The organism is Enterobacter sp. MALB-1 (assembly GCF_041021625.1).
Classification (GTDB): domain Bacteria; phylum Pseudomonadota; class Gammaproteobacteria; order Enterobacterales; family Enterobacteriaceae; genus Enterobacter; species Enterobacter oligotrophicus.
In genome coordinates, this window is sequence record NZ_JBDPJL010000001.1 from 2,007,983 (window position 1) to 2,064,765 (window position 56,783).

The following is a 56,783-nucleotide window of genomic DNA, read 5'->3' on the forward strand; positions in this document are numbered from 1 at the left end:
TCTCACTGGACCTGACCGGTTCTCCGGCAGGGGCAATGAAAGTATTCCTCGTCTTCTATATCGCCTGCGTTGTGATTACGTGGCTGGTATATGGCCGTAATACCAAGAAAAACAAGTAAGTTTGATTATCCGTTTGCGCGGCCTTTGGGCCGCGCTTTTTTTATGTGCAAAGTAGTTACAACATACTTATCGGTGCTGCACCTGTTTTGAACCTCTGACACTGTGATCGCCATCGCTTTGCAGCTGTCTCTACCCCTTAATACCTAAGATGTTAAAAAAAGCAGCACTTTTTGTACGATAAATGGATTTTACCCTTATAAATCATAAAGATAAAAAACAGAAAAATATACCGCTTAAGTGGTAGCGCGTGTAATACCACGACGCGAAGAGCCTCTTTGCCTTGATCGTTATCAATTCTCGTCATCTATCAGGGCGTTACCTTCGCTGCAAATCAGCAATGTCGATTTAGAGAGCCACAGGCTCCACACAGGAGATACCCGATGAGCAAATTTTTGGACCGGTTTCGCTACTTCAAACAGAAGGGTGAAACTTTTGCCGATGGGCACGGCCAGGTTCTGGAGACCAACCGGGACTGGGAAGACGGTTACCGTCAGCGCTGGCAGCATGACAAAGTTGTCCGTTCTACCCACGGCGTAAACTGCACTGGCTCTTGTAGCTGGAAGATTTTCGTTAAAAACGGTCTGGTGACCTGGGAAATGCAGCAGACCGACTATCCGCGCACTCGCCCGGATATGCCAAACCACGAACCGCGTGGCTGTCCGCGTGGTGCCAGCTACTCCTGGTATCTCTACAGCGCTAACCGTCTGAAATACCCACTGATGCGTAAACGCCTGATGAAAATGTGGCGTGAAGCGAAAGTTCAGCACAGCGATCCGGTTGATGCCTGGGCATCCATTATCGAGGACGCTGACAAAGCGAAAAGTTTTAAACAAGCTCGTGGCCGCGGTGGTTTTGTCCGTTCTTCCTGGAAAGAGGTGAACGAACTGATTGCTGCCTCTAACGTCTATACCGTCAAAACTTACGGCCCGGACCGTGTCGCAGGCTTCTCGCCAATCCCGGCGATGTCGATGGTCTCTTACGCTTCCGGTGCTCGCTATCTGTCGCTGATCGGCGGCACTTGTCTGAGCTTCTACGACTGGTACTGTGACCTACCGCCAGCCTCTCCGCAGACCTGGGGCGAACAGACCGATGTGCCTGAATCTGCAGACTGGTACAACTCCAGCTACATCATTGCCTGGGGTTCTAACGTTCCGCAGACCCGTACCCCAGACGCCCACTTCTTCACTGAAGTCCGCTATAAAGGCACCAAAACCGTTGCAGTGACCCCGGATTACGCAGAAATCGCCAAACTGTGCGACCTGTGGCTGGCTCCGAAGCAAGGGACCGATGCCGCGATGGCGATGGCAATGGGCCACGTCATGTTGCGTGAATTCCACCTGGATAAACCAAGCCAGTATTTCACCGACTACGTGCGCCGCTATACCGACATGCCGATGCTGGTGATGCTGGAAGAGCGTGATGGTTACTATGCCGCGGGCCGCACACTGCGTGCAGCCGATCTGGTGGACGCACTGGGTCAGGAAAACAATCCAGAGTGGAAAACCGTCGCCTTTAACAGTCATGGCGAGCTGGTAGCACCAAACGGCTCTATCGGTTTCCGTTGGGGCGAGAAGGGTAAATGGAACCTGGAGCAGCGTAACGGCACCACGGGTGAAGAGACTGAACTGCGTCTCAGCATGCTGGGTAGCCAGGACGACATCGCTGAAGTCGGCTTCCCGTACTTCGGCGGCGAAGGTTCTGAACACTTCAATAAAGTTGAACTGCAAAACGTCCTGATGCACAAACTGCCGGTGAAACGCCTGCAACTGGCGGATGGGTCTACGGCGCTGGTGACAACCGTTTACGACCTGACCATGGCCAACTATGGTCTGGAACGTGGCCTGAACGATGAAAACTGCGCAACCAGCTACGACGAAGTGAAAGCGTATACGCCGGCGTGGGCGGAGAAAATCACGGGCGTACCGGCGGCACAGATCACCCGTATCGCACGTGAATTTGCGGAAAACGCAGATAAAACTCACGGTCGTTCGATGATTATCGTGGGTGCCGGTCTGAACCACTGGTATCACCTCGATATGAACTATCGCGGCCTGATCAATATGCTGATCTTCTGCGGCTGTGTGGGTCAGAGCGGCGGCGGCTGGGCGCACTATGTGGGCCAGGAAAAACTGCGTCCGCAAACCGGCTGGCAGCCGCTGGCGTTTGCCCTTGACTGGCAGCGTCCGGCGCGTCACATGAACAGCACCTCTTACTTCTATAACCACTCCAGCCAGTGGCGCTACGAGACGGTAACCGCGCAGGAATTGCTGTCACCGATGGCAGATAAATCCCGCTACAGCGGCCATCTGATTGATTTCAACGTTCGCGCTGAACGTATGGGCTGGCTGCCGTCTGCGCCTCAACTGGGTACTAACCCGCTGCGCATCGCGGAAGAGGCGAAAAAAGCAGGCATGACGCCGGTGGATTACACCGTTAAATCCCTGAAAGACGGCTCAATCCGTTTCGCGGCTGAACAGCCGGAAAACGGTAAAAACCATCCGCGTAACCTGTTTATCTGGCGCTCTAACCTGCTGGGTTCGTCCGGTAAAGGCCACGAGTACATGCTGAAATACCTGCTCGGTACTGAAAATGGTATCCAGGGTAAAGATCTCGGCAAACAGGGCGGCGTGAAGCCTGAAGAAGTGGAATGGAAAGACAACGGGCTGGACGGCAAGCTGGATCTGGTGGTGACGCTGGACTTCCGTCTGTCGAGCACCTGCCTGTACTCCGACATCGTGCTGCCAACCGCGACCTGGTACGAAAAAGACGACATGAATACCTCGGATATGCATCCGTTTATTCATCCGCTGTCGGCTGCTGTTGACCCGGCATGGGAATCCAAAAGTGACTGGGAGATCTACAAAGACATCGCGAAGAAATTCTCCGAGGTCTGTGTGGGTCACCTGGGTAAAGAGACCGACGTGGTTACGCTGCCAATCCAGCACGACTCTGCCGCCGAACTGGCGCAGCCGCTGGACGTGAAGGACTGGAAGAAAGGCGAGTGCGACCTGATTCCTGGCGTTACTGCGCCGCATATTATTCCGGTTGAACGCGACTATCCGGCCACTTACGAGCGCTTTACCTCTATCGGCCCGCTGATGGAGAAAATCGGTAACGGCGGGAAAGGCATTGCCTGGAACACCCAAAGCGAAATGGATCTGCTGCGTAAGCTCAATTACACCAAAGCAGACGGCCCGGCTAAAGGCCAGCCAATGCTGAACACGGCAATTGATGCGGCAGAGATGATCCTGACTCTGGCTCCTGAAACCAATGGTCATGTGGCGGTAAAAGCGTGGGCGGCGCTGAGTGAATTCACTGGCCGTGATCATACGCATCTGGCAACGAATAAAGAGGAAGAGAAAATCCGCTTCCGCGATATTCAGGCGCAACCACGCAAAATTATCTCCAGCCCGACCTGGTCTGGCCTGGAAGATGAGCATGTCTCTTATAACGCCGGTTACACCAACGTTCACGAGCTGATCCCATGGCGTACCCTGTCCGGTCGTCAGTCTCTGTATCAGGATCACCAGTGGATGCGTGACTTCGGTGAAAGCCTGCTGGTTTACCGTCCGCCAATCGACACCCGTTCGGTGAAAACTGTGATGGGCAAGAAATCCAACGGTAACCCTGAGAAGGCGCTGAACTTCCTGACGCCGCACCAGAAGTGGGGTATCCACTCCACCTACAGCGACAACCTGCTGATGCTGACGTTGTCCCGCGGTGGCCCGATTGTGTGGATGAGTGAAGCGGACGCTAAAGATCTGGGTATCGAAGATAACGACTGGATCGAGGTGTTCAACAGCAATGGTGCGCTGACGGCGCGTGCGGTAGTGAGCCAGCGTGTACCTGCCGGGATGACCATGATGTACCACGCGCAGGAACGTATCGTTAACCTGCCGGGGTCTGAAATCACCGAGCAGCGCGGCGGTATTCACAACTCCGTGACCCGTATTACACCTAAGCCAACCCACATGATCGGCGGCTATGCGCAACTGGCCTACGGCTTTAACTACTACGGCACCGTAGGATCTAACCGCGATGAGTTCGTGGTGGTACGTAAGATGAAGAATATTAACTGGTTAGACGGCGAAGGTAATGACCAGGTACAGGAGAGCGTAAAATGAAAATTCGTTCACAAGTCGGCATGGTGCTGAATCTGGATAAATGCATCGGCTGTCATACCTGCTCAGTCACCTGTAAAAACGTCTGGACCAGCCGTGAAGGTATGGAATACGCCTGGTTCAATAACGTGGAAAGTAAACCCGGCACTGGCTTCCCGACCGACTGGGAAAATCAGGAGAAGTGGAAGGGCGGCTGGATACGTAAAATCAACGGCAAGCTGCAGCCGCGCATGGGTAACCGCGCGATGCTGCTGGGTAAAATCTTTGCTAACCCGCATCTGCCGGGTATCGACGATTATTACGAGCCGTTTGACTACGACTACCAGAATCTGCATAACGCGCCGGAAAGCAAGCACCAGCCGATCGCGCGTCCTCGCTCGCTGATCACCGGTCAGCGCATGGACAAGATCACCAGCGGTCCAAACTGGGAAGAGATCCTGGGTGGTGAGTTCGAAAAACGCGCCAAAGACCAGAACTTCGAAAACATGCAGAAGGCGATGTACGGCCAGTTCGAAAACACCTTCATGATGTATCTGCCGCGCCTGTGCGAACACTGCCTGAACCCGGCGTGCGTCGCGACCTGCCCAAGCGGTGCTATCTACAAACGTGAAGAGGACGGCATCGTCCTGATCGACCAGGACAAGTGCCGCGGCTGGCGTATGTGCATTACCGGTTGCCCGTACAAAAAAATCTACTTCAACTGGAAGAGCGGCAAATCAGAGAAGTGCATTTTCTGTTATCCACGTATTGAAGCCGGGATGCCAACCGTCTGCTCCGAGAGCTGCGTAGGGCGTATTCGTTACCTCGGCGTGCTGCTGTATGACGCGGATGCGATTGAAAATGCGGCCAGCACCGAGAACGAGAAAGATCTGTATCAGCGCCAGCTGGACGTGTTCCTTGATCCAAACGATCCGAAGGTGATTGAGCAGGCGCTGAAAGACGGCGTACCGCAGAGCGTGATCGACGCGGCACAGCAGTCTCCGGTGTACAAAATGGCGATGGACTGGAAGCTGGCCCTGCCGCTGCACCCGGAATACCGCACGCTGCCGATGGTCTGGTACGTGCCGCCTCTGTCTCCGATTCAGTCTGCCGCTGATGCAGGCGAACTGGGCAGCAACGGCATTCTGCCGGATGTGGAAAGCCTGCGTATCCCGGTTCAGTACCTGGCGAATCTGTTGACCGCAGGCGATACCCAGCCGGTGTTGCTGGCGCTGAAACGTATGCTGGCGATGCGTCATTTCAAACGTGCGGAAACCGTTGACGGTGTTAACGATACCCGTGCGCTGGAAGAGGTTGGGCTGACCGAAGCGCAGGCGCAGGAGATGTACCGTTACCTGGCGATTGCGAACTACGAAGACCGCTTCGTGGTACCGAGCAGCCACCGTGAGCAGGCCCGCGAAGCCTTCCCGGAACAAAGAGGTTGTGGCTTTACCTTTGGCGACGGTTGCCACGGGTCAGACAGCAAATTCAACCTGTTCAACAGCCGCCGCATCGACGCCATGGATGTGACCAGCAAAACGGAGCCGCACCAATGATTGAACTCGTCATTGTTTCGCGTCTGCTCGAGTACCCGGATGCTGCGCTTGCGCAGCATCAACAGGAACTCTTCGATGCACTCGCGTCATCTGAAAACCTGGATAAAGAGGATGCCCAGAAACTGGGCGTTTTCCTCCGCGACCTGTTAGCGCGCGATCTGCTCGATGCGCAGGCGGATTACAGCCAGCTGTTTGACCGTGGCCGCGCCACCTCACTGCTGCTGTTTGAACACGTTCACGGTGAGTCCCGCGACCGTGGTCAGGCGATGGTAGACCTGATGGCGCAGTATGAGCAGCACGGTTTGCAGCTCGACAGCCGCGAACTGCCGGACCACCTGCCGCTCTATCTGGAGTACCTGGCGCAGTTGCCGAAAGAAGAGGCGCTGGGTGGTTTGCAGGACATCGCGCCGATTCTGGCGTTGCTCAGCGCGCGTCTTCAGCAACGTGAGAGCCGCTACGCAGTGCTGTTCGACCTGCTGGTGAAGCTGGCAAACGCCTCGGTCGACAGTGAAAAAGTAGCGGAAAAAATTGCGGATGAAGCCCGCGACGACACACCGCAGGCACTGGATGCGGTCTGGGAAGAAGAGCAGGTGAAATTCTTTGCTGACCAGAACTGTGGCGAGTCGGAAATCTCGGCTCACCAGCGTCGTTTTGCCGGAGCGGTTGCTCCGCAATATCTGAATATCTCTAACGGAGGACAGCAATAATGCACTTCCTGAATATGTTCTTCTTTGACATCTACCCGTATATTGCGGGCACCGTATTCCTGGTGGGAAGCTGGCTGCGTTATGACTACGGCCAGTACACCTGGCGTGCTGCCTCCAGCCAGATGCTGGATCGCAAAGGAATGAACCTGGCATCCAACCTGTTCCATATTGGCATTCTGGGGATTTTCGCCGGTCACTTCCTGGGCATGCTGACGCCTCACTGGATGTATGAATCCTTCCTGCCTGTCGAAGTGAAGCAGAAAATGGCGATGATCGCCGGTGGTGCCTGTGGTGTGATGACGCTGGTGGGTGGCCTGCTGCTGCTGAAACGCCGCCTGTTCAGCCCGCGCGTTCGTGCTACCACCACCGGAGCGGACATTCTGATTTTGTCCTTGCTGATGGTTCAGTGCGCGCTGGGTCTGCTGACCATTCCGTTCTCCGCGCAGCATATGGACGGCAGCGAAATGATGAAGCTGGTTGGCTGGGCGCAGTCTGTGGTGACTTTCCACGGCGGTGCGTCTGAGCATCTGGACGGTGTGGCATTTGTCTTCCGCGTGCACCTGGTGCTGGGCATGACGCTGTTTGTATTGTTCCCGTTCTCCCGTCTTGTGCACATCTGGAGCGCACCGGTGGAGTACCTGACGCGCAAATACCAGATTGTGCGTGCACGTCGCTAATCCGCTGTTTTGATACTGGCCCCGCATTTGCGGGGTTTTTTTTGTCCTGGCTCGGGGCGTTTAGCGCGGATGTCGCTGTCAGGTGCCGGATGGCGGCTACGCCTTACCCGACCTGCAACGGAGGCTCGGCTTTGTTTTAGCCAGGGAAAACGGTACAGAAATTACAAAGTGGAATTTTACAAAAGAGATGGTGGTGGGGGAAGGATTCGAACCTTCGAAGTCGATGACGGCAGATTTACAGTCTGCTCCCTTTGGCCGCTCGGGAACCCCACCAGGGGTAATTCATATTTTGAGGTAACGCTGAGAGATGGTGGTGGGGGAAGGATTCGAACCTTCGAAGTCGATGACGGCAGATTTACAGTCTGCTCCCTTTGGCCGCTCGGGAACCCCACCACGGGGTAATGCTATTAACTGGCCTGCTTCCTGCTGGAAGCGGGGCGCATCATATCAAATGACGCGCCCCTGTAAAGCATTCCTTTAGGAAAATGAAGCCGTTTGCCTGCTTTTTGTTCGTAAAGACGCAAAGCTAATCAGTTCATTTTCCGAAGGATTAAAGAATAATCGTTCTGTTACCGTAGACGAAGACCCGCTGTGCCAGAACCTGATACAACGCGCGGCTCAGTACGTTCTTTTCAACGTCACGCCCGGCACGCATCATATCTTCCGCCGTATAGGTATGATCCACATGAATCACATCCTGCATAATGATTGGGCCTTCATCCAGATTGTCATTCACGTAATGCGCCGTCGCACCGATGATCTTCACGCCGCGCTCGTATGCCTGATGGTAAGGACGCGCACCAATAAAGGCAGGCAGGAATGAATGGTGAATATTGATAATCTTGTTCGGGAATCTCGCCACAAAAGAAGGTGTGAGCACGCGCATATATTTTGCCAGCACCACATAGTCAGGGTTGTGCGCTTCAATAGCCTGTGCCATCAGGTTGTCGTGTTCTTCGCGGGTATGGCCTTCATGGCTCACCAGTTCAAACGGAATGTCGAAACGCTCAACCAGCGTACGCAGCGTCTCATGGTTACCGATAACGGCGGCGATTTCGACGTCCAGGCCGCCATAGTTTGCTTTCATCAGCAGGTCGCCCAGGCAATGGGCCTCTTTGGTCACCAGAATCACAATACGACGACGGCCCGCAGGCGTCAGTTCACGTACTGAGCCTTCCGGCAGGGCGCTGTCCAGATCGGCAAGCAGGGTGGTGTCGTTGAAAATGCCTTCCAGCTCGGTACGCATGAAGAAACGGCCAGTACGGTGGTCAACGAACTCGTTGTTCTGCACGATATTCAGTTCATGCTTGTAACAAATGTTGGTAATTCGTGCGATAAGCCCTTTTTGGTCGGGACAAATGGTGCGCAGAACTTTACGTTGTAGTGATTGCATCGCCGGGAAATCCTGTTTGAGTATTTGCGAAGTCTGAGTTGTCAGGCATTACTGCCCGCAACACTTTTTAAATTTTTTACCTGAACCGCAGGGGCAGGGATCGTTACGACCGAATTGAGGACGCGTACCGTCAATATAATACCATTGCCCGCTTTCCTTTAAGAACCGGGAACGTTCGATAATTGCTCCCGGTTTATTCTGTTCGCTAAACCGGGCAACAAAGCTCACGTAGCCTTCATTGTTGTCTCGGCCAGGAGCAGACTCAAACACGGTAAGCCCGAGCCATCGGGTGTTGGCGAACCCGGTTTCAATATCTTGCCGAAAATCGGCAGCGTGGCACGATGGGTGCCAGGTTTTAATCAGGTAGTCTGCGTCGCGGATCACAAAAGCAGTATATCGTGAACGCATAAGGTGTGACGGGTCTGGTGCAACCTGCTCGCCAGAAAGATATCGCTGGCAACATAGGCTATACTCCAGAGCGCTACCGCAGGGGCAGAGTTGAGACACGATTCTCTTCCTGGAACAAAAATTAACTTTTAAGGTAGCACCATGTTAACTGAGCAGTTGCGTTGACGCTATGTCTGGAATCCAGGGGAAGTTTAAGCAGGGCTAATGAGAAAGGTAAAAATAGGTCTGGCGCTGGGCTCAGGTGCAGCCAGGGGCTGGTCACATATTGGCGTTATCAATGCCTTAAAACAGATGGGAATCGACATTGATATCGTTGCAGGGTGTTCAATTGGTTCGCTGGTTGGGTCTGCATACGCGTGCGGTAAGCTCCCGGAGCTTGAACGTTGGGTTCGCTCGTTCAGCTACTGGGATGTCCTGCGCCTGATGGATCTCTCCTGGCAGCGTGGTGGCCTGCTACGCGGCGAACGTGTGTTTAATCAGTTTCGTCAGATAATGCCTCTTGATGACTTTCGTCATTGTCAGATGCCCTTCGGAGCCGTGGCAACGAACCTTAGTACGGGCAGAGAGTTATGGCTCACCGAGGGAGATATTCACCTCGCTGTGCGCGCATCCTGCAGCATACCGGGTCTGATGGCTCCTGTGCCGCATAACGGTTACTGGTTAGTGGATGGCGGGGTAGTGAACCCGGTGCCTATTTCACTGACACGCGCAATGGGCGCGGATATCGTCATCGCCGTGGATTTGCAACACGATGCTCACCTGATGCAGCAAGACCTCATGCCGGTCAACCTCCATAGTGATGATGCAGAGGGGGAGCGGCTCGCCTGGCATGAACGCTTACGCGGAAGAATAGGGCGTATGGCTGCAAAACGTGCCATCACTGCGCCGACCGCAATGGAAATAATGACCACCTCTATTCAGGTGCTTGAGAATCGCCTGAAGCGAAACCGTATGGCCGGAGATCCGCCAGATATTCTGATTCAGCCATATTGTCCGCAAATCTCTACCCTTGATTTCCATCGGGCCGAGGCCGCCATCGCAGCGGGCTCGTTAGCCGTCGAAAAGAAAATAGATGAACTGTTGCCATTTGTGCGGACAGCACTTTAAGCATCCTTTTTTTGATTACTTCAGCAAAATCTGACAGGCGATAGTACCGATAGCATGCCACTATTGAGTAACTGTCAGCCAGGGGAGGAACTATGACGCAGCCATTGGCCGGAAAACACATTTTGATAGTTGAAGACGAGCCCGTTTTCCGATCGCTGCTGGATTCGTGGTTATCCTCGCTGGGCGCAATTACGTCGCTTGCTGAAGATGGCATTGATGCGCTGGAGAAAATGGTCAGTATCACTCCTGATTTGATGATCTGCGATATTGCCATGCCGCGCATGAACGGTCTTAAGCTGGTTGAGCACCTGCGTAATGAAGGCGACCAGACGCCAATACTGGTGATTTCTGCGACGGAGAATATGGCGGATATCGCTAAGGCGTTGCGGTTGGGTGTGCAGGACATTCTGCTGAAGCCCGTTAAGGATCTCAGCCGTTTGCGTGAAACCGTACTGGCCTGCCTGTATCCCAATATGTTCAATTCCCGTGTCGAAGAAGAAGAACGCCTTTTCCAGGACTGGGATGCCTTAGTCAGCGATCCCCCTGCGGCCGCGAAATTATTGCAAGAGCTTCAGCCGCCAGTGCAGCAAAATATTTCGCATTGCCGAGTGAATTATCGCCAGCTGGTAGCGGCCGATCAGCCTGGCCTGGTGCTGGATATTGCCCCGTTGTCAGATACCGATTTGGCATTTTATTGCCTGGACGTCACGCGAGCAGGGGATAATGGCGTATTAGCGGCGTTATTACTTCGCGCACTCTTTAATGGACTGCTGCAGGAGCAGTTATCCCATCAGGGACAACGGCTTCCTGAGTTAGGAAGTTTGCTGAAACAAGTTAACCAACTTTTTCGCCAGGCCAATTTGCCAGGACAGTTTCCGCTTTTGGTTGGTTATTACCATAGCGGGCTGAAAAACCTCATCCTTGTCTCTGCGGGTTTAAACGCCTCACTGAATACCGGTGAACATCATATTCAGGTGAGTAACGGTGTCCCGCTGGGAACATTGGGCACGGCGTATCTCAATCAAATTAGCCATCGTTGTTCGTCCTGGCAGTGTCAAATTTGGGGGGCAGGAGGGCGGTTACGCTTAATGTTGTCCACGGAATAAGCAGTCAGATTTTATTAATCAGATTGCTTTACCTGTGTTTTGGCGGCAGTGCTACTATCACTACCAGATTCATTCGTATTTATCCTAATTGATCGGCAACGCGTTCTTTTCAGACCCGTACTACAGGGGATGGCTGATATACTCAACGCGTTATTTAATGCATAAAAGTTCAAAACTTGAACAGCTCAGGAGAATTTCAATGGCTGCCCTAAATTCGAAAGTCAGAAAGGCCGTTATCCCGGTAGCGGGATTGGGGACCAGGATGTTACCAGCAACAAAGGCCATCCCGAAAGAGATGCTGCCTTTGGTGGATAAGCCATTAATCCAGTATGTCGTTAATGAATGTATCGCTGCAGGCATTACAGAAATTGTACTGGTTACGCATTCATCTAAGAACTCTATCGAGAACCATTTCGATACCAGTTTTGAGCTGGAAGCAATGCTGGAAAAACGTGTTAAGCGCCAGCTGTTAGCTGAAGTTCAATCTATTTGCCCTCCACACGTGACCATTATGCAGGTTCGTCAGGGCCTGGCTAAAGGGCTGGGCCATGCGGTACTGTGCGCGCATCCGGTTGTGGGTAATGAGCCCGTCGCGGTTATTCTGCCAGATGTCATTCTGGACGAATACGAATCAGATCTTTCTCAGGATAACCTCGCCGAAATGATTAAACGCTTCGACGAAACAGGCAGCAGCCAGATTATGGTTGAGCCGGTTGAAGACGTGACCGCTTATGGTGTTGTTGACTGCAAAGGCGTTAACCTTGAGCCTGGCGAAAGCGTACCGATGGTCGGTGTGGTAGAGAAGCCAAAAGCCGACGTTGCGCCGTCCAATCTGGCGGTTGTGGGTCGTTATGTGCTGAGTGCTGAAATTTGGCCGCTGCTGGCGAAAACGCCTCCAGGAGCAGGTGATGAGATCCAGTTGACCGACGCTATTGATATGCTGATCGAGAAAGAGACCGTTGAAGCCTACCATATGAAAGGGAAGAGCCACGACTGCGGTAATAAACTCGGTTATATGCAGGCGTTTGTTGAATATGGTATCCGTCATAATAGCCTGGGCGAAGAATTTAAAGCCTGGCTCAAAGAAAGCGTGGGTATTAAGTAATAATCTGATACTCCGCTCAACAAGACCGGTGTGGCTTTGCCCGCCGGTTTTTTTATGCTCACAGGAACTTCGCGGAGTCACGGGAATGTAAAGGACGTTAAATCGACGCTTATGCTATATGACAGACTGTAAGCGGATGTTTGAGGTAAATTGTGGGCATAAAAAATCCCGCTAATAGCGGGATTCTTAGAATACGGCCAGATTAGTCCTTAATCAGGAAGTCATCCAGTTGTTTACCTTGCTCATCCATTGCTTTCTTGATAACGGCTGGAGTACGACCCTGGCCAGTCCAGGTTTTCTCTTCGCCATTCTCATCAATGTAGCTATATTTAGCCGGACGAGCAGCGCGTTTCGCTTTAGTACCTGTTTTAGCCGCAGCCATGCTGTTCAGCAATTCGTTTGGATCGATACCATCGGCAATCAGCATTTCACGATATTGCTGCAGTTTGCGAGTACGTTCTTCGATTTCGGCGGCAGCTGCGCTTTCTTCTTCACGACGCTCATTAACTACAACTTCTAATTTTTCCAGCATTTCTTCAAGCGTTTCCAGGGTGCATTCTCTTGCCTGCGCACGAAGAGTACGGATGTTGTTCAGAATTTTAAGTGCTTCGCTCATTGTAGTAATCTCAAACTTATAATGGGGGTGGTTTGTTGACCTAATAATAGAGCGATAAATTGAGTTGTGCAATAGCCAGGAATGTAAGGAATTCAAAAAATACTAAATTATCGACGCTATTATTAATTACGCTAACTTAAATTTCATCGCTTGTCTGTCCTGCAAGATATCACCCTAAACGGCAACAGCCTGCTGATTGCATGTTTGTTTTTGTGACATTTCCCTCAGGAATTATAGTTGCGGCGGATAAATATCAGCCTTTTGTATTACTCCAGCTAAGCGCAGCTACAGCAAAAAATAGTTAATAAATAGTGAATTTTAATGAACGTTGATTCCAGTATAAAAAGAAGTGTTATGTTTGGCTGGGCGCTTAAGGTAATGATGGCCTTAAAAGCGTTTAATGACTGTTTTAACGTATTATTTTCTATACTTCCCGATGCCTCCGCTTGCTCTGAACGGCATAGTCTGTGCGGTGTATCGCTGATGACGAGACAAAATATGGTACAATGATTCATCGGGAATATTACACATTGATTAGGGTTTTACAGCCAATGGCACAACTTTATTTCTACTATTCGGCAATGAATGCAGGGAAATCGACAGCGTTGCTGCAATCTTCCTACAATTATCAGGAACGCGGTATGCGTACCGTCGTTTACACTGCCGAGATCGACGATCGCTTTGGTGCAGGAAAGGTAAGTTCAAGAATAGGGCTCTCGTCTCCTGCAAGGCTGTATAACCCGGAAACTGATTTGTTAGAGGATATCCGTGCAGAGCATGCTTATAAGCCCATTCATTGTGTGCTGGTCGACGAAAGCCAGTTCCTGACGCGTGAACAGGTTCATGCGCTGTCAGAGGTTGTAGACGAGCTGGATATCCCCGTTCTTTGTTATGGCCTGCGCACTGATTTCCGGGGCGAGTTATTTCCCGGTAGCCAGTATTTGCTTGCCTGGTCCGATAAACTGGTAGAACTGAAAACCATCTGTTTCTGTGGACGTAAAGCCAGTATGGTGCTTCGTCTGGATCAGTCGGGGAAGCCATATGCAGACGGTGAGCAGGTGGTCATAGGCGGGAATGAGCGTTATGTGTCAGTCTGCCGCAAACACTATAAAGAAGCGCTTGTTGTGGGCTCGTTGACGGCAATCCAGAGTGACAATCGAAAATAATCCCTGATTGTAATTTTCAGGCCTGACATCAGGCATAAAAAAACCCGCCATTGGCGGGTTTTTTATCAGGCTGTCAATTAAGCGCTTTTCTTCGCTTTTTTGTCAGCTTTTACTGCAGGTGCTTCAACTTTTGCAGCAACAACGTCGCCTTCTTTGTACTCACGGCCGTAGTAGGTATCCATCAGGATCTGTTTCAGCTCGGAGATCAGCGGGTAACGTGGGTTAGCACCGGTACACTGGTCATCGAATGCATCTTCAGAGAGCTTATCTACGTGAGCGAGGAAGTCAGCTTCCTGAACGCCTGCTTCACGGATAGATTTAGGAATACCCAGCTCTGCTTTGATGCTGTCAAGCCATGCCAGCAGTTTCTCGATTTTCGCAGCGGTACGGTCGCCCGGCGCGCTCAGACCCAGATGGTCTGCAATTTCAGCGTAACGACGACGTGCTTGCGGACGGTCGTACTGACTGAAAGCAGTCTGCTTGGTTGGGTTGTCGTTGGCGTTATAACGAATAACGTTGCTGATCAACAGGGCGTTCGCCAGACCGTGAGGAATGTGGAACTGAGAACCCAGTTTGTGTGCCATTGAGTGGCAAACACCCAGGAAGGCGTTCGCAAACGCGATACCTGCGATAGTTGCTGCACTGTGTACACGTTCACGCGCTACCGGGTTTTTAGACCCTTCGTTATAAGATGCTGGCAGGTTTTCTTTCAGCAGTTTCAGAGCCTGCAGAGCCTGACCGTCAGAGAACTCAGAGGCCAGTACGGAAACATAGGCTTCCAGGGCGTGAGTGACGGCATCCAGACCACCAAATGCACACAGTGATTTCGGCATATCCATCACCAGGTTGGCGTCAACGATAGCCATATCCGGAGTCAGTGCATAGTCAGCCAGTGGGTATTTCTGACCGGTGGCGTCATCAGTCACAACCGCAAACGGTGTGACTTCTGAACCCGTACCGGACGTGGTGGTGACGGCGATCATTTTCGCTTTCACGCCCATTTTCGGGAACTTGTAGATACGTTTACGGATATCCATAAAGCGCAGTGCCAGTTCTTCGAAGTGGGTTTCCGGATGCTCGTACATGACCCACATGATCTTCGCGGCGTCCATTGGGGAACCACCACCCAGTGCGATAATCACATCTGGTTTGAAGGAGTTCGCCAGTTCAGCACCTTTGCGCACAACGCTCAGTGTTGGGTCAGCTTCAACTTCAAAGAAGACTTCAGTTTCGACGCCAGAGGCTTTCAGCACAGAGGTGATCTGGTCTGCATAGCCGTTGTTGAACAGGAAACGGTCAGTCACGATGAGCGCACGTTTGTGGCCATCAGTAATCACTTCATCCAGCGCGATTGGCAGAGAGCCACGGCGGAAGTAGATAGATTTCGGAAGTTTGTGCCACAACATGTTTTCAGCTCGCTTAGCAACGGTTTTCTTGTTGATCAGGTGTTTTGGACCAACGTTTTCAGAGATGGAGTTACCACCCCAGGAACCACAACCCAGAGTCAGGGAAGGTGCGAGTTTAAAGTTGTACAGGTCACCGATACCACCCTGAGAAGCCGGGGTGTTAATCAGGATACGTGCGGTTTTCATCTTCTGACCGAAGTGAGCAACACGTTCTGGCTGGTTGTCCTGGTCGGTGTACAGGCAAGAGGTGTGACCGATACCGCCCATGGCGACCAGTTTCTCTGCTTTCTCTACCGCGTCGTCGAAATCTTTCGCACGGTACATTGCAAGCGTAGGGGACAGTTTTTCGTGAGCAAATGGCTCGCTTTCGTCAACAACGGTTACTTCACCGATCAGGATCTTAGTGGTAGCCGGAACGGTAAAGCCTGCAAGCTCTGCAATTTTGTACGCTGGCTGACCAACGATAGCGGCGTTCAGTGCGCCATTTTTCAGGATGATGTCCTGAACAGCTTTCAGCTCTTTACCTTGCAGCAGATAGCCACCGTGGCTGGCGAAACGTTCACGAACGGCGTCGTAAACGGAATCAACCACAACAACAGACTGTTCAGAAGCACAGATAACACCGTTGTCGAAGGTTTTGGACATCAGAACAGAAGCAACAGCACGTTTGATATCAGCCGTTTCGTCGATAACAACAGGAGTGTTACCCGCGCCTACGCCGATAGCAGGTTTACCGGAGCTGTACGCTGCTTTAACCATACCAGGACCACCGGTCGCCAGAATCAGGTTAATGTCAGGGTGATGCATCAGTGCGTTAGACAGTTCAACGGACGGTTGATCAATCCAGCCAATCAGATCTTTTGGTGCGCCAGCTGCGATTGCGGCCTGCAGAACGATATCTGCTGCTTTGTTTGTCGCATCTTTAGCACGTGGATGTGGAGAGAAGATAATTGCGTTACGGGTCTTCAGGCTGATAAGCGATTTGAAGATAGCGGTAGACGTTGGGTTAGTGGTTGGAACGATACCGCAAATGATGCCGATAGGTTCTGCAATGGTGATAGTACCGAATGTGTCGTCTTCAGACAGCACGCCGCAGGTTTTCTCATCTTTATAGGCGTTGTAGATATACTCAGAAGCAAAGTGGTTTTTGATCACTTTATCTTCAACGATACCCATGCCGGATTCGGCAACGGCCATTTTAGCGAGAGGGATTCGAGCATCTGCAGCAGCCAGAGCGGCCGCGCGGAAGATTTTATCAACCTGTTCTTGGGTGAAATTGGCATATTCACGCTGTGCTTTTTTCACGCGCTCGACGAGTGCGTTCAGTTCAGCGATATTGGTAACAGCCATAATGCTCTCCTGATAATGTTAAACTCTTTTAGTAAACCAGCGCTCGATACGTCAGACAGTATAGTCAGAGCCGATAACCCTTGCGTAATACACATTAAAACAAAGGGTTACTTCTTGCTCCAGCTCACTAATTTACTAAAAGAGCCTTACCTTAGCATCATACCTTTTTGACGGGTGATCTCCCTGGCGGCGTAATCAAGATTACTCACTTCTGAGTACGAAAATCATGATCTGCGTCAATTTTCTCACAAGCTGATACCTTTCAGCAGGGTTATTTCGCCATGATTATTCCACTGTTAAATAATTACGTAACTATTGGAAGCGCTTCTATCATTGATTCTACAAATATTTAACATCATGAAATGAGGGCATTTTGACTCAGATTTCTGATGAAGTATGCGCATAAAAAGCGTATCTTCAGCGCGGTTTAACCATGACACATTTTTAGTCTCAGGCCATGCTCATTAGCGGAGCTACACGTGATTCAAACGCTCTTTGATTTCCCGACATATTTTAAGTTTTTTATTGGTTTGTTTGCACTGGTGAACCCGGTAGGGATCATTCCGGTCTTCATTAGTATGACCAGCTATCAAACGGCAGCGGCCAGGAACAAAACCAATCTGACGGCTAACCTGTCAGTGGCTATCATTTTGCTTACTTCGCTTTTTCTTGGCGACGCTATTCTGCAGTTGTTCGGGATCTCAATTGATTCATTCCGTATTGCTGGTGGGATTCTGGTTGTGACCATCGCCATGTCGATGATCAGCGGCAAGCTGGGGGAAGATAAGCAGAACAAGCAGGAAAAATCAGAAACGGCGATCCGTGAAAGCATTGGCGTTGTGCCGCTGGCGTTACCGCTAATGGCAGGCCCTGGGGCCATCAGTTCGACGATAGTGTGGGGGACTCGCTACCACAACCTGATGCATCTTATCGGTTTTTCCGTCGCCATTGCCGTTTTCGCGCTCTGCTGCTGGGGAGTCTTCCGCATGGCACCGTGGCTGGTACGTTTGCTGGGGCAGACGGGAATCAACGTTATCACCCGTATCATGGGCCTTTTATTGATGGCGTTGGGTATCGAATTCATCGTCACCGGGATCAAGAGCATTTTCCCCGGACTATTACACTGATTATTTCATATGAAAGAACGGGGCATGCGCTCCGTTTTTTTTTACGTGATTATCAGCAAATCATATAAATAAAGTTGAAAAATGCACGAGCCATAATAAATTCTGCTAATAATTGTCTTTTGTTAGTTTTCAAAGAGTTATTAATCCCTCCTTCGCTACCCTGCATGAAAAACCTTCAAACTCACTGTTATTTTCCTCACATGATACTCTGGGGCTTGCTGAGAGATAACCGAAATGATATTAGTAATTTTAACGTTCCCCCAGAGGAATGTGCTAAATAATAATCAGTTGTTAATTTTTTGTACAAATCCAGCCGATGATAGCGCAGCGACGCGCGAAGAGAGATACTTTTCTCTACTCTATTGAATAACAGGGGATTTTCCTGGTATTTGATGTCGGGCAGGGCTGCCCCCCAAGAAACGGCACTCGGCGTAAAAGAGAATTGCTTAACAAATTTGCAAAATGTATTGGCGAGAGTTTCCGCCTTTTGGTACTTTCCGGCCTTATATTTTGTAGCACTAAACAAGTAGATGAGAATTATTTTCATATAGTCCTCTTCTCAGATATCCAATACGCGTCACAGACAGGGGTGACGTGTTAATGAATCGACGCAAGACGGCCATACGAGCGGTCAGTAATAAAAAGTCGGTGATAGCAAGAAGTAAAAAAAGAACCTGACAGCAGCAAAAAAAACTCCTGCGCTGTACAGGCCCCAAAAGGGGATTACACAGCTGGCGAAGGCCAGTCATTATAATGAGTGGAGTATCAACACAATGTCCATCATCACAAAAAAAAGTCTGGTAGCGGCGGGAATTTTAACTGCGCTAATCACAGGCAACGCTGCAATGGCTGCGGACGTTCCTGCAGGTGTTCAACTAGCTGAGAAACAGACGCTGGTGCGTAACAACGGTGCGGAAGTACAATCTCTTGATCCGCACAAAATTGAAGGCGTTCCTGAGTCTAACGTTAACCGCGACCTGTTCGAAGGCCTGCTGGTGACCGACGTAGACGGCCACCCGGCACCGGGTGTGGCAGAAAAATGGGAAAACAAAGATTTCAAAGTCTGGACCTTCCATCTGCGTAAAGATGCGAAATGGTCAGACGGCACGCCAGTTACTGCCGAAGACTTCGTGTATAGCTGGCAGCGTCTGGCGAATCCAAATACCGCTTCGCCCTATGCGAGCTATCTGCAGTACGGCCATATTGCCAATATTGATGACATCATTGCCGGCAAAAAACCGGTTACCGATCTGGGCGTGAAAGCCATCGACGCCAATACCTTTGAAGTGACGTTGAGCGAACCTGTTCCGTACTTCTATAAGCTGCTGGTTCACCCGTCAGTTTCTCCGGTACCGAAAGCCGCTGTGGAAAAATTCGGTGAGAAATGGACTCAGCCTGCCAATATCGTCACCAACGGGGCGTATAAGCTGAAAGCCTGGGTGGTTAACGAACGTATCGATCTTGAGCGTAACCCTAACTATTGGGACAACGCGAAGACCGTGATTAACCAGGTAACCTACCTGCCAATTGCCTCTGAAGTGACAGACGTTAACCGTTACCGCAGCGGTGAAATCGACATGACTTATAACAACATGCCGATTGAACTGTTCCAGAAGCTGAAAAAAGAGATCCCTAAAGAAGTCCACGTCGATCCGTATCTGTGTACTTACTACTACGAAATCAACAACCAGAAAGCGCCATTTACCGATGTGCGCGTTCGTACCGCACTGAAGCTGGCTCTGGATCGCGATATCATCGTCAACAAAGTGAAGAACCAGGGCGATCTGCCAGCATACAGCTACACCCCGCCGTACACCGATGGCGCGAAACTGACCGAGCCAGAGTGGTTCAAAATGACGCAGGAGCAGCGTAACGCAGAAGCGAAGAAACTGCTGGCCGAAGCGGGTTATACCGCAGACAAACCGCTGACCTTCAGCCTGCTGTATAACACCTCTGACCTGCACAAAAAGCTGGCTATCGCCGTCTCCTCGATCTGGAAAAAGAACCTGGGTGCGAACGTGAAGCTGGAAAACCAGGAGTGGAAAACCTTCCTGGATAGCCGTCATCAGGGCACCTTTGATGTGGCACGTGCAGGCTGGTGTGCGGACTATAACGAACCGACCTCTTTCCTGAACACCATGCTGAGCGACAGCTCAAACAACACGGCTCACTATAAGAGCCCGGCGTTTGACAAGCTGATCGGCGACACCCTGAAAGCGACTGACGAAGCACAGCGTACCGAGCTGTACTCCAAAGCTGAGCAGCAGCTGGATAAAGACTCCGCGATCGTTCCGGTTTACTACTACGTTAACGCCCGTCTGGTTAAGCCGTGGGTAGGTGGTTATACCGGTAAAGACCCGATGGATAATATCTACGTTAAAAACTTGTATATTATCAAGCATTAATGGCAATGAGTGGGGCGGGCAGGCTCGCCCCACGGTGTCTAACCATCATCATATAATATAGGCACAGGCCAGAAGGTACGGGCAATGTTGAAATTTATCCTACGTCGCTGTCTTGAAGCGATTCCAACGCTATTTATTCTAATTACGATTTCCTTCTTCATGATGCGTCTTGCACCGGGAAGCCCTTTTACCGGTGAACGTACGCTGCCGCCAGAAGTGATGGCCAACATCGAAGCGAAATACCACTTAAACGATCCTATCGCCACCCAATACTTCAATTATCTGAAGCAACTTGCGCACGGTGATTTCGGACCGTCATTCAAATATAAAGACTATTCCGTTAACGACCTGGTGGCTTCGAGCTTCCCTGTGTCAGCGAAATTAGGTGCTGCGGCATTTATCCTGGCTGTCGTCCTCGGCGTCACGGCGGGCGTTATCGCCGCGCTGAAACAAAATACCAAATGGGATTATGCCGTAATGGGGGTCGCAATGACCGGGGTGGTTATCCCCAGCTTCGTTGTCGCGCCATTGCTGGTAATGATATTTGCCATCACGCTGAAATGGCTGCCCGGTGGCGGCTGGAACGGCGGGGCGCTCAAGTTCATGATTTTGCCGATGGTGGCATTATCGCTGGCCTATATTGCCAGTATCGCGCGTATTACCCGTGGTTCGATGATTGAAGTCTTGCACTCTAACTTCATCCGCACGGCGCGAGCGAAAGGGCTGCCAATGCGCCGCATTATCTTCCGCCATGCGCTCAAGCCTGCGCTGTTGCCCGTCCTGTCCTACATGGGCCCGGCTTTCGTCGGTATCATTACCGGGTCAATGGTTATTGAAACCATCTATGGCCTGCCGGGTATTGGTCAGCTGTTTGTTAACGGCGCGCTTAACCGCGACTATTCGCTGGTGTTGAGTCTGACAATCCTTGTCGGTGCGTTGACGATTCTCTTTAACGCCATCGTCGATGTGCTGTATGCCGTCATCGACCCGAAAATCCGTTACTAACTGGAGCACGCCATGATGTTGAGTAAGAAAAACAGCGAGGCGCTGGAAAACTTCAGTGAAAAACTGGAAGTGGAAGGTCGCAGCCTCTGGCAGGACGCCCGTCGTCGTTTTATGCACAACCGCGCCGCCGTCGCCAGCCTGATTGTGCTGGTGATCATTGCGCTGTTTGTCACGCTTGCGCCGATGTTGTCGCAATTCACCTATTTCGATACGGACTGGGGCATGATGTCCAGCGCGCCGGATATGGAGTCCGGGCACTATTTCGGGACGGACTCCTCAGGCCGTGACCTGCTGGTTCGTGTGGCGATTGGCGGGCGTATCTCGCTGATGGTGGGTATCGCCGCCGCGCTGGTGGCGGTGATCCTGGGCACGCTTTACGGCTCTCTTTCTGGCTACCTGGGCGGAAAAGTGGACTCCGTGATGATGCGTCTGCTGGAGATCTTAAACTCCTTCCCGTTCATGTTCTTCGTGATCCTGCTGGTGACCTTCTTCGGTCAGAATATCCTGTTGATCTTCGTGGCAATCGGAATGGTTTCCTGGCTGGATATGGCGCGTATCGTGCGCGGGCAAACGCTGAGCCTTAAACGCAAAGAGTTTATCGAAGCGGCGCAGGTTGGGGGTGTTTCTACGGGGAATATCGTGGTACGCCACATTGTCCCGAACGTGCTGGGTGTGGTGGTGGTGTATGCCTCACTGCTGGTGCCAAGCATGATCCTGTTCGAATCCTTCCTGAGCTTCCTGGGGCTGGGCACACAAGAGCCGTTGAGTAGCTGGGGCGCATTGCTGAGTGATGGCGCGAACTCTATGGAAGTGTCGCCGTGGTTGCTGTTGTATCCGGCAGGCTTCCTGGTCGTTACCCTGTTTTGTTTCAACTTTATCGGCGATGGCCTGCGTGATGCCCTCGATCCGAAAGACCGTTAAGGAGCGCCGTCATGACGATTATTGAAACGGCAACTGCGCCACAGGCGCAACGGCAGAGCAACATTCTGCTGGATGTGAAAGACCTCCGGGTGACATTTAAAACACCAGACGGTGACGTAACTGCTGTAAACGATCTCAATTTCAACCTCCGTGCAGGTGAAACATTGGGGATTGTGGGCGAATCTGGCTCCGGGAAATCCCAGACGGCGTTTGCGCTGATGGGGCTGCTGGCGGCGAACGGTGTTATCGGCGGTTCTGCGAAATTCAACGGTCGCGAGATCCTCAACCTGCCGGAGCAGGAGCTGAACAAACTGCGTGCCGAGCAGATTTCGATGATTTTTCAGGACCCGATGACCTCGCTAAACCCGTACATGCGCGTTGGCGAACAGCTGATGGAAGTGTTGATGCTGCATAAAGGGCTGGGCAAAGCCGAAGCGTTTGACGAATCCGTAAAAATGCTGGATGCGGTAAAAATGCCGGAAGCCCGTAAGCGTATGCGCATGTACCCGCACGAGTTCTCGGGCGGTATGCGTCAGCGCGTGATGATCGCGATGGCGCTGCTGTGTCGGCCAAAACTGCTGATTGCTGATGAACCTACCACGGCACTGGATGTGACCGTTCAGGCGCAAATCATGACCCTGTTGAATGAACTTAAGCACGAATTCAACACGGCAATCATTATGATTACCCACGATCTGGGTGTCGTCGCCGGTATCTGTGACAAGGTGCTGGTCATGTATGCCGGGCGCACCATGGAGTACGGCAACGCGCGTGATGTGTTCTACCACCCTGCGCATCCGTACTCGATTGGCCTGCTGAACGCAGTGCCACGTCTCGATGCAGAAGGCGAATCTCTGTTGACCATTCCAGGGAATCCGCCAAACCTGCTGCGCCTGCCGAAAGGTTGTCCGTTCCAGCCACGTTGCCCGCACGCGATGGAAATTTGTAACAGCGCTCCGCCGCTGGATGCGTTTGCCCCAGGCCGTCTACGCGCCTGCTTTAAGCCGCTGGAGGAACTGGTATGAACGCAATAGATGAAAAACGCAATGTGCTGCTCGAAATCGCTGACCTCAAAGTGCATTTTGATATCAAAGACGGCAAACAGTGGTTCTGGCAGCCACCTAAAACCCTGAAAGCGGTCGATGGTGTCACACTACGCCTCTACGAGGGGGAAACCCTGGGCGTGGTGGGGGAATCAGGCTGCGGGAAATCAACGTTTGCACGCGCGATTATCGGTCTGGTTAAAGCGACAGACGGTAAAGTCGCCTGGCTGGGTAAAGACCTGCTGGGCATGAAGCCGGACGAATGGCGCGACGTGCGCAGTGATATCCAGATGATTTTCCAGGACCCGCTGGCGTCACTCAACCCACGTATGACCATTGGTGAGATTATTGCCGAGCCGCTGCGCACTTACCATCCGAAGATGTCGCGTCAGGAAGTCCGCGACCGTGTGAAAGCGATGATGATGAAAGTGGGCCTGCTGCCGAACCTCATCAACCGCTATCCGCACGAGTTCTCCGGCGGCCAGTGCCAGCGAATTGGTATTGCGCGTGCGCTGATCCTCGAACCGAAATTGATCATCTGTGATGAACCGGTTTCTGCACTGGATGTCTCTATCCAGGCGCAGGTGGTAAACCTGCTGCAAAAACTGCAGCGCGAGATGGGGTTGTCACTGATCTTTATCGCGCATGACCTGGCCGTCGTTAAGCACATTTCCGATCGCGTACTGGTGATGTATCTGGGCCACGCTGTCGAGTTAGGCACTTACGATGAGGTGTACCACAATCCGCTGCACCCCTACACCAGAGCGTTAATGTCTGCTGTACCGATTCCCGATCCCGATCTGGAAAAGAATAAAACCATCCAGCTTCTGGAAGGTGAGTTGCCATCACCGATTAACCCGCCGTCAGGTTGCGTATTCCGCACGCGATGTCCGATGGCAGGGCCGGAGTGCGCACAAACGCGACCGGTTCTGGAGGGCAGTTTCCGACATGCGGTTTCCTGCCTGAAAGTAGACCCGTTATAATCGCAAGGGCTGACACGATGTCAGCCCTTATTTTTTGCGAGGTGAATGTGTCGCGATTATTCACGTCGGCCCGTCAGCGGCTGTATCGTTTATTATTCGATCCCCAAACGGTGTCGGGTCGCCGTTTCGAAGGGCTCTGCGGTTTATTCGCGCTGCTCAGCGTGATTATCATCTTTATCGAGTCCGGTGCCGGGACGCAGTACCATCTGACGTTCGACGAATGGCACGTTTTTCTCTGGCTGGAGCTAATAGTTACTCTCGTCTTTACCACTGAATATGTGCTGAGGGTCGCCTGCTGGCCTAATCCGGCGAAATATGTTTTCAGTTTCTGGGGATTTATAGATTTAGCGACTATCCTGCCGCTTTACGTGATGTGGCTCTGGCCGGAAATTAGCCTGAATTATGTGTTTGCCTGGCGGGCAATGCGTGCGATTCGCGTGTTACGAATTCTGAAACTGCTGCGTTTTATGCCGTCGTTGAGGGTTTTCTGGGTCGCGATATTAAGCGCGCGTCACCAGCTTATTCTCTTCTATTCGTTTATCGCAATCGTGATGATTGTGTTTGGCTCTCTGATGTATTTAATCGAAGGGCCAAAATATGGCTTCTCAACGCTGAATGCCTCCGTTTACTGGGCCATTGTGACCGTCACGACCGTTGGCTATGGCGATATCACGCCGCATACGCCGCTCGGGCGCATTGTGGCCTCGGTACTAATTCTGATCGGATATTCGGTGATCGCGATCCCGACGGGGCTGATTACCACGCATATGAGCAGTGCATTTCAGAGCCGCAAGCAGCAGCGTAAATGCCCGCGCTGCCAGCAGGGCGAACATGACCACAGCGCGCGGTTTTGTAACCGTTGTGGCAGCGAATTACCGGATTAAATAAAAAAGGCTGCATTCGCAGCCTTTTTTATTATTCGCGCCAGAGAATATGGCACAGCTTGTGGTCTTTCTCGCGGCAAAGCAGGACGCGAGCGAAGATATCGTTAATTTCACCGCCATCTTCATCCGCCAGGCCAATCACCACTTCGGCGAAGAAGTCCGGATTGAGGTCGAAATCCACATGCTCGGCCCAGTCTTCAGACGGATCGAACAGTTCGGCACCGCCACGTTCTTCAAATTGCAAATTGAAGAGGATCACGTCTGCGGGATCGAGATTATCAACCGCCAGTTCGAGAAAAATGTCGTAGGCCTGCTCGAGCGTTTCGTCTTCGGTCAGGCGATTGTTCAGATCCATTTCCATGATGACTACCTGTTTAACATCGTTGGGCACGTTTTACAGCAACGGGCTAAAGAAGTAAAACAGTCGTTCGGCAATTCGCTGCCACAGCGGACGTTTCACCCACAGCCTTGCATCCAGCAGGCGAGAGCGGGAGATATAGTCATCCTGAACCGCGGCGAGATCGCCACCAAATCCGGCATCATCAATCACCAGGGTGATTTCAAAGTTGAGCCACAGGCTGCGCATGTCCAGATTGACCGTGCCCACCAGGCTTAGCTCACCATCTACCAGCACGCTCTTGGTATGAAGAAGGCCTCCTTCAAACTGATAAATCTTCACCCCTGCGGCCAGCAGTTCGCTAAAGAATGCGCGGCTTGCCCAGCCAACCAGAAGGGAATCATTTTTACGCGGCATAATAATACTGACATCCACGCCACGCTGGGCGGCGGTACAGATGGCATGGAGCAGATCGTCACTGGGGACGAAATAGGGCGTGGTCATGATCAAATACTCACGCGCGGCGTACGTGGCGGTGAGCAGAGCCTGATGGATCAGGTCTTCCGGGAAGCCAGGGCCGGAGGCAATGGTATGAATGGTATGCCCGCTGGCCTCCTCAAATGGCATGATATTTCCGTCCGGTGGCGGGGGCAGGATGCGTTTGCCGGTTTCGATTTCCCAGTCGCAGGAGTAGACAATGCCCATAGAGGTCGCCACCGGGCCTTCCATGCGCGCCATTAAATCGATCCATTGCCCGACGCCGGAGTCCTGTTTGAAGAAGCGAGGGTCAACCATGTTCATACTGCCGGTGTAGGCAATATAATTATCAATCAGGACCATTTTCCGGTGCTGGCGCAAATCCATGCGGCGCAGGAATACACGCAGCAGGTTTACCTTGAGTGCCTCAACCACTTCGATGCCTGCGTTGCGCATCATGCCCGCCCACGGGCTACGGAAAAACGCGACGCTGCCCGCAGAGTCCAGCATCAGGCGGCAGTGGATACCGCGGCGTGCCGCCGCCATCAAGGATTCGGCGACCTGATCCGCCATTCCGCCCGGTTGCCAGATATAGAACACCATCTCAATATTATGGCGGGCAAGCTGAATATCGCGGATCAGCGCCTGCATCACGTCATCGGAGGTGGTCATTAATTGCAGCTGGTTACCTTTGACGCCCGCAATCCCCTGGCGACGCTCACACAGTTTAAACAGTGAAGAAGCAACGCTGCTGTTCTCTTCAGCAAAGATATGTTTGCAGGCTTTGAGGTCGTTAAGCCATTTCGCCGTGGAGGGCCACATAGCGCGGGCGCGTTCGGCACGGCGTTTACCCAGATGAAGCTCGCCAAAAGAGAGATAGGCGATAATACCGACCAGCGGCAGAATGTAGATAATCAGAAGCCAGGCCATGGCAGAAGGTACGGCTCTGCGCTTCATCAGGATGCGCAACGTCACCCCCGCGATTAACAGCCAGTATCCCAGAATGACCAGCCAACTCACCACGGTGTAGAAGGTTGTCATAGGTAAAAAAATCCTTTTGAAAGCGTGTTGTTATGAGTGTACGCATCAGGATTCATCTGGCAAATAAAAACGGCAGATAAAAGCGCTGGTTTGCCGCCGGGTTGGGTTTATAATGAGATTTCTGTTTAAGAAAGAGTTGTAGACATGAAGCGCAGTAGAACAGAAGTAGGGCGCTGGCGCATGTTGCGACAGGTGAGTCGTCGCAAGGCTCGTTGGCTGGAAGCACAATCCCGCCGCAATATGCGTATCCACGCCATCAGAAAATGTGGGCTGAACAGACACCGTAATGCGTTGCTGTTTGCCGTCCAGGATATCTGAACGTCATGAGGGCACCGTTAAGGTGTCCCTTAGCTATCAATTCTCGCAGTCCTCTCCCGACCTGATTCCGCGATATACTGTGTACCCCTGATGCGTTGAATATAAAATATGAATCCTTACCTCTGGGTTTTTGTCGTGCTTATGACGCTGGATGCGCTCAGAGAATACGCAGGACTTTCGTCGTTTCCCGCGTTGATTGACTATTTACTTAACGGGATAGCTCCGTAGTGTGACTAAAGGAATAAGGGATGAATGGAAAAATGCTGGCTGCAATTCTGGGAATTGCGCTTTTAAGCGGGTGTACCAGTACAAAAACATCACCGGAAAGACACGCGTATTCTTTCGTGTCCCATAAATCAAATTTCGTCGGCGGAAACTTTACGTCGAGCGTACCTCAAAATTACCGTCTGAACGTCCCGCAATTTCGCGAGCTATATGCGCAGGGTAAAGCCGATCGTTCAGCCGGGCGCACTGCGGCTGAGGCCAGCGAATATGCCCAAAGCATTCGCGATCAGTTGAGGAAAGAAGCCAGTACCGACCATGCATTCTCAGGCAATGCCAGCGATAAATGGACGTCTGAAATGGAAGACAAAGACGCCATTTTGTTCGGCAATGAACTGGCCGCGACTTATCTTGATGGCTATAACGGCGTACAATAAGCGGATGCGTTTTGGGAGTATCGCCGTTGCAGCGATATTCCCTTTGTTTTTTAGCAAAAGGAGGGAGAAGTGTTTGCGGAGTTTGGTGTACTGAATTTCTGGACTTACGTCGTCGGCGCATTTTTTATTGTGCTGGTTCCAGGACCGAACACCTTGTTTGTACTGAAAACAGGGATTGGGCACGGCGTCAAAAAAGGGTATCTGGCCGCGACCGGTGTATTTATCGGCGATGCCGTCCTGATGTTCCTGGCCTGGGCAGGTGTTGCGGCACTCATCCAGACCACGCCTGTCTTATTTAATATCGTCCGTTATCTTGGTGCGTTCTATCTGCTGTGGTTGGGCGGAAAAATGCTCTGGTCGGTCATTACCCGTCAGAATAATACGCACGAGAGCGGTACGGAACCGGCAAGCATGATCATGAAACGCTCGCTGGTCTTAAGCCTGACCAATCCAAAAGCGATTCTGTTCTATGTGTCGTTTTTTGTGCAGTTCATTGATGTAAATGCTGCAAATACAGGCACCTCTTTTCTGATCCTCGCAACCACGCTGGAGCTAATCAGCTTTATGTATATGAGCTTCCTGATCTTCTCCGGGGCGTTTGTTACCCGTTACCTGAAAACCAAAAAGAAACTGGCAAAACTGGGGAACGGGTTGATAGGGTTGCTGTTTGTAGGATTTGCGGCAAGGCTTGCATCGCTGCATTGATGAAAAGAAAGGCTCCTGAGGGAGCCTTTTTGATATCAAAACACTTTCTTGTACGGTCGCACACTGACTTTCTCATACACCCCGGCCGCTACATACGGGTCAGCTTCTGCCCAGGCGTTTGCCGCTTCCAGCGATTCAAACTCGGCGATGACCGTGGAGCCAGTAAAACCTGCGGCACCCGGATCGTTGCTGTCTACTGCGGGCATTGGGCCAGCGGTTAATAGTCGGCCTTCATCCTGCAGCAGTTGCAGGCGCGCCAGGTGAGCAGGGCGGACCGAAAGGCGTTTTTCCAGCGAATCAGCAACATCTTCAGCGTAAATCACATAAAGCACGGTGGAACTCCTAAACTGAGAAAGTGTTATTTACGTTATGTGAAAGCATAACTGACTGCAATGTAAACATAAAAACAATGTTAAAACCCTGAGCTAAGTGCGCCTTTTTTGGCCTCTCATGCGCTTAAATTGCGCCAGAACAAAGTGTCTTATTGATTATGATTGCTATTTGCATTTAAAATCAGGGTTCGGTTTTTTAACGTTGATGATTATGACTTCGATGACCCTTGATTTACCTCGCCGCTTTCCATGGCCGACGCTGCTTTCCGTCGTTATTCACGGTGCTGTCGTGGCGGGTTTGCTCTATACCTCGGTTCATCAGGTTATTGAAATGCCAGCGCCCGCGCAGCCAATTTCCGTGACCATGGTATCGCCCGCGGATCTTGAACCGCCGCAGGTTGCGCCTCCACCGCCTCAGCCGGTCGTTGAACCTGAGCCCGAGCCTGAACCGATTCCGGAGCCGCCGAAAGAAGCACCGGTCGTGATCCATAAACCGGAACCGAAGCCTAAACCCAAGCCGAAGCCAAAACCGGTCAAAAAGGTGGAGGAGCGTCCAAAACGTGAAGAGCGTCCGGTAGAGCCACGCGCTACGCAAACGGTAGAAAATACTGCGCCATCGCGTCCGGTAATGAATAACTCCACGACAACGGCGAAGCCGAAGATCACAGCGCCGGCCGGTCCTCGTGCGCTGAGCCGTAACCAGCCACAGTATCCGGCACGTGCTCAGGCATTACGCATTGAAGGGCGTGTGCGGGTGAAATTTGACGTTACGCCAGATGGTCGCGTTGAAAACGTGGAAGTCTTGTCCGCACAGCCTTCTAATATGTTTGAACGTGAAGTGAAAACGGCCATGCGCAAGTGGCGTTATGAGGCCGGTAAGCCGGGCAGTGGGCTGATAGTGAATATTGTTTTCCGCCTGAATGGCGGAGCGCAGATGGAATAAGAAAAGCCTCCGTAAGGAGGCTTTTTTTTACCCGGCAGTTATCGCAGGAAGCTGGCGCGGTTTTCCCTGACTGTCTACCGCGACATAAATAAACAGCGCTTCCGTTGCTTTGTAACGTTGTCCGATAGGCTCGGATGAAACTTTTTTGACCCACACTTCAATATTGATGGAAATTGACGTATTACCGCGCTTTACACAACGCGCATAACAACAGACCACATCACCCACTGCAACCGGGCGAAGGAAGGTCATTCCATCCACCCGCACGGTAACCACACGTCCATGAGCAATTTCTTTTGCCAGGATTGCACCGCCCATATCCATCTGCGACATCAGCCAGCCGCCAAAAATATCGCCATTGGCATTCGTGTCCGCGGGCATTGCCAGTGTGCGCAAAACCAGTTCGCCCTGAGGGGCGTTATTTGTTGTCATTGTTTTTAACTCGTAACTGAAGACTTCAGGCGGGATGCTACTATGATTTTGGATGAGAGAGAATAGCCCAGAGCGCGCTGACACGCGCTCTGGATATAACAATCAGTGCTTGTCGTCCTGCGGCATGTGCCGGTAAATATAAACGCCACTTAACAGAGTAAAGATAAGCGTCAGCGCCGTCAGGCCGAAGACCTTAAAATTGACCCAGATGTTCTGCGGTAGCCAGAAGGCGATGTAGATATTGGCCAGCCCACAGAGAATAAAGAACAGCGCCCAGGCCATATTCAGGCGAGACCATACTTCCTGCGGTAAGGTCAGCTCTTTACCCAACATGCGCTGAATCAGGGGTTTTTTCATCACCCACTGGCTGATTAGCAAGGCCCCCGCAAACAGGGCATAAATCACCGTCACTTTCCACTTGATGAATTCATCATTGTGGAAGAACAGCGTCAGCCCACCAAAGACGGCCACCATCACAAAAGTAATGAGCGCCATTTTTTCAACTTTACGGTAGCGAACCCAGCTGTAGATGAGTACGACAGCGGTAGCAATAATCAGTGCCGTCGTCCCGGCGTAAATGTCATACAGCTTATAAAACGCGAAAAACACGACCAGCGGTAAAAAATCCAGAAACTGCTTCATTCTACGATCCCATCTTCTGAGAAAAGCCGGGAACGCCCCCGGCCATCAGGATTACTGACGAATTAACATATACAGGCGGAACAAGTAGACCAGCAGTACAGCTGAAATCAGGTTGCTCAGCGTATTAGCGACCACCGCACCGACGTTTGGCGTTAATACGGCAAAGTTCGGTGCAAACAGCAGCAAAAGCGTTTTGGCAAGTAACCAGCTAACCACCGCAGGGGCGACCAGGCGCATGTTTGCCCACGCGAGCCTCATGCTGCTGCGCATCGCGGTGAAGATCCCCATTTTATCCTGCACGACCATCACCGGTGCAAAGGAGAGCACGATAGCCAACAGTACCCCAGGCACAACAACCAGCATAATCCCCATTTGCACCAGCAACGTGGTTAAAAAGATGAGAATAAACAGCTTCGGCAGCACCGGGGCGCTGGCACCAATGGCGCGTAAGGCGCTTACACGATGACCCGCAGAGACGAGCTGGATCATCAGCAGTACGCCACCGGCGAGAATGGCATTGCCAATCAGACCGGAGAAGGTTGAGGCTGCCGATGCGCGCAGCAGGATTTGCTGCTGTTCCGGCGTCATGTTCTGCACCAGCTCAAACAACCCCACGCTATCTGTAAGGTGGTCCCCCTGGCTCAGGCTGGCAATCTGCTCATCACTGGGTGAGAACGCATGACCCAGTACCACCGTGATAAAGGCGCACAACAATGCGATCAGCAAAAAGGTAATGAACTGATTGCGGAAAAAGTTTCCCGTGTCACGGTAGACAGACTTCGCCGTGATAGACATGCACTCTCCTTGAGTATTGCAGGTATTAATTAGCCGGCAATTGTACACCGGATAACGCTACTGTGGCAGCATCAAGGCTTGTATGGAAAAGCATATCTTTGTAAAGCGGCGGTAATGCCGCGCTCATGGGTAAATCAAATTACCCGCTCGGGTGATATCCGCAAAAATTAATCTGGATCAATAAATGTTAAGTTACTGGTTTTAATGTGATCTGTGTTAGATCACTTATTACTCATTTGTGAGTATATTCTCATCCGCTATGAAAACCACAACGATGGAGCGGATATGAAAAAATTAGCGGTGGCAGCCCTTGTCTTAAGCAGTCTCTCTGGTGGCGCTTACGCGCATGAAGCGGGCGAATTCTTTATTCGTGCAGGTTCGGCAACGGTGCGTCCAACGGAAGGTTCCGATAATGTGCTAGGAATGGGCGGGTTTAACGTCAGTAATAATACCCAGTTAGGTTTGACGTTCACGTATATGGCAACAGATAACGTTGGTGTTGAGCTTCTGGCGGCCACGCCATTCCGTCACCGCGTTGGGCTTGGGCCAACCGGCGATATCGCCACGGTGCACCATTTACCGCCCACGCTGATGGCGCAATGGTACTTTGGTGATTCCAGCAGCAAGGTGCGTCCGTATATTGGCGCAGGCGTGAACTACACCACCTTCTTTGATGAGAAATTTAACGATACCGGTAAAGACGCGGGGCTTACCGATCTCAGCCTGAAAGATTCCTGGGGGATGGCGGGGCAGGTAGGTCTGGATTATCTGATTAACCGCGACTGGTTAATCAACGCCTCGGTCTGGTATATGGACATTGATACCGACGTGCGCTTTAAAGCGGGCGGCGAGCAGCAGAGCATTAGCACACGCCTGGACCCGTGGGTGTTTATGTTCTCGGCGGGATACCGTTTCTGACCATCCTGTAAGAAGCTGGCCCAGCTGATGGCCAGCTTCGCAGACCCACTTAATTAATCCCCAGCTCTGGCATATGCTCAAGCGCATACAGCAACACCGTTTCCCCATCCAGAGACGCATAAGGGTAGCTTTCGATAATCAGCACCGGTAAATTTGCGTCGATCTGCTGTGCAAGCTCCTCACGTTTGTATTGAATGTGCGGTGCGACCAGATACCCATCAAACGCGGGGGCGACGCTGGCGAAATTATCCACTCCTACTGCGCTGATGACGAGAGGGTAGCCTCGCTCATCGGCAACATGCTGCATTTTCTTTGCAAGCGTATTCGCCGTATTACCGAAAAGACAACAAATCAGAATTTTTTTCATTGGTGTAACCTCCTGGAAACTGCCCATACACTATGCCTGCTCAGATCAGGAAAATGGGACGAGCGGCGTGTTTTTAGACGATTTATCGCGGGAGGAAGGTGCGCCCCTGAACGGAGCGCAGATAAGCGCTTATTTCTGGATCAAATAACGAATGGTAGGCCCGTCCTGCTGAATATCCAGCACCGTATAACCGTGGTTTTTGGCATCCAGAGGAATATTGTTGATGGACTGCGGACAATCGCTTACCACTTCCAGAATTTCTCCTTTTTTTAACTGCGGCAGCGCTTCAAGCGTGGCGACCGCAGGGTAGGGACACGGCTCGCCGATCATATCAAGGCGATAGTCAGGCACGATCTCACTCATGCAGCATTCTCCTGCGTTTCAGTTTTGACAGAGGTACGGCGAAAGAAACGTTTCTCCTGCGCGACGACCAGTAAAAATGCAACCAGCAACAGGGCATACGTCACCAGCAAGCCACCGAGCGGGCCAAAGGTGTTCAGCAGGTTGACCTTGTCCCAGTTTGTGGCCAGCACAGGTGACAAATCATCCCAGTAGTATGCCAGAATCGTGGAGCCGATAACGTTCCCAAGCCCCACCCACCAGTAATGTACCTGGCCTTCTACGGCGCGGTACATCCAGCCTGTTTCGCAGCCTCCGGCCAGAACAATGCCGAAACCAAACAGCAAGCCGCCAATCACCGCATTTGGGCCAGCCCACATGATTTTTGGCTCTACGCCAAGCTGGACATAGCTGAAGATGCCAATGGCGCTCACCGCCATCCCGGCAATAATCGCTTTCGCCATCATGGCGCGTCCGGTGATCCACATATCGCGAAACGCGGAGGTGAAGCAGATCTGTGCACGTTCAATCAGCAGGCCAAAGCCAACGCCGAACAGCATTGCCAGGCCCAGTTTCGGCTGGTTTAGCGCTGTGCAAATAGCCCATGCGATCATGGCAAAAAACACCAACATACCGAGGTGGAAACGGCGGCGCGCCTGAGAAGGCTGTTGTGTTAAGGGCGACGCAGCCGTCACCTTGACCATTTTGACAGGAATGCGGAACAGCGGCAGCAGGGTGAATTTAGCGCCAAAGTAAGAGCCAATGGCGGTTGCCACGGCAAAGAACCACGCGTGCAGTGAAAACTGAGGAATTCCCGTAAAGAAAGCGGCGAGGTTGCACCCCATTGCCAGACGCGCACCAAACCCGGCAATGATCCCGCCGGTAACCGCCTGCAAAATGCGAATCCGGCTTTTTGGCATTCTCAGTTTAACGTTATTTGCCCACAGTGCGGCAGCAAAACAGCCACCGAACATGCCGATAATCATCATTCCGTCGATGCGTGTCAGCGGTGTGCCGTCGAGATGAATGAGCCTGAAATAACCCCATTCTTCGGCATGCACGCCTGCAAGCTGCAATAGCTGACCACCCCAGCGGGTAAACTCGCCAGTGACGGCCCAGAATGTGCCGGTAATGCCGAAATAATAAGTAGAAAGAATGCCTGCCGCGATAACGGCCGGAACGGGCGACCAGAACTTAACCAGGTAAGCCTGTTTGAAGGTATGCCATGACATGTGTAAGCCTCTGAACTCAGAAGGTATAAACAGAAAGAAACCGGATCATACGCTTACGGCAGGGTTTGAAAAGTCATTCACGCCGAGAATATCGATGGGATCAATTTTGACGTAACCCTTAAGGGGAGGATAAGGAACCGTCTGGCAGTCGCGCCAGACGGTTTTTAACATCAGGCCTGACGTGTGGCCGCTTTCATGTCGGTAACGAAGGTTTTGAGTTCAGCCAGCATTTGCTCAGGTTTATCCACGTTTTTCTCAATGATCTTCACAATCGCGGAGCCGGAAATGGCACCGGCTGCCTTCGCGTCAATGGCCGCAGTCACCTGATCCGGTGACGAAATACCAAACCCCTGCAGCGGTGGTGCCGCGTGGTACTCCGCCAGCTTTTCTACCAGATGATGCAGAGGCAACGCCGCTTTGTTCTCCGCACCCGTCACGCCCGCACGGGAGAGCAGGTAAGTATACCCGCGTCCGTACGAGGCAATCTGGCGCAGCAGTTCATCATCCGCATTTGGCGGGCAGATGAAAATGGGGGCTACGTTGTGACGCATTGCCGCCTGGCGGAAAGGGGCCGACTCTTCAACGGGCACATCGGCAACCAGAACAGAATCGACGCCCACGCGCGCGCACTCGGCGTAAAATTCATCAATGCCACGGTTAAACACCAGGTTGGCATACATCAGCAGGCCAATCGGAATGGTCGGGTGCTTCTGGCGGATCGTTGCCAGCATCTCAAAACACTGCGTTGGCGTGACGCCAGCCGCAAAGGCACGCAGGGTGGCGTTCTGAATGGTCGGGCCATCTGCCAGCGGGTCTGAAAACGGGATACCCAATTCGAGTGCATCGGCACCGGCTTCAATCAGGGTGTCGATAATTTTCAGCGACTGTTCCGGGCCAGGGTCGCCCAGAGTAACGAAGGGAACGAACGCGCCTTCCTGGCGAGCCTTCAGTTGTGCAAATGCGTTATCGTAGCGTTCCATCAGATTTCCCCTCGTGCTTTCAGAATATCGTGAACGGTGAAGATATCTTTATCACCGCGACCGGAAAGGTTAACCACCAGCAATTGTTCTTTTTCCGGGTTCTCTTTCATCATTTTCAGCGCGTGCGCCAGGGCATGCGAGGATTCCAGTGCCGGGATAATCCCTTCGTTGCGGCACAGCGTTTTAAAGGCTTCCAGCGCTTCGTCATCCGTAATGGAAACGTAATCCGCACGACCAGTGCTGTTCAGGTAAGCATGCTGTGGCCCGACAGACGGGAAATCCAGACCGGCAGAGATAGAGTAAGACTCTTCAATCTGGCCTTCGTCAGTCTGCATCATTGGTGACTTCATACCGAAGTAGATCCCCACGCGGCCGTGCTTCAGCGGCGCGCCGTGTTCACCCGATTCAATGCCGTGACCGGCGGGTTCCACGCCGATAAGCCCCACGCTGGTGTCATCGATAAAATCTGCAAACATCCCGATGGCGTTAGAACCACCGCCGACGCAGGCGATCACCGCATCCGGCAGGCGACCCTCTTTTTCGAGGATCTGCGCTTTGGTCTCTTCACCGATCATGCGCTGAAATTCACGCACGATAGTTGGGAACGGGTGCGGGCCCGCCGCAGTGCCGAGCATGTAGTGCGCGGTGTCGTAGCTGCCAGACCAGTCGCGCAGCGCTTCGTTACAGGCATCTTTCAGCGTCGCGGAGCCGCTGTGGACCGGGATCACTTCCGCACCCATCAGGCGCATACGGAACACGTTTGGGGACTGACGCTCAACGTCTTTTGCCCCCATATAGATGCGACACTTCAGGCCGAGCAGGGCGCTGGCGAGAGCGGAGGCCACACCGTGCTGACCGGCACCGGTCTCAGCGATGATTTCAGTTTTGCCCATGCGTTTGGCAAGCAGCGCCTGGCCCAGCACCTGGTTGGTTTTATGCGCGCCGCCGTGGAGCAAATCTTCACGCTTAAGGTACAGCGTGGTTTTTGTGCCTTCCGTCAGATTACGGCATTTTGTCAGTGCGGTAGGGCGGCCCGCGTAGTTTTTCAGCAGGTCGGTAAATTCGGCCTGAAACGTCGGGTCTTTCTGCGCGCTCACGAACGCGTCTTCCAGCTGGCGCAGCGCGGGCATCAGGATTTGCGGGACGTACATCCCACCGAACTCACCAAAATACGGGTTTAGTAATGTCGTCATCTTTTCTTCCTTAATATGCACGCAGAGTTTTAAATACTGAGGCCAGTTTGCTGGCATCTTTCACTCCCGGTTGGGACTCTACGCCTGAATTGAAATCGAGGCCTGCGCAGCCGGTTTTCGCTGCGTCCACACAATTATCCGGGCTTAACCCGCCCGCGAGCAGGACATTGTCCAGCGCTTCGCCGTTCAGCAGTGACCAGTCAAATCGCTGGCCCGTACCGCCCTGGCCGTTGTCGAGCACGTATTTATCAACATGATTCAGGTTACGCGCGGGCAATGTCTCGCCAACGCTTTGCGCTTTCCAGAGCTGAACCTGAGGTGCGAGAGCCTCGCGCAGGGCATTGATATACGCCTGGTCTTCATCACCGTGCAGTTGCACTGCAGCCAGAGATAACGCTTCGGCTTTTGCGACAACGTCGGTGATATCGGCATTACGGAAGACGCCCACATAGCTGAGCGGCGCGGCTGCTATCACCTTACGTGCCTGTTCTTCCGTCACGGCACGAGGAGAGGTGCCCACAAAGATCAGCCCGCCGTAAATCGCGCCTGCCTCATACGCGGCTTGTGCATCCTCTTCACGGGTTAATCCACATACCTTGTTCTCACCGAGTAAGACACGGCGTACTGCGGCATTGAGATCGTCGTGTGCCATCATCGCCGAGCCAATCAGGAAACCGTTGGCAAAATGGCTCAGCTCACGCACCTGGGCGTAGCTGTTGATGCCAGATTCGCTGATCACCGTCACACCAGGCCCGAGGCGCGGAGCCAGCTGGCGTGTGCGGTTCAGATCAATCGACAGGTCTCGCAGATCGCGGTTATTGATGCCGACCACTTTGGCTTTCAGCGCAATCGCTCGCTCCAGCTCTTCTTCATTGCTCACTTCGGTCAGCACGCCCATGTTCAGGCTGTGTGCTACCGCCGAAAGCTGGCGATACTGTTCGTCGTCAAGCACCGAGAGCATCAGCAGGCAGGCGTCGGCCTGGTAAAAACGCGCCAGCCAGATCTGATACGGGTCGATGATAAAGTCTTTGCACAAAATGGGCTGCGGCGCGATACCGCTGACAATCGGCAGAAAATCAAAGCTGCCCTGGAAATATTTTTCATCCGTCAGCACGGAGATGGCTGACGCATGATGTTTATAGATACCGGCAATGCGCGCCGGGTCGAAATCGTCACGGATCACGCCTTTCGATGGAGAGGCTTTTTTACACTCCAGGATGAACGCGGTACGCGCACCCTGCAGGGCATCATAAAAACGGCGTGTAGCTGGCACCACATCGTTCTGAAAACTGGCAAGCGGCTGTTGTTGCTTGCGGGCTTCTACCCAGATGGCCTTATCGGCAACGATTTTCGCTAAAACGGTCTGCATTCTTTACCCTCTTGCCGCAAGTGCGGTAACGCGATCGTAAGCTGCACCGGAGCGCAGTACGTCCAGAACTTTTTGGGCGTTGGCCTTCAGATCTTCCTCACCATGCAAACGCATCAGCATGGCGACGTTGGCAGCCACGGCAGCCTCATGGGCGACCTCACCTTTACCTTGTAATAAGCGCGTCAGAATGTCACGGTTTTCTTCAGGCGTCCCACCCGCCAGCGCTTCCTGATGATACGGGGCTAAGCCGAAGTCGGACGCTTCCAGCTGATAGCTCAGGATTTCACCGTCGCGCAGTTCGGCAACAAGCGTGGGCGCATGAAGCGACACCTCATCCATGCCTCCGCTGTGAACGACGGCGGCACGCTGGTAACCCAGCATGCGCAGCGTTTCTGCAATCGGCAGCACCAGCTCAGGGCTGTAAACGCCAATCAGCGCCAGCGGCGGGTGCGCCGGGTTAATCAGCGGGCCCAGCACGTTAAACAGTGTGCGGGTTTTAAGCTGCTGGCGAACCGGCATCGCGTGACGAAAACCGGTGTGATATTTCGGCGCGAACAGGAAGCAAACGCCCAGGTCATCCAGCGCTTCACGCGAACGTTCGGCCTGCATGTCCAGGTTGATGCCGAACGCGGCCAGCAGGTCAGAAGATCCGGAACGGCTGGAGACGCTGCGGTTACCGTGTTTCGCTACCTTCAGTCCACAGGCCGCTGCAACGAACGCACTGGCGGTGGAGATATTGATACTGTTGCTGCCGTCACCACCTGTGCCGACAATATCCGCAAACGGATAGTCCGGACGCGGGAACGGAGCGGCATTTTCCAGCAGGGCCGTCGCGGCACCGGCAATCTCCTGCGGGCTTTCGCCACGTACTTTCATGCTCACCAGCGCGGCCGCCAGCTGTTCAGGTTTCAGCTCGCCGCGCACCACGGCGGAGAAGAGCTGGTGGCTCTCCTGCTGGCTCAGGGTCTGTGCCTGATACAGTTTTTCCAGTATCGGCTGCAGGGTATTGGTCTGTTCCAGTTTCTGTAACGCCCAGTCCAGCGTCTGCTCCAGCAGGCGCGCGCCGTTGGAGGTCAGGATCGATTCCGGGTGGAACTGCATACCGCAGACGCGATCGGTATCGTGACGCACCGCCATCACCATCCCTTCAAACGAGGCGTTGATGGTCAGTCCGGCCGGAATGTTGCTGCCGACAAGCGAATGGTAACGCGCCACGGGTAGTGGGTTTGGCAGCCCGGCGAACATCGCCTGGCCGTCATGTTCAATACTGGAGGCTTTGCCGTGCAGGATCTCACCGGCCTGACCAACGTAGCCGCCATAGGCTTCCACAATGGCCTGGTGGCCGAGGCAGATGCCAATAATTGGCAGCTTGCCACGCATACGGGTCAACAGCTCCGGCATACAGCCTGCTTCACTCGGTGCGCCGGGCCCAGGGGAGAGCATCAGCACCGGGTTTTGCATCGTAGCCAGACGGTCGATCAGCGTTTGCGCCGGTACGTGGTTGCGATAGATAACGACGTTATGACCATTCGCACGCAGCTGATCTGCCAGGTTGTAAGTAAAGGAGTCGATATTATCGAGCAGCAGAATGTCAGCCATCAGAAAATCTCCTGTGCATGGTGAGCGGTCGCGATGGCACGCAATACCGCACGTGCTTTACTGCGGGTTTCGTCAGCTTCAGACTGCGGAACAGAATCAAGAACAATCCCGGCCCCCGCCTGGACGGTGGCAATGCCGTCTTCCACGTAGGCGGAGCGGATTACGATGCAGGTATCCAGATCACCGTGTGCGGTGAAGTAACCCACCGCGCCGCCGTAGCTGCCGCGACGGCGACCTTCGGCTTCGGCAATCAACTGCATCGCGCGCACTTTTGGCGCGCCACTCAGGGTGCCCATATTCATGCAGGCGCGGTAGGCGTGCAGCACATCGAGGTCGCTGCGCAGTTCTCCCACCACGCGGGACACCAGATGCATCACGAAGGAGTAGCGGTCAACTTTGGTCAGATCCGCCACGTAGCGGCTGCCCGGTGTGCAGATGCGCGCCAGATCGTTACGTGCCAGGTCTACCAGCATCAGGTGCTCGGACAGCTCTTTATGGTCGGTACGCATTTCCAGTTCGATACGGCTGTCGAGATCGCGATCCAGTGATCCATCGGCGCGACGACCGCGTGGGCGGGTACCGGCAATCGGGTAGATCTCAATCTGGCGGCTGGTGGCGTCGTATTTCAGGGAACTTTCCGGTGACGCGCCAAACAGGGTGAAATCGTTGTCCTGCATAAAGAACATGTACGGGCTTGGGTTACTCTTTTTCAGCACGTCGTAGGCCGCCAGTGGCGACGGGCAGGGCAGTGAGAAACGACGGGACGGCACAACCTGGAAAATTTCCCCGGCGCGAATTGCTTTTTGCATCTGGCGAACCACCGCGCCGTACTGATCGTCAGTCTGGTTTACGTCGCACTTCATCTGTTCGACACGCTGCACTGGCAGTGCAGGTGGGGCTTCCGTCATCTGCTGCTGCAGTTGTGCAATACGGTGTTCGAGACGATGTTTTTCCGACGCAGACGGTGTGAACAGGCTGGCCTGGATGCGGGTGTATTTTTTCTGATGGTCAATTACCAGCAGGGTTTCGGCCAGATAGAAACAGTAATCCGGGCAGCGGTTGCCCTGTTCAGTCTCCGGTAAATCTTCGAAACCGGCGACCAGGTCGTAAGCAAACAGCCCGCCGAAGAACATCGCTTCACGTTCATCTTCCGGCACGGACACCAGATTTTGCAGCAGGCGGAAGGCGTCGAAAACGGACAGGGAGCACAGGCGGGCGTCTTCATCCAGTAGCTGGCTGACCGGCGGGAAATGCAGAATCCGCATTTCCGGGTGTTTTTCATTTTCAATACCAGACGGCAGAGTAGCGTCCAGCAGAGGCAGCAGCGATGCGCCGTTCTCTGACAATGCCTTAATAGTGACGGTGTCACCTAATGCGGTAATGCGCAGCGCACTGTCGACCAGCAGCAGGCTCTTGAGATCGTCTTTGCTGTCAATATCGGCGGATTCCAGCAGCAGCGTTGCCGGACGGGCACCGCAGACCTGATGAAACAGCGCGGTCGGATTGTGGCGATAGGCCGCCTCGCAGGTCAGCAATTCGAGGTGTGGTTTGGCTGTTTGCATTATATTGTTCTCATTTTTTGTTCAAAAAAAAGCCCGCCTGGTAGCGGGCTGGTATCTGTTTGCATTTTGCAGACGTGTGACACTGCCCGATAATCAGGAAGTACGCCACCAGCCATGCAGAGTGAAATGTGCGGTCATTTTCAGATACCTTTCTCGTGTGAACTTGCGTACTAGTTAACTAGTTCGATGGCGAGTTGTCAACCCTTGATTTCAGAATTTCGCGGCAAGTCGTTATCATAGACGTTTCGGATGTCTCCAACCTGTAACGGGAAGTGCTTTGAGCGATACCACCTACGCCATAATTTATGATTTACACAGCCATACTCAGGCCTCTGACGGCCTGTTGACGCCCGAAGCCCTGGTCCACCGCGCCGTAGAAATGCGTGTCGGCACGCTGGCAATAACCGATCACGATACGACAGATGCGATCCCCGCCGCCCGCGCGGAGATTGCCCGCAGTGGGCTCGCACTCAACCTGGTTTCCGGCGTTGAAATCTCGACCCTCTGGGAAAATCATGAAATACATGTTGCGGGCCTGAACATCGATACAGAACATCCGGCACTGCGTGCCTTTTTAGAGGAACAAAAAATACGCCGTAACCAGCGTGCGGAGATGATCGGTGAGCGTCTTGAGAAAGCGCATATTCCCGGTGCGCTGGAAGGCGCACGCAAACTGGCGAACGGCGGGGCGGTCACGCGGGGCCATTTCGCCCGTTTCCTCGTCGAGGCGGGGAAGGCAACCACAATGGCGGATGTTTTTAAACGGTATCTGGCGCGCGGGAAAACCGGATACGTTCCGCCACAGTGGTGTACAATAAAACAAGCTATTGATGTGATTCATCATTCTGGCGGTAAGGCAGTGCTGGCCCATCCGGGGCGGTATAATCTTTCTGCTAAATGGCTGAAAAGACTGCTGGCGCACTTTGCCGAATGCGGCGGTGAGGCGATGGAAGTCGCCCAGTGTCAGCAGGCTCCCAATGAGCGTTCACAGCTCGCGACCTATGCCCGCCAGTTCGGCCTGCTTGGGTCACAGGGTTCTGATTTCCACCAGCCCTGCGCGTGGATCGAACTGGGGCGCAAGCTCTGGTTGCCCGCAGGCGTGGAGCCTGTCTGGCAGCTCTGGGAACAGCCACAGCAAATTGAAGAGAGGGAAGTATGAGTCAGTTTTTCTATATCCATCCGGATAACCCACAGCCACGCCTGATTAACCAGGCCGTGGAGATTGTTCGCAAAGGGGGCGTGATCGTCTACCCGACCGATTCTGGCTACGCGCTGGGCTGTAAAATTGAAGACAAAGGGGCAATGGAGCGCATTTGCCGTATTCGCCAGCTACCGGATGGCCATAATTTTACCCTGATGTGCCGCGATCTCTCCGAACTGTCGACCTATGCTTATGTCGACAACGTGGCGTTTCGGCTGATCAAAAATAACACGCCCGGCAACTACACGTTCATCCTGAAAGGGACGAAAGAGGTGCCGCGTCGTCTGCTGCAGGAAAAGCGCAAAACTATCGGGATGCGCGTACCGTCTAACCCGATTGCGCAGGCGCTGCTGGAGACGCTGGGTGAGCCGATGCTCTCCACCTCGCTGATGCTGCCAGGCAGTGAATTTACCGAGTCTGATCCGGAAGAGATCAAAGATCGTCTGGAGAAGGTGGTGGAACTGATTATTCATGGCGGCTATCTCGGCCAGCAGCCGACGACGGTAGTGGACCTGACCGATGATGCGCCAGAAGTAATTCGTGAAGGCGTGGGCGATGTTAAGCCTTTCTTGTAAAGGTGTAAGCAGCTATACTACGCGGCCATCAAAATGGGGCGCAGTTCCGTTTTGACCTGATTCGACGCCTGTGAAGGCGACACCTGAGGAAGCTCAATGAGCGAGAAGTTACAAAAAGTGCTGGCGCGCGCCGGCCACGGTTCACGCCGTGAAATCGAAGCCATTATTGAAGCGGGACGCGTGAGTGTGGACGGTAAAATCGCCACGCTGGGTGACCGCGTAGAAATCGTACCGGGGCTGAAGATCCGTATCGACGGTCATCTTATCTCCGTGAAAGAGTCCGCTGAACAGATCTGCCGCGTGCTGGCTTACTATAAGCCGGAAGGCGAGCTGTGTACCCGCAATGACCCGGAAGGTCGCCCGACGGTGTTTGACCGTCTGCCTAAACTGCGTGGTGCTCGCTGGATTGCCGTGGGTCGTCTGGACGTGAACACCTGCGGTCTGCTGCTGTTTACCACCGACGGTGAACTGGCAAACCGTCTGATGCACCCAAGCCGTGAAGTGGAACGTGAATACGCCGTGCGTGTCTTTGGCCAGGTTGATGAAAATAAACTGCGCGATCTGTCGCGTGGCGTTCAGCTGGAAGACGGCCCTGCGGCGTTCAAAACCATCAAATTTACCGGTGGTGAAGGGATTAACCAGTGGTACAACGTGACCCTGACCGAAGGCCGTAACCGCGAGGTGCGTCGTCTGTGGGAAGCGGTAGGCGTGCAGGTTAGCCGACTGATCCGTGTTCGTTACGGCGACATCCTCCTGCCGAAAGGTCTGCCGCGCGGCGGTTATACCGAACTGGATCTCACTCAGACTAACTATCTGCGTGAGCTGGTTGGCCTGACGCCAGAAACCACCTCCAAAGTGGCGGTGGAGAAAGATCGTCGTCGTATGAAGGCGAACCAGATCCGTCGTGCCGTGAAACGTCACAGCCAGGTGAGCAGCAATCGCCGCTCCGGCAGTCGTAATAATAACGGTTAAAAACAGAAGCCCGGTCATGTCGACCGGGCTTTTTATTTAGTAATCAATGCCGATTTGCGCTTTGATACCCGCATCGAACGCATGCTTAACCGGACGCAACTCGCTGACGGTGTCTGCAAGCTCGAGAATATCCCGATGGCAGCCACGCCCTGTAATGATAACGGTCTGATGCGAAGGCCGATTTTTTAACGCCTCCAGTACAGCATCCAGCGGCAGGTAGTCATACGCCACCATATAAGTGATCTCATCCAGTAGCACCATATTCAGCGCAGGATCAGCCAGCATGCGTTTAGCGTGTTCCCAAACGACAAGGCAGGCTGCGGTGTCGGTTTCACGGTTTTGCGTGTCCCAGGTAAACCCGGTCGCCATCACCTGAAACTCAACGCCATGCGGCTCGAGCAAATTACGTTCACCGTTAGGCCATTCCCCTTTAATAAACTGAATGACACCCACTTTTTGCCCATGACCCACCGCACGCGTGGCGGTGCCAAACGCCGCGGTGGTTTTACCTTTGCCGTTGCCGGTAAACACGATGATGATCCCGCGCTCGTCCTGGGCTGCGGCGACGCGCGCATCAACCTGCTCTTTCAGACGCTGCTGACGTTGCTGATGACGTTCCTCACTCATTGCGAAATTCCCGGCTTGCGGCCTGGCTGGGCATCAAAGGTCATCCCTGTTTTGCGGCGGCTGTCGTCCCCCATCAACCAGAGATAGAGCGGCATGATATCTGCCGGGGTTTTGAGCTTCTGTGGATCTTCCGTCGGGAAGGCGCTGGCACGCATTTTGGTGCGCGTCCCGCCGGGATTAATGCAGTTTACGCGCAGATGGCGGCTCTGATACTCCTCGGCAAGAACCTGCATCATCCCTTCGGTCGCGAATTTTGAGGCGGCGTATGCCCCCCAGTTTGCGCGCCCCTGGCGGCCCACGCTGGAAGAGGTAAAGACCAGAGAGCCGGAATCAGAATTGAGTAATAAAGGAAGCAACGCCTGGGTGAGGAAGAATGTCCCGTTAACGTTCACCTGCATGACCTGCTGCCAGATCTCGGGATTTTGTTCTTCCATCGGGCGAACTTCGCCCAGCAGTCCGGCATTGTGCAGAACACCGTCAAGACGTGGGTAATGCGCGGCGATACGCTGTGCAAGCGCCTGGCAGGTTGCAGGGGTGCAGGTGAGTAAATCGAGCGTGTACCACGGCGTTGGTGTGCCGCCAGCATTTTCTATTTCCTGCGCGACCCGTTTAAGTTTGTCTTCGTTACGGCCCAGCAGGATGACGCTTGCGCCATATTCGGAATAGGTCAGCGCCGCTTCGCGACCAATTCCGTCGCTGGCACCGGTGACAAGAATAATCCGGTTCTGCAGCAGATTTTTTTGCGGTTGATAATGCACGGTGACTCCTCAGGCACACTGCGCGTCAAATGTGCCTTTATCTATGACTTTTCGGCTTTATGCCCGAAATAACAGGAGAATTCAATCAGTCTACAGGAGACAACGCAGCAAAATTAACAATTTGCAAATATTTAAACCAGAATGGGGGGATTCCTGAAGGCGGCTCGCAGAGGTAATGTCACGAGCGAGACGCCTGAGCAGGGCTGTTGTACACTGGCGTGAAAGAATCGTGGTTAAATCAAGGTGGAGCGCGTGGAATTACTTTCTCAATATGGGTTGTTTTTGGCCAAAATCGCGACGGTGGTGATTGCTATCGCGGTGATCGCCGTACTGATTGTGAACCTGACGCAACGCAAGCGTCAGCGTGGTGAGTTACGCATTACCCGCCTGAGCGAACAATATAAAGAGATGCAGGAAGAGATGTCGCTGTCGTTGCTGGATCACCACCAGCAAAAACTGTGGCTGAAAGCGCAGAAGAAAAAGCATAAGCAGGAGGCTAAAGAGGCGAAGGCGAAAGCCAAACTTAATGCGCCGCAGGATGAGGCAAAACCACGCGTCTATGTGCTCGATTTTAAAGGCAGCATGGATGCGCATGAAGTCTCCTCTCTACGTGAAGAGGTGACGGCTGTCCTTTCGGTCGCAAAACCGCAGGACGAAGTTGTCGTGCGTCTTGAGAGTCCGGGCGGGGTGGTTCACGGTTACGGCCTGGCAGCTTCGCAGTTACAACGCCTGCGTGAGAAGCAGATCCCATTGACGGTAGCGGTGGATAAAGTGGCCGCAAGCGGTGGCTATATGATGGCCTGCGTCGCGGACAAAATTGTTGCAGCACCTTTCTCCATCATCGGCTCCATCGGTGTGGTCGCGCAGATCCCGAACTTTAATCGTTTCCTGAAGAATAAAGAGATCGATATTGAACTGCACACGGCGGGACAGTACAAACGTACACTGACGCTGCTGGGTGAGAATACCGAAGAGGGGCGTCAGAAATTCCGTGAAGATCTGAACGAAACGCATCATCTGTTTAAAGACTTTGTACACCGTATGCGTCCTGCGCTCGACATTGAGCACGTCGCCACAGGCGAACACTGGTACGGCACTCAGGCGCAGGAGAAAGGGCTGGTGGATGAAGTTGGAACCAGCGACGATCTGTTGCTGAGCCTGATGGAAGGCCGCGAACTGGTGGGCGTGCGCTTCACCCGGCGTAAACGACTGCTTGACCGCTTCACCAACAGCGCCGCCGAGAGCGCCGATCGTCTGCTGCTACGCTGGCTGCAACGCAGCCAAAAGCCGCTGCTGTAAACAAAAACGCGAGGCATTTGCCTCGCGTTTTGCATTAATCGATCAGATGATATTTTTCTGACAGTGCATGTGCCAGGTATTTAAACATGTTAAATACCGCAGTGCTTTTCGGGGTGGGTAAACCTTGTTCATCAAGGAAATATTCGCCGCTGAAAACCAGCACGCCGTTACGTTGTTCTACGCCGGTCGCTTCAATGCCCGCCAGGGTGTCTTCATGATCGCGAATCAGTTTGTTCGCTTCGATAAGCAGAGATGCTCGGTCAATAGGTTGGGTCGTATTCTGCATAATCCACTCCTTAAACAGTGACAATAGTCTACGCCGGGGACGCTTTGGGGGCAAATTTTCCCTGTGATCTGAGGGGATAAGGGCGAGGAGGCGTGCTGGCGGGATTTGCTTTTGCATGCTAATAAAGTTGCGTAACGAATTTTATCAGGTACAGTGTGCGCTTTCGTCATTCTGGCAACAGAATTGCTTGACATTCGACCGGGAATTCGTCACGAATTAACTTTGATGTGAGAAAAATACCCGATAACTCAATGACCTGGATGTCGCCAATCTGACGTTCGGTAAGACATAGGGGTTGATATCCCCTGACGCAGTCGCAATATCAATGGCTCGTCGTCAGCGGAAGGGAAATCAACGTGCGGCGTATTCCTGGAAGAATTAAATTAGGTAAAGGTGAATATGGGTAAAGCTCTCGTCATCGTTGAGTCCCCGGCAAAAGCCAAAACGATCAATAAGTATCTGGGTAATGACTACGTGGTTAAGTCCAGCGTGGGTCATATCCGCGATTTGCCGACCAGTGGCTCAGCCAGCAAAAAGAGCGCAGACTCTACCTCCACCAAAGGGGCTAAAAAGCCTAAAAAGGATGAACGTAGCGCGCTTGTCAACCGCATGGGGGTTAACCCATGGCATAACTGGGATGCACAATATGAAGTGCTGCCAGGGAAAGAAAAAGTCGTTAACGAGCTGAAGCAGCTTGCTGAAAAAGCAGACCACATCTATCTCGCAACCGACCTTGACCGCGAAGGGGAAGCCATTGCATGGCACCTGCGGGAAGTGATCGGGGGTGACGACAAACGCTACAGCCGTGTAGTGTTTAACGAAATTACAAAGAATGCGATTCGTCAGGCGTTTGAAAAGCCGGGCGAACTGAATATCGACCGTGTAAACGCACAGCAGGCGCGTCGCTTTATGGACCGCGTTGTGGGTTACATGGTTTCGCCACTACTGTGGAAAAAGGTCGCCCGCGGTCTGTCTGCCGGTCGTGTGCAGTCCGTTGCCGTGCGCCTCGTCGTCGAGCGCGAGCGTGAAATCAAAGCGTTCGTACCGGAAGAATTCTGGGAAATTGACGCGAATGTGACCACGCCAGGGGGAGATGCGCTGCCGCTGCAGGTAAGCCATCAGAACGATAAACCGTTCCGCCCAGAAAACCGTGACCAGACGATGGCGGCGGTCGCGTTGCTGGAGAAAGCGCGTTATCAGGTGCTGGAACGTGAAGACAAACCGACCAGCAGCAAGCCCGGCGCACCGTTTATTACCTCAACGTTGCAGCAGGCGGCGAGCACGCGTCTGGGTTATGGCGTGAAAAAAACCATGATGATGGCGCAGCGCTTGTATGAAGCGGGCTACATCACCTACATGCGTACTGACTCCACCAACCTGAGCCAGGATGCAGTTAACATGGTCCGTGGCTACATCAGTGACAATTTCGGTAAGAAATACCTGCCGGAAAGCGCGAACCAGTACGCCAGTAAAGAGAACTCTCAGGAAGCGCACGAAGCGATCCGTCCTTCTGACGTCTCCGTGTTAGCGGAATCGCTGAAAGATATGGAAGCGGATGCACAGAAGCTGTATCAGCTGATCTGGCGTCAGTTTGTAGCATGTCAGATGACGCCCGCGAAATATGATTCCACCACGCTGACCGTTGGCGCGGGGGATTTCCGTCTGAAGGCGCGTGGACGCATTTTGCGCTTCGACGGCTGGACAAAAGTAATGCCTGCCTTGCGTAAAGGCGATGAAGACAGAACGCTGCCTGCTGTCAACAAAGGGGACGAATTGTCTCTGGTTGAACTGGTCCCGGCTCAGCACTTCACCAAGCCGCCAGCCCGTTTCAGCGAAGCCTCGCTGGTGAAAGAGCTGGAAAAACGCGGTATCGGTCGTCCGTCGACCTATGCGTCGATCATCTCGACCATCCAGGATCGTGGCTACGTGCGTGTCGAAAACCGTCGCTTCTACGCTGAAAAAATGGGTGAAATTGTTACCGACCGTCTGGAAGCCAACTTCCGCGAGTTGATGAACTATGATTTCACCGCGCAGATGGAAGACAGTCTTGACCAGGTTGCCAGCCACCAGGCGGAATGGAAAAAGGTACTCGACAGCTTCTTTAGCGACTTTACCAATCAACTGGATAAAGCCGAGAAAGATCCTGAAGAGGGCGGTATGCTGCCGAACCAGATGGTATTGACCAGCATCGACTGCCCAACCTGCGGCCGTAAGATGGGCATTCGTACCGCCACAACGGGCGTATTCCTGGGCTGCTCTGGCTATGCATTGCCGCCGAAAGAACGCTGCAAAACCACCATCAATCTGGTGCCGGAGAACGAAGTTCTCAACGTACTGGAAGGTGACGACGCGGAAACCAACGCCCTGCGCGCCAAACGTCGCTGTAAGAAATGCGGCACGGCGATGGACAGCTATCTGATCGATCCAAAACGTAAATTGCACGTCTGCGGTAATAACCCAACCTGCGATGGTTACGAGATTGAAGAGGGCGAGTTCCGCATTAAAGGCTACGACGGCCCGATCGTTGAGTGCGAGAAGTGTGGTTCCGAAATGCACCTGAAAATGGGCCGCTTCGGTAAGTACATGGCGTGTACCAACGACGAGTGTAAAAACACGCGTAAGATCCTGCGCAACGGTGAAGTGGCTCCGCCGAAGGAAGATCCTGTTCCGCTGCCAGAGCTGCCGTGTGAGAAGTCAGACGCCTACTTCGTGCTGCGTGACGGTGCTGCTGGCGTGTTCCTGGCTGCCAACACCTTCCCGAAATCGCGTGAGACGCGCGCCCCGCTGGTGGAAGAGCTGCATCGCTTCCGCGATCGTCTGCCGGAGAAACTGCGTTACCTGGCCGATGCGCCACAGCAGGACCCGGAGGGTAATAAGACCGTTGTGCGTTTCAGCCGTAAAACGAAGCAGCAGTATGTTGCGGCAGAGAAAGAGGGTAAAGCGACAGGCTGGTCAGCCTTCTTTGTTGACGGTAAATGGGTTGAAGGCAAGAAATAATCTTCACTTACCGTAACTTACCTCAAAAAGGGCCGGACTTCCGGCCCTTTTTTATTACGTTGTTATTATTTTTTGTTCCGTACTATACAGCCAGGCTATAAATGATATAGTGGTTATAGTTAACCCATTTCTTATTATCAAATCGTCTTAAGCGATTGAACGCGTGCGCTAAATCGGATGGTCTGGCATGAAACTACAGCAGCTTCGCTATATTGTTGAGGTGGTCAATCACAACCTCAACGTCTCTTCTACAGCAGAAGGACTCTATACCTCGCAGCCCGGCATCAGTAAGCAGGTTCGTATGCTGGAGGACGAGCTGGGGATTCAGATTTTCGCCCGCAGTGGTAAGCACCTGACTCAGGTGACGCCGGCAGGGCAGGAAATCATTCGTATTGCACGAGAAGTGCTCTCCAAAGTGGACGCAATTAAATCCGTTGCGGGTGAGCATACCTGGCCGGATAAAGGTTCGCTATATATTGCCACCACGCATACGCAGGCGCGCTATGCCTTACCGGGGGTCATCAAAGGCTTTATCGAGCGGTATCCTCGCGTGTCACTGCATATGCATCAGGGCTCACCGACGCAAATTGCCGAAGCCGTTTCTAAAGGCAATGCTGACTTTGCCATTGCAACGGAAGCGCTGCATCTTTATGACGATCTGGTGATGCTGCCGTGCTACCACTGGAACCGTTCTATTGTGGTCACACCGGATCATCCGTTGGCCGGGAAGGGATCGGTGACGATTGAAGAGCTGGCGCAGTACCCGCTGGTGACCTATACCTTCGGTTTTACGGGCCGTTCAGAACTCGATACCGCGTTTAATCGTGCGGGATTAACGCCGCGTATTGTGTTCACCGCAACGGATGCGGACGTCATCAAAACCTACGTGCGTCTGGGGCTGGGGGTTGGGGTGATTGCCAGCATGGCGGTTGATCCGGTCTCTGATCCGGATCTGGTGCGTCTTGATGCGCATGATATTTTTAGCCACAGCACCACCAAAATTGGCTTCCGCCGTAGCACCTTCCTGCGCAGCTATATGTATGATTTTATTCAGCGCTTTGCACCGCATTTAACGCGTGATGTTGTCGATACGGCTGTTGCATTACGATCTAACGAAGACATCGAAGAGATGTTTAAAGACATTAAACTTCCTGCCAAATAATCACTCCCGGTATCTTTCCCATGCGGAAAGATACCGAAATAACCTCTCAAACCTAAATTAGAATTATCATCATCTGCATATCTTCGCCATATAATGGCATAACCCATTTAATTTATAAGGTCTTACTGTCGCAAATTTGCGACAAAAGTAGAAAGTAATTTACGGCTTCGCAAATAATTCTTTTCAATTATTTATTTCTGGTCAAAAGAATGAATATTTCCCAGGCACAGATTCGTAAATTCACTGGCTTTTCGGCTAAAGTTTCTTTAGGATTTATCTCAACCGATGATTACTTGTACCAATTGTTTGGTCTCTAAATGATAAGCGATATCGATTGTATGAGGTTAGCAATGCCGTCAGGAAGTGAAGAACCGCAAAGGGACCCCGCGCTTAAGCGTAAAGCCTGGCTGGCGGTCTTTCTTGTCTCTGCCCTGTTTTGGGTGGTGGTTGCTCTCCTTGCCTGGAAATTTTGGGGTTAAATATGGCAATGACGGTACGTACAGAAACGGTAAAACAGATGTGTCAGCATCGTGACAATCGTCACAATGCGCGTAAGGCCCCTGCAACCAGCGTGCCGGCTTCCTGGAAACTGACACCGCAGCAGCAGGCTTTTATTGATATGTTCGCGGAAGACGAACCCAAAAAGCAGTAATTGCGTTTATTGCGTAATGATGTAATTAGCCTAACGATGGTGTGCGCTTTTGTACTCTTTAATAAATACACATCAGCAATATAGCACTGAGGGCTGACCTCAGACGGTTTAATTAATAAAGCCTGGTGTCCCTATGATGAATAACATGACAACTCTCAAATACTGGTCATGGATCGGCGTTTTTTCCGTGTCGATTCTCTTCTGGTGTCAGCTTATCTGGCTGGCTCTCCTCTAAATCGTAAAACCTCGCCACGGCGGGGTTTTTTGTTTTCCAGGGTTCTCTGGACCATTCCGAAATTTATCAATTTGGGTTGTTATCAAAACGTTACGACATCTTTGTGTTATCTTTAATTACGGCCCTGATGATTGTCAGGGTATCTCTGTAATTAAGGAGGAGCTTATGTCGTTAACCCTACGCGAAGCCAGTAAGGACACGTTACAGGCAGAAAATAAAACCTGGCACTATTACAGCTTACCACTGGCAGCCAGGACGCTTGGGGACATTTCGCGGTTACCCAAGTCGCTGAAAGTTTTACTGGAAAACCTTTTACGCTGGCAGGACGACGATTCCGTGACTGCCGAAGATATTCAGGCACTGGCGGGTTGGCTGAAGAATGCCCATGCTGACAGAGAAATAGCCTATCGTCCGGCCAGGGTATTAATGCAGGATTTCACCGGTGTACCTGCCGTCGTCGATTTAGCCGCCATGCGTGAAGCCGTTAAGCGCCTGGGAGGGGATACGGCAAAGGTAAACCCGCTCTCACCGGTTGATCTTGTTATCGACCACTCAGTGACCGTTGACCATTTCGGTGACGACGACGCGTTTGGTGAGAACGTTCGCCTGGAGATGGAGCGTAACCATGAGCGTTATGTTTTCCTGAAATGGGGGCAGCAGGCGTTCAGCCGGTTTAGCGTCGTTCCTCCAGGAACGGGGATCTGTCACCAGGTCAACCTTGAATATCTGGGCAAAGCCGTCTGGAGTGAATTGCAGGACAAAGAGTGGGTGGCCTATCCGGATACGCTGGTGGGCACCGATTCACACACCACGATGATTAACGGCCTGGGCGTGCTTGGCTGGGGCGTGGGCGGCATTGAAGCGGAAGCAGCCATGCTCGGCCAGCCCGTTTCTATGCTCATCCCGGATGTGGTGGGCTTTAAGCTGACGGGCAAGCTCCCGGAAGGCATTACCGCAACCGACCTGGTCCTGACCGTGACCCAGATGTTGCGTAAGCATGGTGTGGTCGGCAAGTTTGTCGAATTTTACGGTGACGGGCTGGATTCATTACCGCTGGCGGATCGCGCCACCATCGCCAATATGTCGCCGGAATATGGCGCAACCTGCGGCTTTTTCCCGATCGATAGCGTCACGCTGGAATATATGCGTCTGAGTGGCCGCAGTGAAGAGCAGGTGGCTCTGGTTGAGGCCTACACCAAAGCGCAGGGAATGTGGCGCAACCCTGGCGATGAGCCTGTATTTACCAGCACGCTGGAGCTGGATATGGGCACCGTGGAGGCAAGCCTCGCGGGGCCAAAACGTCCTCAGGATCGCGTTGCGCTGAACAACGTGCCTAAAGCATTTGCCGCCAGTAATGAACTGGAAGTGAACACCGCGCAAAAAGATCACCGTCCGGTCGACTATGTCATGAACGGGCATCAGTATCAGCTTCCTGACGGGGCGGTGGTTATCGCAGCCATTACCTCCTGTACCAACACCTCAAACCCAAGCGTGCTAATGGCCGCAGGGTTACTGGCGAAAAAGGCGGTACAGCTTGGCCTTAAACCGCAGCCGTGGGTGAAAGCCTCTCTCGCCCCTGGCTCGAAAGTGGTTTCCGATTATCTGGCGCAGGCGAAGCTCACGCCGTACCTGGACGAGCTGGGCTTTAACCTGGTGGGATATGGCTGTACGACCTGCATCGGTAACTCCGGGCCGTTGCCTGAGCCAATAGAAATGGCGATTAAGCAGGGCGATCTGACCGTCGGCGCGGTCCTCTCCGGTAACCGTAACTTCGAAGGGCGTATTCATCCGCTGGTTAAAACGAACTGGCTGGCGTCACCGCCGCTGGTCGTAGCCTATGCACTGGCCGGGAATATGAATATCAACCTGGTCACCGACCCGATTGGTCACGATCGCAAAAATGATCCTGTGTATCTGAAAGATATCTGGCCGTCCTCGCGGGAAATTGCGCGTGCGGTCGAGAAGGTGTCGACGGAGATGTTCCGCAAAGAGTATGCCGAGGTGTTTGAAGGCACGCCCGAATGGAAAGCGATCAATGTCGTCGGTTCTGACACCTATGACTGGCAGGATGATTCAACCTATATCCGCCTGTCGCCTTTCTTCGATGACATGCTGGCAGAGCCTGAACCGCTTAAGGATATTCACAACGCGCGCATCCTTGCAATGTTAGGGGATTCAGTCACAACGGACCATATCTCCCCGGCAGGCAGTATCAAAGCCGACAGTCCGGCCGGGCGCTATCTGCAAAGCCGTGGGGTGGAGCGTCGTGATTTTAACTCCTACGGTTCGCGCCGTGGTAACCACGAAGTGATGATGCGCGGGACCTTTGCCAACATCCGTATTCGCAACGAAATGGTGCCGGGTGTGGAAGGGGGGATGACACGACACCTGCCGGGCTCGGAAGTGGTGTCTATTTACGACGCGGCGATGAGCTATCAGAAAGAAGGTACGCCGCTGGCCGTTATCGCCGGGAAAGAGTATGGCTCAGGTTCAAGCCGTGACTGGGCGGCGAAGGGACCACGACTGCTGGGCGTCCGTGTGGTCATTGCCGAGTCGTTTGAACGTATTCACCGCTCTAACCTGATTGGTATGGGTATTTTGCCGCTGGAGTTTCCGCAAGGCGTCACCCGCAAAACGCTGGGGCTGACGGGTGAAGAGCAGATTGACATTAGCGGATTGCAAAATCTGCAGCCGGGCAAAACGGTGCCGGTAAAATTGACACGGGCGGACGGGACAACAGAGATGCTGGAATGTCGGTGCCGTATCGATACGGCAACAGAGCTAACCTATTACCAGAACGACGGCATTTTGCACTACGTGATTCGTAAAATGCTGGATTGATGAAACAAGCCCGGCACCTGTGCCGGGCTATTTGCGATCACTCGCCCAACAGGTGGCCCATTTTTGCGGCTTTGGTGTCGAGGTAGTGGGCATTTTTCGGGTTACGTCCAACGATCAGCGGCACGCGTTCGACGATATTGATACCCGCTTCGGTCAGGATCTCCACTTTGCGTGGGTTATTCGTCAGCAGGCGAACTTCATCTACGCCCAGCAACTTAAACATATCAGCGCACAGGGTGAAGTCGCGCTCGTCGGCGGCAAAGCCAAGCTGATGGTTAGCTTCGACCGTGTCGTATCCCTGATCCTGCAACGCATAGGCGCGGATTTTATTCAGCAAACCAATATTACGACCTTCCTGGCGGTGATAAAGCAGCACGCCACGGCCTTCCTCAGCGATATGGGAAAGGGCGGCCTCCAGCTGGAAACCACAATCACAGCGCAGGCTGAACAGGGCATCGCCGGTCAGACACTCCGAATGTACGCGAGACAGTACCGGCGTCTGTCCTGAAATGTCGCCAAACACCAGGGCGACGTGATCCTGTCCGGTTGCCAGTTCTTCAAAACCCACCATCAGGAAATCGCCCCATGGGGTTGGCAGTTTGGCTTCTGCCACACGTTTAAGCTGCATGTGATTCTCCAGAGTATGCTGACACGTTTCGTGTCTTTCGCCTGTTTGGCTTTCTGTATCCGTTTATTTTGCCACAAGCTCCGTGCGTTCGCCTAATCACCACCATGCTATACGAACGTTAAACGCACGATCCGACATATCCACCCTGTTGATGAAATTCAGTTATGATTGTGACGCTTAGCGAAAAAGGAGAAGACATGCTTTCAATCGCCAGACGAACGGCAGCAGGTGCGGCCATTTTGCTTATTATGCCTTTATCCGTATGGATTTCAGGCTGGATGTGGCAGCCCGGCCAGAATAGTGCGTGGCTGAAAGCCTTGTACTGGATAACGGAGACGGTCACGCAACCGTGGGGGATCATTACGCATGTGCTGCTTTGTGCCTGGTTCCTGTGGTGTCTGCGTTTTCGTCTGCGTGCTGCTCTAATGCTTTTTGCTATCCTCGGCGGCGCAATCCTTATCGGCCAGGGCGTGAAGTCCTGGGTTAAAGATCATGTGCAGGAACCGCGTCCTTTTGTGGTATGGATGGAAAAAACGCATCATGTTCCGGTGGATGAGTTCTACAATTTAAAACGTAAAGATCGCGGTGCGCTGGTAAAAGAGCAACTGGCGGAACAACAGGAAATTCCGAACTTTTTACGTAAACACTGGCAAAAAGAGACGGGTTTTGCCTTTCCTTCCGGGCATACGATGTTTGCCGCCAGTTGGGCGTTGCTTGGTGTAGGGCTTTTATGGCCGCGCCGTCGGACGGTGACTATCGCGATTTTGCTGGTCTGGGCGACAGGCGTAATGGGGAGCCGCTTGCTGCTGGGCATGCACTGGCCGCGTGATTTGGTGGTTGCCACGCTCATATCGTGGGTGCTGGTCACGCTGGCAACCTGGCTTGCCGAACGCATTTGCGGGCCGCTAACGCCGCCGCCGGAAGAGAAGGCAGAAATCGCCGAAAGGGAGCAAAGCGGCGTCTGAAGGTTGATATTCCGCATTTTGCCCATAAATCCATGACTGGCGCGCTACTTTTTCCGTTTCGCGCCCGTCACTAAAATGGTAGTTTATAAGGCTAATTGCGGTGAGTTGAACACACTTTATTCGCTTGAACCACATAACGGGAAGTAATGTGAAATATTTA

General features: G+C 52.9%; 57 protein-coding genes, 2 tRNA genes, 1 pseudogene and 1 other annotated feature (2 of these 61 running past the window's edge). Of the genes and pseudogenes, 34 read left to right on the forward strand and 26 right to left on the reverse strand.

Annotated features, from left to right (window positions below; genetic code table 11):
• The 5 genes from ABGB15_RS09550 to narI all read left to right on the forward strand — a co-directional run.
• Window positions 1-119, forward strand: partial view of a NarK family nitrate/nitrite MFS transporter gene (locus ABGB15_RS09550; RefSeq protein ID WP_152081329.1) — the 3' end only. It extends 1,279 nt beyond the left edge of the window; the window shows 119 of its 1,398 coding nt (coding positions 1,280-1,398); its start codon lies off the left edge, out of view; the stop codon is at window positions 117-119.
• A 381-nt stretch (window positions 120-500) separates the two neighbouring features.
• A complete protein-coding gene (locus ABGB15_RS09555; protein ID WP_152081328.1) occupies window positions 501-4,244 on the forward strand; it encodes a nitrate reductase subunit alpha in 3,744 nt (1,247 codons plus the stop codon).
• Window positions 4,241-5,776 (forward strand): nitrate reductase subunit beta, encoded by a 1,536-nt coding sequence (gene narH, locus ABGB15_RS09560; RefSeq protein WP_152081327.1) that lies wholly within the window; start codon window positions 4,241-4,243, stop codon window positions 5,774-5,776. Before ABGB15_RS09555 ends, narH begins: the two co-directional genes overlap by 4 nt.
• Window positions 5,773-6,483 carry a nitrate reductase molybdenum cofactor assembly chaperone gene (narJ, locus tag ABGB15_RS09565; RefSeq protein ID WP_215722182.1) on the forward strand — a complete coding sequence of 237 codons (711 nt, stop codon included), beginning with the start codon at window positions 5,773-5,775 and terminating at the stop codon, window positions 6,481-6,483. The genes narH and narJ overlap by 4 nt, the downstream gene beginning before the upstream one ends.
• Entirely contained in the window at window positions 6,483-7,160 is a 678-nt protein-coding gene (narI, locus tag ABGB15_RS09570) for a respiratory nitrate reductase subunit gamma (RefSeq protein ID WP_152081325.1), read from the forward strand. Before narJ ends, narI begins: the two co-directional genes overlap by 1 nt.
• A gap of 188 nt (window positions 7,161-7,348) precedes the next feature.
• On the opposite strand, the gene ABGB15_RS09575 is transcribed toward narI, so the two are convergent.
• The 4 genes from ABGB15_RS09575 to ABGB15_RS09590 all read right to left on the reverse strand — a co-directional run bounded on the left by ABGB15_RS09575 (window position 7,349) and on the right by ABGB15_RS09590 (window position 9,060).
• Window positions 7,349-7,433: transfer RNA gene (locus ABGB15_RS09575), tRNA-Tyr, on the reverse strand.
• Window positions 7,434-7,468: 35 nt separating this feature from the next.
• Window positions 7,469-7,553, reverse strand: a tRNA-Tyr gene (locus ABGB15_RS09580).
• A 157-nt stretch (window positions 7,554-7,710) separates the two neighbouring features.
• The gene (gene purU / locus ABGB15_RS09585; protein ID WP_014832256.1) at window positions 7,711-8,553 is read right to left on the reverse strand and encodes a formyltetrahydrofolate deformylase; all 843 of its coding nucleotides are present in this window, start codon (window positions 8,551-8,553) and stop codon (window positions 7,711-7,713) included.
• Window positions 8,554-8,601: 48 nt separating this feature from the next.
• Window positions 8,602-9,060 carry a YchJ family protein gene (locus ABGB15_RS09590; protein WP_152081324.1) on the reverse strand — a complete coding sequence of 153 codons (459 nt, stop codon included), beginning with the start codon at window positions 9,058-9,060 and terminating at the stop codon, window positions 8,602-8,604.
• Between the two features lie 105 nt (window positions 9,061-9,165).
• Between ABGB15_RS09590 and rssA the strand changes: the two genes are divergently transcribed.
• From rssA to galU, 3 genes are all read left to right on the forward strand, one after another.
• The gene (rssA, locus tag ABGB15_RS09595) at window positions 9,166-10,068 is read left to right on the forward strand and encodes a patatin-like phospholipase RssA (protein WP_152081323.1); all 903 of its coding nucleotides are present in this window, start codon (window positions 9,166-9,168) and stop codon (window positions 10,066-10,068) included.
• A 92-nt stretch (window positions 10,069-10,160) separates the two neighbouring features.
• On the forward strand, window positions 10,161-11,174 hold the full coding sequence (gene rssB, locus ABGB15_RS09600; protein ID WP_152081322.1) for a two-component system response regulator RssB: 1,014 nt from the start codon (window positions 10,161-10,163) through the stop codon (window positions 11,172-11,174).
• 199 nt (window positions 11,175-11,373) lie between these two features.
• Complete coding sequence (gene galU / locus ABGB15_RS09605; RefSeq protein WP_152081321.1) at window positions 11,374-12,279, forward strand: UTP--glucose-1-phosphate uridylyltransferase GalU; 906 nt, start codon at window positions 11,374-11,376, stop codon at window positions 12,277-12,279.
• 202 nt (window positions 12,280-12,481) lie between these two features.
• Here galU and hns read toward each other — a convergent pair whose 3' ends face one another.
• Entirely contained in the window at window positions 12,482-12,895 is a 414-nt protein-coding gene (gene hns, locus ABGB15_RS09610; protein ID WP_003856724.1) for a histone-like nucleoid-structuring protein H-NS, read from the reverse strand.
• A 551-nt stretch (window positions 12,896-13,446) separates the two neighbouring features.
• On the opposite strand from hns, the gene tdk reads away from it, so the two are divergent.
• The gene (gene tdk / locus ABGB15_RS09615; RefSeq protein WP_215722181.1) at window positions 13,447-14,061 is read left to right on the forward strand and encodes a thymidine kinase; all 615 of its coding nucleotides are present in this window, start codon (window positions 13,447-13,449) and stop codon (window positions 14,059-14,061) included.
• Window positions 14,062-14,138: 77 nt separating this feature from the next.
• Here the strand turns inward: tdk and adhE are convergent, their stop codons facing one another.
• Complete coding sequence (adhE, locus tag ABGB15_RS09620) at window positions 14,139-16,817, reverse strand: bifunctional acetaldehyde-CoA/alcohol dehydrogenase (RefSeq protein WP_152081319.1); 2,679 nt, start codon at window positions 16,815-16,817, stop codon at window positions 14,139-14,141.
• 479 nt (window positions 16,818-17,296) lie between these two features.
• On the opposite strand from adhE, the gene ABGB15_RS09625 reads away from it, so the two are divergent.
• The 7 genes from ABGB15_RS09625 (at window position 17,297) to ABGB15_RS09655 (ending at window position 25,185) form a co-directional block, all read left to right on the forward strand.
• Window positions 17,297-17,944: a YchE family NAAT transporter gene (locus ABGB15_RS09625; RefSeq protein WP_152081318.1), complete on the forward strand. Its 648-nt coding sequence runs from the start codon at window positions 17,297-17,299 to the stop codon at window positions 17,942-17,944.
• Between the two features lie 773 nt (window positions 17,945-18,717).
• Window positions 18,718-20,349 (forward strand): oligopeptide ABC transporter substrate-binding protein OppA, encoded by a 1,632-nt coding sequence (oppA, locus tag ABGB15_RS09630; protein WP_152081316.1) that lies wholly within the window; start codon window positions 18,718-18,720, stop codon window positions 20,347-20,349.
• A gap of 84 nt (window positions 20,350-20,433) precedes the next feature.
• Window positions 20,434-21,354: an oligopeptide ABC transporter permease OppB gene (gene oppB / locus ABGB15_RS09635; RefSeq protein ID WP_152081315.1), complete on the forward strand. Its 921-nt coding sequence runs from the start codon at window positions 20,434-20,436 to the stop codon at window positions 21,352-21,354.
• Window positions 21,355-21,366: 12 nt separating this feature from the next.
• Window positions 21,367-22,275 (forward strand): oligopeptide ABC transporter permease OppC, encoded by a 909-nt coding sequence (gene oppC / locus ABGB15_RS09640; protein ID WP_152081314.1) that lies wholly within the window; start codon window positions 21,367-21,369, stop codon window positions 22,273-22,275.
• Between the two features lie 11 nt (window positions 22,276-22,286).
• The gene (locus ABGB15_RS09645; RefSeq protein WP_152081313.1) at window positions 22,287-23,300 is read left to right on the forward strand and encodes an ABC transporter ATP-binding protein; all 1,014 of its coding nucleotides are present in this window, start codon (window positions 22,287-22,289) and stop codon (window positions 23,298-23,300) included.
• Entirely contained in the window at window positions 23,297-24,301 is a 1,005-nt protein-coding gene (gene oppF, locus ABGB15_RS09650) for a murein tripeptide/oligopeptide ABC transporter ATP-binding protein OppF (protein WP_152081312.1), read from the forward strand. Before ABGB15_RS09645 ends, oppF begins: the two co-directional genes overlap by 4 nt.
• A gap of 47 nt (window positions 24,302-24,348) precedes the next feature.
• Window positions 24,349-25,185 (forward strand): ion transporter, encoded by an 837-nt coding sequence (locus tag ABGB15_RS09655; RefSeq protein ID WP_152081311.1) that lies wholly within the window; start codon window positions 24,349-24,351, stop codon window positions 25,183-25,185.
• Window positions 25,186-25,216: 31 nt separating this feature from the next.
• Here ABGB15_RS09655 and ABGB15_RS09660 read toward each other — a convergent pair whose 3' ends face one another.
• The gene (locus ABGB15_RS09660; protein WP_006810881.1) at window positions 25,217-25,546 is read right to left on the reverse strand and encodes an HI1450 family dsDNA-mimic protein; all 330 of its coding nucleotides are present in this window, start codon (window positions 25,544-25,546) and stop codon (window positions 25,217-25,219) included.
• A 33-nt stretch (window positions 25,547-25,579) separates the two neighbouring features.
• A complete protein-coding gene (gene cls / locus ABGB15_RS09665) occupies window positions 25,580-27,040 on the reverse strand; it encodes a cardiolipin synthase (protein ID WP_152081310.1) in 1,461 nt (486 codons plus the stop codon).
• A 144-nt stretch (window positions 27,041-27,184) separates the two neighbouring features.
• Between cls and ABGB15_RS09670 the strand changes: the two genes are divergently transcribed.
• From ABGB15_RS09670 to leuE, 4 genes are all read left to right on the forward strand, one after another.
• Window positions 27,185-27,358 (forward strand): YciY family protein, encoded by a 174-nt coding sequence (locus tag ABGB15_RS09670; protein WP_017384232.1) that lies wholly within the window; start codon window positions 27,185-27,187, stop codon window positions 27,356-27,358.
• 108 nt (window positions 27,359-27,466) lie between these two features.
• On the forward strand, window positions 27,467-27,586 hold the full coding sequence (locus tag ABGB15_RS09675) for a KPN_01571 family protein (RefSeq protein ID WP_225903361.1): 120 nt from the start codon (window positions 27,467-27,469) through the stop codon (window positions 27,584-27,586).
• 20 nt (window positions 27,587-27,606) lie between these two features.
• Entirely contained in the window at window positions 27,607-28,017 is a 411-nt protein-coding gene (locus ABGB15_RS09680) for an Exc2 family lipoprotein (protein ID WP_215722179.1), read from the forward strand.
• Window positions 28,018-28,086: 69 nt separating this feature from the next.
• Window positions 28,087-28,722, forward strand: coding sequence for a leucine efflux protein LeuE (gene leuE / locus ABGB15_RS09685; RefSeq protein WP_152081308.1), 636 nt, complete (start codon window positions 28,087-28,089; stop codon window positions 28,720-28,722).
• 35 nt (window positions 28,723-28,757) lie between these two features.
• Here the strand turns inward: leuE and ABGB15_RS09690 are convergent, their stop codons facing one another.
• Entirely contained in the window at window positions 28,758-29,054 is a 297-nt protein-coding gene (locus tag ABGB15_RS09690; protein WP_152081307.1) for a YciI family protein, read from the reverse strand.
• A 220-nt stretch (window positions 29,055-29,274) separates the two neighbouring features.
• Between ABGB15_RS09690 and tonB the strand changes: the two genes are divergently transcribed.
• On the forward strand, window positions 29,275-29,997 hold the full coding sequence (gene tonB / locus ABGB15_RS09695) for a TonB system transport protein TonB (protein ID WP_152084382.1): 723 nt from the start codon (window positions 29,275-29,277) through the stop codon (window positions 29,995-29,997).
• 27 nt (window positions 29,998-30,024) lie between these two features.
• On the opposite strand, the gene yciA is transcribed toward tonB, so the two are convergent.
• The 4 genes and pseudogenes from yciA to ABGB15_RS09715 all read right to left on the reverse strand — a co-directional run.
• Window positions 30,025-30,429, reverse strand: a complete 405-nt coding sequence (yciA, locus tag ABGB15_RS09700; protein WP_152081306.1) for an acyl-CoA thioester hydrolase YciA — start codon at window positions 30,427-30,429, stop codon at window positions 30,025-30,027.
• Window positions 30,430-30,531: 102 nt separating this feature from the next.
• Window positions 30,532-31,071, reverse strand: a complete 540-nt coding sequence (locus ABGB15_RS09705; RefSeq protein ID WP_152081305.1) for a septation protein A — start codon at window positions 31,069-31,071, stop codon at window positions 30,532-30,534.
• A gap of 51 nt (window positions 31,072-31,122) precedes the next feature.
• Window positions 31,123-31,866: a YciC family protein gene (locus ABGB15_RS09710; RefSeq protein WP_152081304.1), complete on the reverse strand. Its 744-nt coding sequence runs from the start codon at window positions 31,864-31,866 to the stop codon at window positions 31,123-31,125.
• A 25-nt stretch (window positions 31,867-31,891) separates the two neighbouring features.
• A pseudogene (locus tag ABGB15_RS09715) lies at window positions 31,892-31,981 on the reverse strand (YkgJ family cysteine cluster protein); the annotation flags it as partial.
• A gap of 170 nt (window positions 31,982-32,151) precedes the next feature.
• On the opposite strand from ABGB15_RS09715, the gene ompW reads away from it, so the two are divergent.
• Window positions 32,152-32,784 carry an outer membrane protein OmpW gene (ompW, locus tag ABGB15_RS09720; RefSeq protein WP_152081303.1) on the forward strand — a complete coding sequence of 211 codons (633 nt, stop codon included), beginning with the start codon at window positions 32,152-32,154 and terminating at the stop codon, window positions 32,782-32,784.
• A 49-nt stretch (window positions 32,785-32,833) separates the two neighbouring features.
• On the opposite strand, the gene ABGB15_RS09725 is transcribed toward ompW, so the two are convergent.
• The 9 genes from ABGB15_RS09725 to trpL all read right to left on the reverse strand — a co-directional run bounded on the left by ABGB15_RS09725 (window position 32,834) and on the right by trpL (window position 41,563).
• Window positions 32,834-33,151, reverse strand: coding sequence for a PTS sugar transporter subunit IIB (locus ABGB15_RS09725; RefSeq protein WP_152081302.1), 318 nt, complete (start codon window positions 33,149-33,151; stop codon window positions 32,834-32,836).
• A gap of 129 nt (window positions 33,152-33,280) precedes the next feature.
• On the reverse strand, window positions 33,281-33,514 hold the full coding sequence (gene yedF / locus ABGB15_RS09730) for a sulfurtransferase-like selenium metabolism protein YedF (RefSeq protein ID WP_152081301.1): 234 nt from the start codon (window positions 33,512-33,514) through the stop codon (window positions 33,281-33,283).
• Window positions 33,511-34,722, reverse strand: coding sequence for a selenium metabolism membrane protein YedE/FdhT (gene yedE / locus ABGB15_RS09735; RefSeq protein WP_215722178.1), 1,212 nt, complete (start codon window positions 34,720-34,722; stop codon window positions 33,511-33,513). Before yedE ends, yedF begins: the two co-directional genes overlap by 4 nt.
• Before the next feature lie 170 nt (window positions 34,723-34,892).
• Entirely contained in the window at window positions 34,893-35,702 is an 810-nt protein-coding gene (trpA, locus tag ABGB15_RS09740) for a tryptophan synthase subunit alpha (RefSeq protein WP_215722177.1), read from the reverse strand.
• Entirely contained in the window at window positions 35,702-36,895 is a 1,194-nt protein-coding gene (trpB, locus tag ABGB15_RS09745) for a tryptophan synthase subunit beta (protein ID WP_215722176.1), read from the reverse strand. The genes trpA and trpB overlap by 1 nt, the downstream gene beginning before the upstream one ends.
• A 10-nt stretch (window positions 36,896-36,905) precedes the next feature.
• Window positions 36,906-38,264, reverse strand: a complete 1,359-nt coding sequence (gene trpCF, locus ABGB15_RS09750; protein WP_215722175.1) for a bifunctional indole-3-glycerol-phosphate synthase TrpC/phosphoribosylanthranilate isomerase TrpF — start codon at window positions 38,262-38,264, stop codon at window positions 36,906-36,908.
• A 3-nt stretch (window positions 38,265-38,267) separates the two neighbouring features.
• Window positions 38,268-39,863: a bifunctional anthranilate synthase glutamate amidotransferase component TrpG/anthranilate phosphoribosyltransferase TrpD gene (trpD, locus tag ABGB15_RS09755; protein WP_215722174.1), complete on the reverse strand. Its 1,596-nt coding sequence runs from the start codon at window positions 39,861-39,863 to the stop codon at window positions 38,268-38,270.
• Window positions 39,863-41,425, reverse strand: coding sequence for an anthranilate synthase component 1 (locus ABGB15_RS09760; RefSeq protein ID WP_152081295.1), 1,563 nt, complete (start codon window positions 41,423-41,425; stop codon window positions 39,863-39,865). The genes trpD and ABGB15_RS09760 overlap by 1 nt, the downstream gene beginning before the upstream one ends.
• Window positions 41,426-41,448: 23 nt before the next feature.
• Window positions 41,449-41,542 (reverse strand) — a sequence feature (Trp leader region).
• Entirely contained in the window at window positions 41,519-41,563 is a 45-nt protein-coding gene (trpL, locus tag ABGB15_RS09765; RefSeq protein WP_106993556.1) for a trp operon leader peptide, read from the reverse strand. Its footprint overlaps the feature before it by 24 nt.
• 139 nt (window positions 41,564-41,702) lie before the next feature.
• Between trpL and rnm the strand changes: the two genes are divergently transcribed.
• From rnm to rluB, 3 genes are all read left to right on the forward strand, one after another.
• A complete protein-coding gene (rnm, locus tag ABGB15_RS09770; RefSeq protein WP_369064170.1) occupies window positions 41,703-42,584 on the forward strand; it encodes an RNase AM in 882 nt (293 codons plus the stop codon).
• A complete protein-coding gene (locus tag ABGB15_RS09775; RefSeq protein WP_152081293.1) occupies window positions 42,581-43,201 on the forward strand; it encodes an L-threonylcarbamoyladenylate synthase in 621 nt (206 codons plus the stop codon). Before rnm ends, ABGB15_RS09775 begins: the two co-directional genes overlap by 4 nt.
• A 96-nt stretch (window positions 43,202-43,297) precedes the next feature.
• A complete protein-coding gene (rluB, locus tag ABGB15_RS09780) occupies window positions 43,298-44,173 on the forward strand; it encodes a 23S rRNA pseudouridine(2605) synthase RluB (RefSeq protein ID WP_008502809.1) in 876 nt (291 codons plus the stop codon).
• A 36-nt stretch (window positions 44,174-44,209) separates the two neighbouring features.
• Here rluB and cobO read toward each other — a convergent pair whose 3' ends face one another.
• Both cobO and ABGB15_RS09790 read right to left on the reverse strand, forming a co-directional pair.
• Complete coding sequence (gene cobO, locus ABGB15_RS09785) at window positions 44,210-44,800, reverse strand: cob(I)yrinic acid a,c-diamide adenosyltransferase (RefSeq protein ID WP_215722172.1); 591 nt, start codon at window positions 44,798-44,800, stop codon at window positions 44,210-44,212.
• Window positions 44,797-45,558 carry a YciK family oxidoreductase gene (locus ABGB15_RS09790; RefSeq protein WP_215722171.1) on the reverse strand — a complete coding sequence of 254 codons (762 nt, stop codon included), beginning with the start codon at window positions 45,556-45,558 and terminating at the stop codon, window positions 44,797-44,799. Before ABGB15_RS09790 ends, cobO begins: the two co-directional genes overlap by 4 nt.
• A gap of 252 nt (window positions 45,559-45,810) precedes the next feature.
• Here ABGB15_RS09790 and sohB point away from each other — a divergent pair, with 252 nt between their 5' ends.
• Window positions 45,811-46,857 (forward strand): protease SohB, encoded by a 1,047-nt coding sequence (sohB, locus tag ABGB15_RS09795; protein ID WP_152081290.1) that lies wholly within the window; start codon window positions 45,811-45,813, stop codon window positions 46,855-46,857.
• A gap of 34 nt (window positions 46,858-46,891) precedes the next feature.
• Here the strand turns inward: sohB and ABGB15_RS09800 are convergent, their stop codons facing one another.
• A complete protein-coding gene (locus tag ABGB15_RS09800) occupies window positions 46,892-47,143 on the reverse strand; it encodes a YciN family protein (RefSeq protein ID WP_152081289.1) in 252 nt (83 codons plus the stop codon).
• Between the two features lie 399 nt (window positions 47,144-47,542).
• On the opposite strand from ABGB15_RS09800, the gene topA reads away from it, so the two are divergent.
• The 6 genes from topA (at window position 47,543) to acnA (ending at window position 55,030) form a co-directional block, all read left to right on the forward strand.
• Window positions 47,543-50,140 carry a type I DNA topoisomerase gene (topA, locus tag ABGB15_RS09805; protein ID WP_152081288.1) on the forward strand — a complete coding sequence of 866 codons (2,598 nt, stop codon included), beginning with the start codon at window positions 47,543-47,545 and terminating at the stop codon, window positions 50,138-50,140.
• A 187-nt stretch (window positions 50,141-50,327) separates the two neighbouring features.
• Window positions 50,328-51,302 (forward strand): HTH-type transcriptional regulator CysB, encoded by a 975-nt coding sequence (cysB, locus tag ABGB15_RS09810; RefSeq protein ID WP_006175683.1) that lies wholly within the window; start codon window positions 50,328-50,330, stop codon window positions 51,300-51,302.
• Between the two features lie 338 nt (window positions 51,303-51,640).
• Complete coding sequence (locus ABGB15_RS09815; RefSeq protein WP_215722170.1) at window positions 51,641-51,781, forward strand: YmiA family putative membrane protein; 141 nt, start codon at window positions 51,641-51,643, stop codon at window positions 51,779-51,781.
• Between the two features lie 2 nt (window positions 51,782-51,783).
• Entirely contained in the window at window positions 51,784-51,954 is a 171-nt protein-coding gene (locus ABGB15_RS09820) for a hypothetical protein (RefSeq protein ID WP_167515524.1), read from the forward strand.
• A 136-nt stretch (window positions 51,955-52,090) separates the two neighbouring features.
• A complete protein-coding gene (ymiC, locus tag ABGB15_RS09825; protein ID WP_225903385.1) occupies window positions 52,091-52,189 on the forward strand; it encodes a small membrane protein YmiC in 99 nt (32 codons plus the stop codon).
• A 165-nt stretch (window positions 52,190-52,354) separates the two neighbouring features.
• Window positions 52,355-55,030 (forward strand): aconitate hydratase AcnA, encoded by a 2,676-nt coding sequence (gene acnA, locus ABGB15_RS09830; protein WP_276850576.1) that lies wholly within the window; start codon window positions 52,355-52,357, stop codon window positions 55,028-55,030.
• Window positions 55,031-55,067: 37 nt separating this feature from the next.
• On the opposite strand, the gene ribA is transcribed toward acnA, so the two are convergent.
• A complete protein-coding gene (gene ribA, locus ABGB15_RS09835; RefSeq protein ID WP_152081285.1) occupies window positions 55,068-55,658 on the reverse strand; it encodes a GTP cyclohydrolase II in 591 nt (196 codons plus the stop codon).
• Between the two features lie 197 nt (window positions 55,659-55,855).
• On the opposite strand from ribA, the gene pgpB reads away from it, so the two are divergent.
• On the forward strand, window positions 55,856-56,623 hold the full coding sequence (gene pgpB, locus ABGB15_RS09840; RefSeq protein ID WP_152081284.1) for a phosphatidylglycerophosphatase B: 768 nt from the start codon (window positions 55,856-55,858) through the stop codon (window positions 56,621-56,623).
• A 148-nt stretch (window positions 56,624-56,771) separates the two neighbouring features.
• Window positions 56,772-56,783, forward strand: partial view of a LapA family protein gene (locus ABGB15_RS09845; protein WP_152081283.1) — the 5' portion only. It continues 297 nt past the right edge of the window; only the first 12 of its 309 coding nucleotides appear in the window; its start codon is at window positions 56,772-56,774; its stop codon lies off the right edge, out of view.

Bases quoted from the DNA above. Each gene is read 5' to 3' on its own strand.
- ABGB15_RS09555 (WP_152081328.1), top strand. From the start codon at position 501: ATGAGCAAATTTTTGGACCGGTTTCGCTACTTCAAACAGAAGGGTGAA.
- narH (WP_152081327.1), top strand. From the start codon at position 4,241: ATGAAAATTCGTTCACAAGTCGGCATGGTGCTGAATCTGGATAAATGC.
- narJ (WP_215722182.1), top strand. From the start codon at position 5,773: ATGATTGAACTCGTCATTGTTTCGCGTCTGCTCGAGTACCCGGATGCT.
- narI (WP_152081325.1), top strand. From the start codon at position 6,483: ATGCACTTCCTGAATATGTTCTTCTTTGACATCTACCCGTATATTGCG.
- purU (WP_014832256.1), bottom strand. From the start codon at position 8,553: ATGCAATCACTACAACGTAAAGTTCTGCGCACCATTTGTCCCGACCAA.
- rssA (WP_152081323.1), top strand. From the start codon at position 9,166: ATGAGAAAGGTAAAAATAGGTCTGGCGCTGGGCTCAGGTGCAGCCAGG.
- rssB (WP_152081322.1), top strand. From the start codon at position 10,161: ATGACGCAGCCATTGGCCGGAAAACACATTTTGATAGTTGAAGACGAG.
- galU (WP_152081321.1), top strand. From the start codon at position 11,374: ATGGCTGCCCTAAATTCGAAAGTCAGAAAGGCCGTTATCCCGGTAGCG.
- hns (WP_003856724.1), bottom strand. From the start codon at position 12,895: ATGAGCGAAGCACTTAAAATTCTGAACAACATCCGTACTCTTCGTGCG.
- tdk (WP_215722181.1), top strand. From the start codon at position 13,447: ATGGCACAACTTTATTTCTACTATTCGGCAATGAATGCAGGGAAATCG.
- adhE (WP_152081319.1), bottom strand. From the start codon at position 16,817: ATGGCTGTTACCAATATCGCTGAACTGAACGCACTCGTCGAGCGCGTG.
- oppA (WP_152081316.1), top strand. From the start codon at position 18,718: ATGTCCATCATCACAAAAAAAAGTCTGGTAGCGGCGGGAATTTTAACT.
- oppB (WP_152081315.1), top strand. From the start codon at position 20,434: ATGTTGAAATTTATCCTACGTCGCTGTCTTGAAGCGATTCCAACGCTA.
- oppC (WP_152081314.1), top strand. From the start codon at position 21,367: ATGATGTTGAGTAAGAAAAACAGCGAGGCGCTGGAAAACTTCAGTGAA.
- ABGB15_RS09645 (WP_152081313.1), top strand. From the start codon at position 22,287: ATGACGATTATTGAAACGGCAACTGCGCCACAGGCGCAACGGCAGAGC.
- oppF (WP_152081312.1), top strand. From the start codon at position 23,297: ATGAACGCAATAGATGAAAAACGCAATGTGCTGCTCGAAATCGCTGAC.
- ABGB15_RS09660 (WP_006810881.1), bottom strand. From the start codon at position 25,546: ATGGAAATGGATCTGAACAATCGCCTGACCGAAGACGAAACGCTCGAG.
- cls (WP_152081310.1), bottom strand. From the start codon at position 27,040: ATGACAACCTTCTACACCGTGGTGAGTTGGCTGGTCATTCTGGGATAC.
- ABGB15_RS09670 (WP_017384232.1), top strand. From the start codon at position 27,185: ATGAAGCGCAGTAGAACAGAAGTAGGGCGCTGGCGCATGTTGCGACAG.
- ABGB15_RS09675 (WP_225903361.1), top strand. From the start codon at position 27,467: ATGAATCCTTACCTCTGGGTTTTTGTCGTGCTTATGACGCTGGATGCG.
- ABGB15_RS09680 (WP_215722179.1), top strand. From the start codon at position 27,607: ATGAATGGAAAAATGCTGGCTGCAATTCTGGGAATTGCGCTTTTAAGC.
- tonB (WP_152084382.1), top strand. From the start codon at position 29,275: ATGACCCTTGATTTACCTCGCCGCTTTCCATGGCCGACGCTGCTTTCC.
- yciA (WP_152081306.1), bottom strand. From the start codon at position 30,429: ATGACAACAAATAACGCCCCTCAGGGCGAACTGGTTTTGCGCACACTG.
- ABGB15_RS09705 (WP_152081305.1), bottom strand. From the start codon at position 31,071: ATGAAGCAGTTTCTGGATTTTTTACCGCTGGTCGTGTTTTTCGCGTTT.
- ABGB15_RS09710 (WP_152081304.1), bottom strand. From the start codon at position 31,866: ATGTCTATCACGGCGAAGTCTGTCTACCGTGACACGGGAAACTTTTTC.
- ompW (WP_152081303.1), top strand. From the start codon at position 32,152: ATGAAAAAATTAGCGGTGGCAGCCCTTGTCTTAAGCAGTCTCTCTGGT.
- ABGB15_RS09725 (WP_152081302.1), bottom strand. From the start codon at position 33,151: ATGAAAAAAATTCTGATTTGTTGTCTTTTCGGTAATACGGCGAATACG.
- yedF (WP_152081301.1), bottom strand. From the start codon at position 33,514: ATGAGTGAGATCGTGCCTGACTATCGCCTTGATATGATCGGCGAGCCG.
- yedE (WP_215722178.1), bottom strand. From the start codon at position 34,722: ATGTCATGGCATACCTTCAAACAGGCTTACCTGGTTAAGTTCTGGTCG.
- trpA (WP_215722177.1), bottom strand. From the start codon at position 35,702: ATGGAACGCTACGATAACGCATTTGCACAACTGAAGGCTCGCCAGGAA.
- trpB (WP_215722176.1), bottom strand. From the start codon at position 36,895: ATGACGACATTACTAAACCCGTATTTTGGTGAGTTCGGTGGGATGTAC.
- trpCF (WP_215722175.1), bottom strand. From the start codon at position 38,264: ATGCAGACCGTTTTAGCGAAAATCGTTGCCGATAAGGCCATCTGGGTA.
- trpD (WP_215722174.1), bottom strand. From the start codon at position 39,863: ATGGCTGACATTCTGCTGCTCGATAATATCGACTCCTTTACTTACAAC.
- ABGB15_RS09760 (WP_152081295.1), bottom strand. From the start codon at position 41,425: ATGCAAACAGCCAAACCACACCTCGAATTGCTGACCTGCGAGGCGGCC.
- ABGB15_RS09775 (WP_152081293.1), top strand. From the start codon at position 42,581: ATGAGTCAGTTTTTCTATATCCATCCGGATAACCCACAGCCACGCCTG.
- rluB (WP_008502809.1), top strand. From the start codon at position 43,298: ATGAGCGAGAAGTTACAAAAAGTGCTGGCGCGCGCCGGCCACGGTTCA.
- cobO (WP_215722172.1), bottom strand. From the start codon at position 44,800: ATGAGTGAGGAACGTCATCAGCAACGTCAGCAGCGTCTGAAAGAGCAG.
- ABGB15_RS09800 (WP_152081289.1), bottom strand. From the start codon at position 47,143: ATGCAGAATACGACCCAACCTATTGACCGAGCATCTCTGCTTATCGAA.
- topA (WP_152081288.1), top strand. From the start codon at position 47,543: ATGGGTAAAGCTCTCGTCATCGTTGAGTCCCCGGCAAAAGCCAAAACG.
- cysB (WP_006175683.1), top strand. From the start codon at position 50,328: ATGAAACTACAGCAGCTTCGCTATATTGTTGAGGTGGTCAATCACAAC.
- ABGB15_RS09815 (WP_215722170.1), top strand. From the start codon at position 51,641: ATGAGGTTAGCAATGCCGTCAGGAAGTGAAGAACCGCAAAGGGACCCC.
- ABGB15_RS09820 (WP_167515524.1), top strand. From the start codon at position 51,784: ATGGCAATGACGGTACGTACAGAAACGGTAAAACAGATGTGTCAGCAT.
- ymiC (WP_225903385.1), top strand. From the start codon at position 52,091: ATGAATAACATGACAACTCTCAAATACTGGTCATGGATCGGCGTTTTT.
- acnA (WP_276850576.1), top strand. From the start codon at position 52,355: ATGTCGTTAACCCTACGCGAAGCCAGTAAGGACACGTTACAGGCAGAA.
- ribA (WP_152081285.1), bottom strand. From the start codon at position 55,658: ATGCAGCTTAAACGTGTGGCAGAAGCCAAACTGCCAACCCCATGGGGC.
- pgpB (WP_152081284.1), top strand. From the start codon at position 55,856: ATGCTTTCAATCGCCAGACGAACGGCAGCAGGTGCGGCCATTTTGCTT.